A 45,946-nucleotide genomic window follows, 5' to 3' on the forward strand; every position below is an offset into this window, starting at 1 on the left:
GGTGTGCCACCCTGGCGTTCTAGTTTTAACTGTCTCACCCATTTATCCATAGTGGACTTACCAACGTTCATCGCCTTTGCAGCTTCGATGATGCTATGGTTTTTATCGAGGACTAATTGGGCTGCTTCAAGTTTGAATTCAGCACTAAATGTTTTTCTGGTTGTCGATCTCATGTGTTCACCTAAAGTCATCTACGAGGTAATAATATCACCTCTATTTAGGTGGCCAAAATTAGTGTGCCACTACAACCTGCGAAAGCTAGCTCAGCATCCATGCCGAACTCACGCACTCTTTATTAAATCAAGAGCTCTATTCGCCCTGCGGCAACTCCGAGGGGAGGTGTATTCCTTGGAGTTTTGAGTCGTTAGATCGCGATTCATCAGCAAAAAATAAGTGCGAAAAATGAGAAAGCTAAAACGATATCAAGTGATTACCCATCAAACTGTATAAAAAACCGCTACCGCAAAAAAGCAAATTCCTATAGCATCATTCATACCCATTTACACGGATGTGGCAGCGGCCAAGTCCAACAAGCGATTTATGCCCTGCAAACAGCGCAGCGCATAAATACTAAGACGTTATGCAGGAAAAGGAGTTTTCAATGAAGCATAGAATAGTCAGTCTTTTCTTCTGTTTTGTATTTTCCTGCTGGACTGTCGCCGCTACAGCTGCGGGGCGTGATTATAAGTGTGTCGTTGAAAGGGTATCTTCTGCATCTGGTGATAACGGGAGTTCACACCAATTCTATGTAGATAACTACGTAGGAAGGGACTTCTCAGTGGATAGAGCTAGCGGTGTGATGGCCGGTGCACTTAAAAATTCATATGTAACAGAACCTCAAGTTATAGATTTCGGTTCATCTGAGAATGCCTATAAAGTGGTCGCAACTATGAGAGTAGATCAAGGTGCTGGAGCTGGATCGAGTGTTTATGCGCTCACTATCGAAGAGTTTGAATCAGGCCCTGAAAAGCCTTTTGTATTCTTAATGAATGCGACGGTATTTTTTGGAAAGTGCGAGCACTACTGAAATGCATAACAAACCGCTGAAATTCGTTACGGCCACAAAAAGCGTGGCCTTCACTAGGACTCGCTTCGTTCGCCTTCTAGCGAGGCGTTATCCATAGAAATTTTAATCCGAAACTGACGAGTTCGAGTTAAGGCTTTAACTCAAAAATGTCCAAAAGCGTGCTGGGTATCTCCTTCATACAGACAGGTTACACTAGTGCCAAAAAGGTGAGCCATGGTAATTTGCGAGACGACCGTCCGCCCCATGGACGTGGCGGTCGAGCATCCACGGATGGACTAGCTGCGTGTCGATGAGTGAATGCCATGGCAAGCCTATATGAGTGGATACCAGCCAACACTAATATCCCAATAACTGAATTTACCTACATGTCTTGAAGTGAGTTGCGTTTAGTATGATATTTCATGACTCAGTTGCAGCGTCAATAAAGTAAAAAAACAATGAAAATCAGCACAATAACTTTTCCTCGTAATAAAAAGCCCTGCTTATACAGTGATGTATAGCAGGGCTTTTTGATTGCGAGTCTGCATTCGCTGAGCGGAAGGACACGCTTTACTCAGGGTTTATGACCTAGATCGAATAGGTCATAAATCCTTTTATCTCATTCACCTATTTCTCTCACTCATTTCTTTACACTCATCTCTTTCACTAACATTGGCATCATGGGGATGCTAGTAGCCGATAGCTTCGCTACCCGAGTGGCGTGGATCAGACGCACCAAAAATTCCTTGTTCGGTCACCATGATTGATTGCGTACTGCCCATAGCGGATTGTACTTTCACTTTGTGTCCTTTGGCTTCGAGCAGGGAAATGGTATCGCGATTAAAGCTGGACTCGACTCGCAATTCATCGGGTTGCCATTGATGGTGAACCCGCGCCGCATTACTGGCTTCCGCGATATTCAATCCATGATCAATAACATTCATGATGATCTGCAGTGTGGTGGTGATAATGCGCGAACCACCTGGACTGCCAGTGACGAGGAAGGGTTTGCCATCCTTCATTACTATTGTTGGGCTCATTGAGCTGAGTGGGCGTTTATTGCCCTCGACCGCATTGGCATCACCGCCTACTAAACCGTAGCCGTTTGGCACGCCGGGTTTGGCAGAGAAATCATCCATCTCGTTATTGAGCAAAATCCCTGTTCCCTTAGCCACTAAACCTGAGCCGTAGCTGAAGTTTAAGGTGTAAGTGTTTGAAACCGCATTGCCCCATTTGTCTACTACCGAGAAGTGAGTGGTTTGGTCGCTCTCATAGGGGGCGAGCTTGCCGGGCTTGATTTCAGCGCTCGGTGTTGCTTTATTCACCGCAATTTGGCTGGCGATTTTTTGGGCGTAGTCTTTACTGGTTAAGGCTCTGACGGGTACCTTATAAAAGTCGGGATCGCCTAAGTATTCGCTGCGATCGCTATAGGCGTACTTCATGGTTTCTGCCATCAGATGAATCGTCTGCGCGGTATTGTGGCCAAGTTTGTCTATCGGGAATTGCTGCAATACGTTGAGCATTTCGATGATGTGCACGCCGCCCGATGATGGTGGTGGCATAGACACAACTTGGTAACCGCGGTATTCGCCGCGCACGGGTTCACGTTCCACAACCTTATAATTTTTAAGGTCGTCTAAGGTCATAATGCCGCCAGCGTCTTTCACCGCATTGATGAGCTTAGTGGCGGTTTCACCTTCGTAGAATCCTTTGGTGCCTTTTTCAGCGATAAGACTTAACGAATGGGCAAGTTCAGGTTGTTTAAGAATATCATCCACTTGATAGTCACTGCCGTCGGCTTTGTAGAAGATAGCGGCCGTGGTTGGCCATTGGGCCATGCGGCGTTTTAGGCCTGCAAGGGATTGGGCAAGATCTGGCGTTACGCTAATGCCTTCCTGCGCCATTTTAATCGCGGGTGCCGTAACTTGGGCTAGAGTCATAGTGCCATATTTTTCAAGGGCTAAGCTCATGCCCATCACAGTACCTGGCACACCCACGGCAAGACCGTGTTCGCGGCTTAGTTTTTCAACTGCATCGCCATTTTCGTCGAGGAAAATGTTTTTCTTGGCTTTAGAAGGGGCCATTTCACGGTAATCGATAGCGATGGTTTTGTTTTCTTTGGCAATATGCACCAACATAAAACCACCGCCGCCGATATTGCCTGCACGGGGTAAGGTGACTGCCAAACTGAAGGCGACAGCCACGGCGGCGTCAACCGCATTACCGCCTTGCTTTAGGATCTCAACGCCGGTGCGACTGGCGAGAGCTTCTTGGCTTGCGACCATGCCATGCTTAGCCCACACAGGTTGTGCGGTGGCCATCTGGCTGAAAATTGGTGATTCATCGGCAAGCAGACTGGGAGATGATAGTAAGGGAAGCGCCATCGCAATGGCGAGAATAAGAGGTCTAAAAGGTCTTGTTGGACGCATACTCAATCCTGAATTTATTTTAATTATGGCTATGCAATGTGCCGAGAATTAGGCTTAATTGCAACCTTGTATACTTGTTCACACCAGTAAAGGACGATAATTTACCCAATGAGACAGCTTATTTTGGCTTTTGCGAGCTCAATGTCGGATATTTCGGCCAGTGCGTGGAATGCCGCCATGGGTGAGGCGAATCCCTTTTGCCGCCATGAGTTTCTGTTGGCACTCGAGCAAAGCCGCTCCGCTTGCACTGCAACCGGTTGGACGCCTCGACATTTATGCGTGTTCGATGCGGGTGACACATTAAATGATGTCGCCAGCAAGGATAAAAGCTTGTCGCCTTTGGCTGAAGGAGGGTTTATCAGTGTGCAAACGGCTAAGCACTTCAATCAGTTCCCACTTATTGCCGTCATGCCCTTGTACCAAAAATCCCATTCCTACGGTGAGTATGTGTTCGATTGGGCGTGGGCCGAAGCCTATGAGCGCCATGGGCTCGATTACTATCCCAAATGGGTGAATGCGATCCCTTTTACCCCAGTGCAAGGTCAACGGATGGGCATTCATCCCGCAGTAGAGCGCGCCGAGCAACTGCGCGTGGCGGCATTACTGCTGATGACATTGAATCGCCGACTAATATCAGCGCAGGATAATCTCGTACTTAAGGAAGCTATTCTTAATGGGCCAGAGCAGGGCGACAGCCCGATTTCCTCATGGCACAGCCTGTTTGTTACCCCAACACAAACGCCGTTATTTGAAAGTTTGCCAAATTCGCTGTTAAAACGCTTAGGTACTCAGTTCCACTGGCATAATCGCAGTTATCGGGATTTTAATGATTTTCTGGCGGGCTTTAGTTCCCGTAAGCGTAAAAATATCTTGAAGGAGCGGGCGCAGTTACAGCCTTTTAATCTTAAGTTTCAGTTTGTCGAAGGGGAGCAGATCACCGCTTCGCAATGGCAGACTTTTATCCAATGTTATCAATTAACTTACCTTAAGCGCTCCGGTCATCGCGGCTATTTAACGCCAACCTTTTTTCAGCAGTTGGGGGCACAACTCGCTGCGCAAGTCCTACTCTTGGTGGTTGAAGATGCAAAGGGCGAGATGGTCGCTGGCGCCTTGTATCTCAAAGGTGAGAATACCCGAGGGCAGAAATGCTTATATGGTCGTTATTGGGGGACGACGGTTGAGCTCGACGGTTTACATTTTGAGGCCTGTTATTATCAAGGTATTCAATATTGTATTGAACATGAGTTTCAAGTGTTTGATGCGGGCGCGCAGGGGGAACATAAGGTGCTGCGTGGCTTTGAACCCGTAGCAATGTATTCCTACCATAACATCGCCCATTTGGGATTTAAGGCGGCGATTGCCGACTTTGTTGAGCAAGAAACACTGCAAATGCAGCAATATATGGCGCAGATGCAGGATGTGTTGCCCTACAAAAAAGAGCCTTCATAAAGACCGAGTTAACGGGACTTTATTGGGCTCATTTTAGGTAGAACGGGTTACATTTAAGCGGTTAGTTCAAATCGTTAGCTCATGGCTAACCAAACTCCTACGCCTATCATTAGGCTGCCCGAAATGCGGTTTAACCAGCGAATATTATCACCACGGCTCAAGAAGATGCGCAGGCTTTTGCCACCACTGGCGTAGGCGAGCATAGAGGTAAATTCGGTCACCATGATAATGCTCAGTAAGGCGAGGAGCTGCGGCGCGACGTCGCGCTCGGCATTGATAAAAGGGGGCAATAGCGACACCATAAATGCCCAACCTTTAGGATTGGCAATGGCGGTAATAAAGCCTTGAGAGATCAAGGTAACATTGCTGGCTCTGGGGTTAGTGTCATCATCGCTTAATATGGCCATCTTGCCGCGCGCGCGCCACATCTGTACACCGATAAAGCCTAAATAAATCCCGCCGATCCATTTAAAAATTTGAAATACTTCGGGATAGTTGAGCATGATACTGGCAACGCCCATCACGGCGGCTGTCGCCACTAACGCCACCCCAACCAGTTCACCCAACATCATCCACAGGGTGCGGCGCACACCTATACTCATGCCCAGTGTCATGGCGAGTGTCATGCACATGCCCGGCGTGATAGAAACAAAGAAAAAAGTCGGGATAAACACAGCGAGTAAGGCAAAATCAGGCATGGTTTGGTCATTCTTGGGTGAAGATGAGAAGGTCGATAGTGTAATGAAAACGGCGGATTTAGCCAATCTGCTTATTTTGAACTTGCTCTCTTTAAATGTAATCGGTTGTGTTGGCTGGCGATATTTCACGCAAAAAGCATATTGTAGTTATTATTAACAATATGCTCACTAACCCCATTGTGATTAATTCTGCAGTTGTTCGGTTAACAGCGATTAACTTCATAGTTAACAAGATAAGACATTGACTGTAGGTTCTACATCAGTATCGATCAAGTAGACACTATCGGCGCCCACCATATAATAACTGTATAGGTCTTGGTAAATATGTTCGCCTAATTCACCATAATAAGGACGGCGTGCATTTTTTACCGACTTCCATATTGGCCAAGGTAAAGAAAAATAATCGACATTGGATTGATTCGTGATATTAAAATCTGAATCAATAGGGAATGGCGTATTGCTTTTATCATCATGTTGAATATCACTTATGTTATCTAAGAAGGTTTGATAACTTGACTCATCAATTACTTGTATTCCTGATATCGTAGGGAAATATAATTCCATCGTGAATGCATCGTTATCAAGTTCCTGCCACAGTATGGTTAAAGATAAATGGTCTAATCTGCAACTCAGGTTCGGGTGTGGCTTTAGGTTTCTGTTCACGGGAAACCAAGGTTGATAAGCCGCTTTAATCATAGCGAATCCTCGTTATATTATTGTGTTAAGAACATATCTTAGTCGTTTGGTTGTTACTTTTTTGCATTATCTTTGCTGAAACTACCATAACCTAAAAATAACTGAGAAGCATGTTGAGATTATCCAATATTTTTTGAAACTCATATCAACCAAATGCGCCTTATCAATCATAATTTGATTGATATGCTAACCCACATTCTCAAATCAATGGTTAATGACTGTTCTAGGACAGTTCAAAAATGGGTTCAGCACATTATGAAATCGCCTTATTTCTCCTCTTTTAAAAAGACTCTCTTAGTGACTGTCGCTTTGGCCGCCAGTATTAATTACGTTATGGCTGACGACAGTGCCTCTGCGTTTAGTCTCGAAAGTAATTTAGCTGATAATTCAAGGTTTCCTCCTGAGTATTATTGGAATCAATTTGGTTGTTCGGGCGAAAATATTGCGCCGCGTTTAACTTGGCAAAATGTACCTGCCGGTACCAAGAGCTTTGCTGTCACTTTATATGATAAAGATGCGCCTACTGGCAGTGGTTTTTGGCACCGTGTTGTGTATGACATTCCGGCACAGGTGTCGACTCTCGCAGGTGGTGTGAATGGCGGAGCGCTACCCCGTGGTGCCATTGAAGCTAATACCGATTTAGGTAAACCTGGATTCTTTGGACCTTGTCCACCAGAGGGACGTGAACACAGTTATGTATGGACAGTGCATGCTTTGGATGTGGCGCAGTTGCCGATAGACAAGGGATCAACACCCGCTTTGGTGGGATTCTATCTTTGGCAGCATAGATTAGGCGAAGCAAGTTTAACGCTTTTAGCTGGCCCACGTTAGGAGGAATGAAGATGACCATATTATCTACGCGCATTACATACCCAATGTTATCAAAGGCTTTTACTCTACTGGCAACCAGTTTGTTGTGTTCTCACTCATGGGCGACACAGACTGAGCCGCTGGCAAAAATGGAAGTCTTTGCCGAACTTGATGGGGCTGTGGGCGGTATTACTTTCACATCAGATGATCGATTGATTTTCAGTTATCACCCTTTCTATCAACCTAACATTAAGGTGGCAGAGCTTTTAGCGGATGGTAGTACTAAGCCATTTCCTAATTCGGATTGGCAGCAATGCCATGATCCGCAGGGTAAAGCGAAAGAACCTGACACTTGCCTTAATTGGGTGTTGGGGCTGCGAACAGACGATCAAGACAGAGTTTGGCTATTAGACTCTGGCCAGCAGGCACCACGTATTGAGCCTAAATTAGTGGCGTGGGATACCAAGAAAAACCAATTAGATCGCATTATTCATTTGCCCGCGCCAGTCTCTCTTCCTGAGTCACAACATAATGACTTTGTTATCTCATCTCGACATCAAGCGATTGTGATTGCCGATGAGGGGATTGGCACGGGTCCCATTGGTGAAAAGGCTGCGCTGGTGGTTGTGGACTTAAATACAGGGAAAAGTCGGCGCCTATTACAGGGTGATAACAGTGTGATGCCAGACTTACAGCGGCCACTGATTATCGATAAAGACTCAAAAGATAGGAAGCAGATTGAAGTTTATGTGGGTGCCGATGGCATTGCTTTAGATAAAACCCAAACATGGCTCTACTTTGCCCCGATGAATAAAGACAAAGTTTACCGTGTGCGGATGACAGATCTCATCAATCCTTCGTTAACGCCTACGGCACTCTCTGCCAAAGTGGAGGCTTATGCCGATAAGCCCGACAACGGTGGCTTAAGTATTGATGAAGCGAATAATTTGTATTTAACGGAAGTGGGAGAGCGGGCCATTGGTGTGATCCCTGCAGATTCTCGCCAGTATCGCACTTATGTCCATGATGAACGTATGGTTTGGCCCGACGGTGTGAGTTATGGCAAGCAAGGTTACTTGTACTCTGGGGCTGCGCAATTACCGTTATCGGCACCATTAAACAATGGCAAAGCTGAAAACAGTCCACCTTATTATATTTTCCGTTTTAAGCCCTTAGCGGCGGGCGTTCGTGGTAATTAATCCGAACAATTAATCTCATCAATTAATTTTATAACCTTACGCCAAGTGCTTATCTGAACTGAATTTATTCACACGATTTTTGCGGATTAAAACGGTTTGGATTTGCACTGGGTTATACCGAGTCACTGAGTCACGACATCCAGAGGATGACAATATGAACATAATCGGATTGGATCACTTTACCATCAGAACGCCCAAACTGGTTGAAACGCTGTTGTTTTATCAAGTCATCCTTGGATTGAAATTAGGTTGGCGGCCACAGTTTGGTTTTCCTGGACATTGGCTCTATGCCTCAAATAAGCCCATTTTGCATTTGGTGGAAGCGGGCGATCAGGCGCTAGAGGCCTACTTAGGGGAAAGCAGAGATATTTATGGCTCGGGACGTGTTGACCATTTGTCGTTTCGTGGCACGGATTTACACCAGATGCAGCAGCATTTATGCCAGCAGAGGATGATTTTTCAGGAACGAATTGTGCCTGAGATTGGTGAGCATCAGTTGTTTCTTGAAGATCCGAATGGCATCAAAGTAGAGATGATATTCCCCTATGCAAAGGACAACGCCATCGTTGGAATTGTGATGGATAGGCTCACTATTTTAGACACCAAGGAGCCTGAACATGGCGGAGATTAATGTCTTCAGAAGGCAATTATTGCAAACGCTGGGATTGGGCAGTTTGGCATCATTGGCATTATTTCCTCGAGGTGCGATAGGTATGAATTCATTGAATAAGAGTACAAATATGGAGAGCTCTCAGGGTAAGCCTATGATTCGCATGGGAGTGACGGACTTAAGTTTTCATCGAGTCACCGCCGCTGTGGTGGCCCATGTGATAGGGATTATGGGCAAAGAGGTGCAACGAAGCTATGCATTGCACGAGGCTAATTTTGAGCAGCTAGGTGAAGGCAAAGTGGATATGCTGTGTTCAGCATGGCTGCCCCATAGCCACGGGATTTATCGACAAGGTGTCGAAGAGCGAGTTGCTACGCGGCAACTCGGGCTACATTATGAGCCCTATGCGCTCTGGGGCGTACCCGATTATGTGCCTGCTGAGCAAGTGTCGAGCATTGAGGATTTACTCAAGCCTGACGTGCAGCAACGTATGCGGCCCATCATTCAAGGGATTGGTGAGGGGGCGGGGATCACGCGATTTTCTAAAAATATCATGACGCAATATGGATTAACGGCGGCAGGTTATCAATTTAGAACAGGCACTCAGGCCGACTGTGTCGCCGCTTTTGAATCTGCTGTGGCGGTAAACGATTGGGTGGTCGTTCCTTTGTGGCATCCACAATTTTTACACCATCAATACGGTATTCGCGATCTTCAGGACCCTAAAGATTTACTCGGGGGGAAAGATAAAGCGGTATTGCTCGCCCGTGAACGCGAGTTGGCGGTTAATTTCTCGCCAGCACAAATTCAGGTGCTGGATAACATAGTATTATCGAATCAAATGGTTGCAGAACTCGATTATGCGGTTAATCGACAAGGAATGACGGAAGATGAGGCCGCTGCGAACTGGCTGACAGTCAATCCTCAGCATTTGACGACTTGGTTAGCCCCGCTGCTTAATCCTGCGAATGTCTCATCTCAGGAGGTGACATTATGATGAGCACACCTGAATCGCGGCTAGTGGCGGCAGGGCTTGAACTACCTGAGGTTGCTGCGGCTCTTGGAAATTATGAACCCTATTCAATTGTTGGCAGTCAGTTAATGACCTCGGGTCAGTTTCCCTATTTAGAGGGCGAGCTTCAGTATCAAGGACAATTGGGCGCAGATCATACTGTGAGCGAAGGCTACGCTGCCTGTCGTCTTGCGACCCTAAATGCTATTGCCCAATTGAAACAGGCTTGCGGTGAGCTTTCGCGGATAAAACAAATTTACCGCTTGGAAGGGGTGCTGAATGTGCATCAATCTTGCTTTGAACATCCTAAAGCACTCGATGGGGCTTCGGATTTATTGCTTGAAATCTTCGGTGAAGCAGGGCGTCACAGCCGGATGATTTGGACAAATCCGGTCATGCCGCTGAACAGTTTGTGTCTAGTGTATTTATTTGCAGAACTCTATTGTGATGACGAACAAAGGTAATGACCTTTGTCTCGATTGAGATTGAATGCTTGAATGTGACTCACATTGGCTGTTAGCTAAATGTTCTGTCAGCAAGATGGGTCGTTCATTCAAGAGCATATAAGGCAGTTCTTGAACTTTCATCAATCGATTGTTAGGGTTAGGTCATCATGGACGGAATGTTGACAATACGATGACTGAGAAACAAAAAATGTTGGCGGGCCAGCCCTATAAGGCTTGGGATGATGAGTTATTGGCTGAGCGGATGCGGGCGAAATCCATTTGTCATCAGTTTAATCTGGCCGAACCGACTTTGCTTGATGCCCGAATGGAGCATCTTCGTGGCCTGCTTGATATTCAACACTGCGCCCATATTGAGCCTAATTTCTTTTGCGATTACGGTTATAACATCCATATTGGCAAACAATTTTACGCCAATCATAATCTAACCATATTAGATGTTTGCTCAGTCTCGATTGGTGATAATGTGATGTTTGGTCCCCATGTGATGATTTCTACCGCAACGCATCCTATTAATCCCATTGCGCGGCAAACGACGGAATACGGCGCGCCAATTCAAATCGGCAATAATGTCTGGCTAGGCGGAAACGTCTCTGTGTTACCCGGTGTGACCATTGGTGATAATTGTGTCATTGGTGCTGGTAGTGTCGTGAATAAGAGCATTCCCGCGAACTGTGTGGCGGCAGGTAACCCTTGTAAGGTTATCAAACCTATCAATGTGGAATAATGCAGGAAGGTCGATGCCGAGTGATTGGCGTCAATGCTGATTTAAATGACGATTTAGATCGTCGTAGAAACAAAAACGGTACGCAGTGCGTACCGTTTTTTATTAGCAGGATGAATACTTACAGTACGCCGCGGCGCATTTGGTCCCGTTCAATTGATTCAAACAGGGCAGTAAAGTTGCCTTCACCAAAACCTAAGTTATTCTTACGTTGGATGATTTCGATGAAAATCGGTCCAAACAGGTTTTTAGTAAATATCTGCAATAAATAGCCTGTATCATCACCATCCACCAAAATTTGGTGATGTTTGATGCGCTCACGATTCTCAGTCACTTGAGGCAACTTGTCGAAAATGGTGTCGTAGTATTCAGGGATGATGTCTAGGCACTGGATTGAACTGCCTTCCATCGCATCCAGAGATTTAACGATATCGCGGCTTCTAAAGGCTAAATGTTGCACACCAGGGCCATTGTATTCCTTCAGATATTCATCAATTTGGTTTTTATCGCTGCCTTTACCTTCGTTAATCGGGATACAGAAGCTGCCATCTGGCGAACGCAGGGCGTAGGACACTAGCGCGGTTTGTACGCCGCTGATGTCAAAGTAGCGCACTTCAGTAAAACCAAAAATGTTTTTATAGAAGTTAGCCCAATGTTCCATTGTGCCTTTGTAGACGTTGTTGGTTAAGTGATCGACCTCGATAAAGCCTTTCTCTTGGGTGATGACTTGCTCGTCTAAATCTTCAAAATCAGCGGCATAGATATTGTTATCTGCGCCAAAGGTGTCGATGAAATAAATTAAGCTGTCACCAATGCCGTAAATCGCAGGATAAGGCAGATCTTTGTTGGCATCATCGGCGGGTTTTGCACCACGTTCAACGGCAACGCGATAGGCAAAGCCGGCATCTTCTACACGCCAGCCCATAGAGCAAATGGCTGGGCCGTGGGATTTAGCAAACTTAGCAGAGAAACCTTCGCGCTCAGTGTTGAGCAGAAAATTAATGTCATTCTGTTTGTAGTACAGGATGTCTTTGTTCTTGGCTTTTTTCAGCAGAGAAAAACCAAAGTCGATAAAGACTTTGTGCATAAAATCAGTATCAGGGCTGGCGAATTCAGTGAATTCGATACCTAATAAGCCCAGTGGATTTAGTTCGCTTGCCATGTTGTTTTCCTCGTTATTTTAGTGCAACACGCCGTCACTCAAATGACTCCCGCATGGGAGTGCTGGTGGCTTGGGGCTAGTCTTCTAGCCAAGAGCGGTTGTAGTCTTTGCTCATGCAATTTTGTACATGTTCGGTTAATTTCAGTGGGGCGAACGTGTCCACCATCACTGCATATTCATAGGTTTCTTTTTTGCCAATTGAGGCTTCAGTGCGGCCCGGTTGTGGTCCGTGGGCCACACCTTTTTGATGTAAGGTCATGTAACCCGCTTCAATGCCCGTGCGGCTCATAAAGTCGCCATCGACGTAATACAAGACTTCGTCGCTATCTATGTTGTTGTGGTAATAAGGCGCCGGAATCGATTTAGGGTGGAAATCGTAGGGGCGCGGTACGAAGTTACAAATCACAAAGTTATGGGCGGTAAAGACTAAGTGATCAGAAGGGGGTAGATGGATTTTGCCTACCTTTGGTGCGTATTCTGTGATGTTGAATGCCCAAGGATAAACGCAGCCATCCCAACCCACTAAATCAAAGGGATGCCATTCAAGAGTGGTGAGTTGGTATTTATCGCCAAACTTACACACTAAGGGGAAGGCGCCGCGCTCAACCACAGCCTCTTGCAATGTAGGTACGCGCAAATCGCGCTCGCAGTAAGGTGCTGATTCTAATAGCTGACCATACTCGTTACGGAAATGCTTAGGCACTTCCACCATAGAGAATGACTCGATGACGAAAAGTCGCACATTGCTGTAATCGTTGAATTTAAGCTGATAAGTGGTACCACGTGGGATCACGAGATAGTCCCACTTTTGGACCTTAATCGTGCCGTACTCGCTGTAGAGTGTGCCTTCGCCTTCGTGGACAAAAACCACTTCATCGGCATAGGCGTTACGGTAAAACTCGTCGGTATCTGCGGTGACTTTGGCGGTATACAGTGCTAAGTCATTGTTATAAAAAATCTTGTTACGGGCGCTGAAAAAATTACCTTCACGGTCGGCGTCGCGGGAATCGAGTTTATAGTTTTGGACCAGCGAGTCTTCCCAATTGGCACCATGGCCTAGGCTGTATGGCGCCACTTCCAATGCTTTGGTTGGCATGTTGTGGTGATATTTATTGGAATAAATATTGGAAAAACCATGGGTTGAGAACAACTCTTCACGGTAAAGCTCGCCGTTTTCCTTTTCAAATGCGATATGGCGCTTATGGGGAATCTGGCCTTGTTTCACATAAAATGGCATGGAGGATCCTTGGTTTTTACAGCGGCGTGAGATTAGCTCTACTTCGCTTGTCGTTATGGTTATGTGATCTTGTTATCAATTTAGTTGCTTGAATGAACAAAAAAAAGAATAATAAATCCGTTATCTCAATCTAAAAATTAGATGGTATTCTAATCTTTACGAATCGTAGTGTTTCCGTGACATGTTCATTAGAGCCAAGGAGTGACCATGCGCATCGATATTGATGCTTTTAATGTGCTGCAAGTGCTGGTGGAAGAGGGCAGTTTTGCCAAGGCGGCGGAGCGATTACACAAGGCGCAATCGGCGGTGAGTTATCAAGTTAAAAAGTTAGAAGAGCACTTAGGTGTGCAACTTTTTAGTCGTGAGCAATATCGTGCGGAACTGACGCAAGAGGGCCGAGTGATTTTGGCCGAGGGACAAAGATTACTGCAACACCTTGCAAACATTGAACATCTTGCCAGTCGTTTCAGTGAAGGCTGGGAGCCCAAGCTAGAGCTAGTGATAGACGGTGCCTTACCGATGGAGCCTATCATGACGGCCTTAAAGCGCATGGCTGAACATCAGATCCCCACTAAAATTCAGCTGAATATGGAGTTTTTAGGCGGTGTACAACACAGATTCGAGCGTGATAATGCTGACTTGATGTTAGTGAAAGATTATCGCACTGGCCCCTACTATCATCCGCAGCCTTTGCCTGCAATTACTAGCGTACTGGTGGCCAGTGCTTCGCATCCTTTGTCTTTTATTCGCGAAATTAGTTTGTCTGAGCTGCAGCAACATGTGGAATTAACTATCGAAGACTCTTCACCCAATAAAAGTTATCGCGATGAAATGCAATTTGGCGGTGATAAAGTGTTTTATCTTTCTGGCTTTATCATGAAAAAGAACGCTTTGTTAAAAGGTTTAGGTTTTGGCTGGTTGCCGGACTTTTTAGTGCAAGAAGAGTTAGCTAAGGGCGAATTAGTTGAAATCGACTTCGTCGGTGGCAGTCGTTTTACGTTTATTCCACAGCTCGTCTCGACCTTAGAGCGGCCGTTAGGCCGTGCGGGACAACTTTTTACCGAGTTGATATTAGAGGAGTTTGCTAAGGCTGAGCAGTTTAATGGTGTGGGTTTGGGTTGATAAGTCTTCACTTGTCATCTTTTGATACAACTTACCGCATAAAATAATCGCATTTTGACATTTTATGTCATAGATTAATGCCTAGGTCAGATGAAGGTTTGGATTGAGAGTTAAAATAAGGCCTAAATTCAGACTGAGCTTAGATCTAGATTAAGGTCGAGATGAAGAGTGAAATTGAGCTGCGATAGGTAAAGAGCCGTCCATCGGGGTCAATCTAAAGGATAGTAACAAGGAACTGACAGTTAAGGGGAACAGTATGTCTAGACGTTGTCATGAAGTGGATTATGAAATTATTGGCCACAGTATGCAGTTGGTTGAAGTGGAGCTCGATCCTAACGAAACCGTGGTCGCTGAAGCGGGCGCGATGAACTACCTAGAGCAAGATATTAGCTTTGAGGCCAAAATGGGCGATGGCTCTGAGCCTGAGTCTGGCTTTTTTGGCAAGTTGGTGGGCGCGGGTAAACGGGCATTGACGGGTGAGAGCATTTTTATGACTCACTTTACCAACCAAGGCAACCAAAAACGTAAAGTCGCCTTTGCCGCCCCTTATCCAGGCACTATCCTAGCGATCGACTTGGCCGAACATGGTGGTGAGCTGATCTGCCAGAAAGACAGTTTTTTGGCTGCGGCTTTAGGTACACGCGTGACGATGAAATTTAATCGCCGCTTAGGCACGGGATTTTTCGGTGGAGAAGGGTTTATTCTGCAAAGTCTACAGGGCGATGGTATGGCGTTTATCCATGCGGGGGGCACCTTAGTGAAAAAAGAACTAAAAGGTGAAACCTTAAGAGTTGACACAGGTTGTCTTGTTGCATTTACCTCAGGGATTGATTACGACATAGAGCGTGCAGGCTCATTAAAGTCTATGGTCTTTGGCGGTGAAGGTTTGTTTTTAGCCACACTCAAAGGCCACGGGACGGTTTGGCTACAAAGCTTGCCATTCTCACGTATGGCGGACCGGATTATCGCCCATGCCCCATCTGCGGGTGGCAGTGATCGCGGAGAAGGCTCTGTACTCGGAGGTCTTGGTCGCATGCTCGATGGGCGCTAAATGATAAGCTGACATGCTGTCTTCTCTTAAGGCATTCCAGACTATCCTCTGGGATGCCTTTTTAGTTGAAACCTGTCATTTCCTTCAACGTTTTAAGCGTCTTTAGTTGTTGCTAAGGCAGCGTTTGGTTGTTAAGGCTTTGCTGAATGCGTCTTTCAACTAGTTTAGATATGAGATACATCATCAAATAGCCCGTGCCTAAGGCTAAAATCACCGCGACGACATTCTCCGTATACAGGCGGTAAGCGTAGAAAGTACCGACCAGTACTGCGATACCAGCAAGGCGAATAAGTAGGCTTTGAGTAAAGTAGCCATGAGCTTTGATATAAGCTAGCTGGTAGCCATTGAGCATCATAAATATAAAAAACATGGAGAAATGCATTAATACTGGGGCCGCTTTAATGTATTGCTCGGGGAACAACCAAGCGACTAACGGCTTGCTCGCAAAGACCATAACGACAAAAAAAATACCGCTGATCCACAAAGAAACTTTAGTCAGCCATGACTTAATTTGTTGGACTTCGTCAAAGCGTTTTTCTCGTACGCACACTGCGACTTCGGGCAGTACAAACCGGTAGATGGGAAAGACAAAAAGCAGGGTGAGGTATGTGATCATCGGCCGCACCACCACTTGGAAATCACCCAGTTCATCTATGCTGAAATAGGCAATAGTCAGCAGTACGGTGATGTAAATCATCAAGATACTGGCCCCCGCTTCCATGGACGCCGTCAGGCTTTTCTTCATAAAACTGCGTAAACCCGTATCAAAATGCACCGCACTTAAGGGCGGAGTAGCAATATCTTTGCGCCGTTTTAAGTACATATATAAGGCAACGATGAGCGATGACAGTGTCATGCTGTAAAAGAGTGATGCAATGGCGGTTTGTTTTAAGCCATAGAAACATAATAAAAAGCTAGTCACTTGCGCGAGCGGCTCTAACCAAGTGACTCTATTGGAGATGGCATATAGCCGGTACATGGCAATTTGATTGGTAAAATAGACCTTGAGCCCCATACTCAGAATAATCCCAACCAATTGAAAATATTCTACATTGAGCTGAAGTTTGTGTTTGATATAGGGTAAAACTAAGCCCCATGTCAGTAGTACCATAGCGATCAAGCTGTAGCGGAATATATTAGTGATATCCACATCTTGCTTGGTCTGGGAGTAGGTCACCACCATAGAGGAGCGAAATCCCGTCATTAGGATTAGCGACAGTGAGATAATGTCGATCACTGTGTGATAGAGCGCTAGATCGGCTTTGGCAACCCATTGTGCTAGCCAGAGTTTAAATAGAAACCCCACAGAAATACTGGCGAGTGATGCCCAGAACCCCGCAATAATTGCCTGCTTAACCCGTTGAAGTGAGGTGTTTTCCATTATCAAAAATCCAGCGTTAGTCTACGGTCATTATCGGGATGCTATGAATTCAATTAAGATTTTGCCTTAGCCGCATGAGTATTTTTAGGTGACACTTATCTTGTTCTGTTCGATATCTTTTCACCCTGCATGAGTCTAGCATTTAGCCAATTTACGACCAATAGCCAGATAGTAAAGATATGATAAATATCAATATGTTGCTTTATTGTAAGTTAGAACGTTATTGAGTGAGGACTGGGATGATAAATTGTCTTACAGACAACGTTTTTTGATAGATGAAAGCAGTATTAAGAAGTACAACTACGCCCAGATAAGCGCTGGGCGTAGTTGTAAATGTGTCAGTTATAAATGCCATTTTGTCATGGGAAGTTAATCGGTAATGATATTGACGATATCGAGGATTTTACGGCTGTTATTATCGAGTTTGATTAGTGCACCTTCGACTTGAATGCTAATGATGCCATCTCTGTCTAAGGGCACTACGATGCGGCCGCGATCATAAATATCATGCTCAAGCACATCACCACGCTGGAGTTTTTTCTGCCAACCGGGTGGCAGTGGCTGACCTTGGTCAACTTTTTTCTGTAATCCCGGCGGTAGACTTTTATCCTTTTTGTGGTGCTCATGGTCATCTTTAGCAAAGGTTGAGATGGACATCGTTAAGCTGAGGACAAGTCCTGTGATTACCACTGAGGTCAATTTATTCATCTGTACTCCTAAGGGGCATTGAGTTGATGTTGTGTCCAATGCTGGATGTGGCCAACAATAGGCGATGCGAAATGAACTATAGCTGAACGTTCTAGCTCAAGATTGCTTTCTAGCGGGTTAACATGAGTACAGCTTGCCATTGTTCGGCGGTCACAGGTTGGATACTGAGTCTTGACCCCTTAGAGACTAAATACATGTCCGCCAGTTGGGGTAAACTTTTTATCAAACTTAAGGGAATAATCTCGTTAAATTTTTTGACAAAGCGGATATCTACTCGTAGCCATCTTGGTTTGGTTGGATCTGACTTAGGGTCAAAATACTTCGATTCGGGATCGAAGGCTGTGCTGTCGGGATACGCATTGGTCACGACTTCTGCTATGCCGACAATTCCGGGCACTTTGCAGCTTGAATGGTAAAAAAATACCTTGTCGCCAATCTGCATCTCATCGCGCATAAAGTTACGCGCCTGATAGTTACGGATCCCATGCCAAGCTTCGGTTTGGTTAGGGCAAGCCTTAAGATCATCTATGCTGAATTCGTCGGGTTCCGATTTCATAAGCCAGTAGTTCATCTTGTTTCCTTTACTCATAGTTGCCGTTAAGCGCTTCAATACCGCTGAGTTTATCTGAATTTTGTCGAATACCCCAGTTCGTCACCCATATCAAATATTGTGAGTTTGATTAAGTTTCCGTTCAGATAACGTGGCTTAGCCTGTTGACAGCAATCTTATTTGGTATGCCTTATGCAAATTCTCGTTTCTAAGGCAAAGCGTCAAATTCGATCTCGGTTTGTGACTGGTGTCGTACAAGTTGTGGCAGCAGAGGCAACCAAAACCTGTGAGGTGTGTTATGGGGACTTCAACAATGACATCCGATTGTGGTTTATACACTAAATATCTTAAGGATTTTACGGCGGGTGATGTGATCTTAAGTCATGAGCGAATGCTGGAATTTATTAATGACCTGACAACGCAAGGTTGGTTATTGGCTAATTTCACTTGGGACTATTGGTATAACAACAGTTACTTAGTCGATAAACCTGCCTATATTCGTGATGCGAGTATCGCACAATGTAAGTTGCTGTTGACGGCCATGACGCGACTCGAGGTTTTTAGCCCCGGCGTGTTAGAAAATATGCGTCGCCAAGGCGTGTTACTGGCCATTGTTGAGCGGTTACAAAGCTTAAATGTGCCTAAGTCGAGTACTCATTTTGAGTTTATCAGCCGCTAGCACTGGGCTTTAATGGATTGTTATCTAATCGTTTGTCTTACTCTTTAGTCTAATAAAGTGCTTTTTTACTTGTGACATGATCCGTGGATTGGTTAGTTTGGACCTCGCTAACCATAATAATAAATGCACGGAGGCCTTAATGTCAGTTCCTACAAGCCAAGTTATAAGCCCGCTCAATGTTAGCGAGTTTAGAGGCGAGTCATCACCGAAACTCGTTGAGAAGACCATAGGTCAATATCTTGATGAGATTGCGGCAACGTATCCCGACCAATTAGCTGTCGTCGTACACCATCAACATATCCGTTGGAATTACCGTCAGTATCTTGCCCAAATCGATGCGCTCGCCACAGGACTATTAAAGCTTGGCATTCAGCCCGGCGATAGGGTAGGGATTTGGTCGCCTAACAATATCGAGTGGTGTTTAACTCAATATGCGACCGCTAAAATTGGCGCCATCATGGTGTGTATTAATCCTGCGTATCGTCCTGAAGAGTTGCAATACGCGCTGAGTAACGTGGGTTGTCGTGCGGTAATTTGTGCTGATAAGTTTAAATCCAGCAATTATCTTGAGATGCTATATGAATTGGCGCCTGAGCTAACTTCTTGCCCAGCGGGTAAATTACAAGCTAAAGCCGTACCTGAGCTTGAATTTGTGATCCGTATGGGCGCAGAGAAATCAGTCGGTATGTTGAATTTTGATGACTTGATCGTTGATGTGACCGCCGCTGATAGGATAATGCTCGAGTGGATTACTAAGGAATTAAGCCCATACGATGCGATTAATATCCAGTTTACCTCTGGCACGACGGGCAGTCCGAAAGGTGCGACCTTATCACATCATAACATATTGAATAATGGCTATTTAGTCGCAGAGGCGATGAAGTTTACCTGTCACGATAAACTCTGTATTCCAGTGCCTTTATACCATTGTTTTGGCATGGTACTCGGCAGTTTAGTCTGCTTAGCTAAAGGCGCAACTGCTGTGTTCCCCGGAGAATCCTTTGATCCACTGACGACATTGCAAGTGATTGAGCAAGAGCGTTGCACCGCTTTGCATGGCGTACCGACCATGTTTATTGCCGAGTTGGAACACCCAGAATTTGCTCGTTTTGATTTGAGTTCCTTACGTACCGGCGTGATGGCGGGGGCAACTTGTCCTGAAGAAGTGATGCGACGTGTACAAAACCTGATGTATATGAAGGAAGTGCTGATTGGCTATGGTCAGACCGAATGCAGTCCGCTCAATCACATTACTGAAATCGACTCACCCGTAGAGAAACGCGTTCTCACCGTTGGCCGTGCTTTACCCCATACCGAAGTAAAAATTGTCGATGAATTTGGCGAAGTGCTGCCAATTAATCAACCCGGCGAAGTTTGTAGTCGCGGTTACTGCGTTATGCAGTGTTATTGGAATGATCCTGAGAAAACGGCGGCAACCATAGACAGTCAAGGCTGGCTACATTCGGGCGATATTGGCCAAATGGATGAGCAAGGTTATGTGCAAATAGTGGGGCGCATTAAAGATATGATTATTCGCGGCGGCGAAAATATTTATCCCCGTGAGATTGAAGAGAAACTTTACACCCATAAAGATGTGCAGGATGCGGCTGTCTTTGGCGTTCAAAGCGATAAATACGGCGAGGAAGTGTGTGCTTGGATCAAAGTCCGCTCAGGCTCCGCGATTACAGAGGCAGATATTCGTCATTTTCTCACCGAGAAGTTCGCCTACTTTAAAGTGCCGCGCTACATCAAGTTTGTGGATCAGTATCCAATGACAGTGACGGGAAAAATTCAGAAATTCAAAATGCGCGAGCTGATGTATCAAGAGTTATATGAAGATATTAATGCTTAACTCATTTGGCTTTGAGCTGATTAATACTATTGATATTTGACTTCCAAGCCGCGTAATGCGGCTTGAATTTTATTCTGTCTAGCTATTTCGGTTAGCAGATAAACGAACAAGCTAATTGGCTAATGAAAAAGTCGGCGAGTCATACCACCAAGTCAAGCTACACTTTGAGTTAGCTTTTGCTGCTAATGTCGTTATTCTAATTGTAACAAAACTTCACTTCCCCGCTGTGGCTTGATGGCTATACTAAAACTAGTCATAAAATCTAACCAGTCATAAAATCTCGGCAGATAAAAACGAAAGCACTAAGTTGTCGATGATGTAGTCGTAAATCCATGCAGGCAAAGGAGTACTAAATGGTTCGATGGCGTTCAATGCTCCTTGTGTATTGTCTTTCCTTTATGGGATTAAGCGTAGCTAAAGCGGATACCTTAATGCTCACTTCTTTACTTTGGCCGCCTTATTCAGGAGAGCAATTAACGGAGCAGGGTGCCAGTATTGCCGTGGTACGGGCGGCATTGAACGTTATGGGACATCAATTAGACGTGGATTTCTATCCGTGGAGCCGCGCTGTCAAACTTACGACTATGCCGAACTCTGACTACATAGGTTATTTTCCTGAATACTATGTAGAGACTGAAAAGTTTATCTTTTCAAAACCGATTGGCGAAAGTCCATTGGGGCTGGTGGAGCAAAAGTCCCATCCAGTAAGTTGGAATTATATTGAAGATCTTAATCGCTATACCTTAGGTGTGGTGAAAGATTATGTGAATACTCAGGCCTTAGATCGCATGATCTTTTCCGGTGTACAGCGGACTGAAGCTGTGACTTCGGATGAGCATAATGTTAAAAAAGTTGCCGCAGGTCGGATTGATGCCGCGGTGATTGATGTCAACGTTCTGCACTATTTACTCAAGCAAAAGCCCTTACAGCCGCTGGCGACAAAGTTGCAAATCAATCGGCAAATTCTGGCGAATAAGCAGCTCTATATCGCGTTTCGTAATACAGAAGAGGGACGGCGTTGGCGAGATATTGTTGACCAAGGTTTAGCGCAGGTTGACGTAGAAACTATCATTGGAGAGCTACTTTATCGTGAAGACTGATGTAGGGTTTTAGGATAGTTTATTCTTTGTTTTACTCGCTATTTTTCCGCTTATTTCCCCGTAAACTCACTTCTGATATGCAGTTTGTCATCATTTTGTCTTTGTTCACTATTAGTATCACTTTAACGGCATGAGTAGTTCTCTCATTTTATTGATTAAGGTGACATGAAGAAACTTCCTTTTGAGCTTCCATTTGAGTTAGATACGCTGCAGCAACTCATTGATACTCATCATCTTAAGTTGGATTATCAGATCCTTGCCGACATTCCATTCCGCCAAGAGCATTTCCCCCTTTACAGTGTTGAGTTAGGTGGTACAGATACGCCTTGTCCGACAGTGCTCTTTGTGGGTGGCGTGCATGGGGTTGAACGTATTGGATCTCAAGTTATTTTGGCATTGTTAAACAGTTTATTGCAGCGGCTTGTTTGGGATAAACATCTACAACAGATGTTAACGGGCCTGCGGTTAGCTTTTGTACCTGTAGTGAATCCTGTTGGGTTATTCATGGGAACGCGAGGCAATGGTAATCAAGTGGATTTGATGCGTAACGCTCCGATAGAATCCCGTGAAAAAGTGTCCTTTATGGTGGGAGGACAGCGTATATCGTCACGGCTGCCCTGGTATCGCGGTATTGGGGGAATGGAGCTGGAAACTGCGGGCTTAGTTGCCTATGTACAACAACTGTTGAGTCGCAGCACAAGTTTGATTTCGCTCGATGCCCACTCGGGATTTGGCTTGAGTGATCATATCTGGTTCCCCTACGCCCATACCCGTACCGCCTTCGAAAATGCCAATTATATTTTTCATCTAAAACAATTATTTGAACAGAGTTATCCCCATCACGGCCATTATCGGTTGGCGCCGCAGAGCCAGTTTTATCGCACTCATGGCGATATTTGGGATTACCTCTATCGCCTGCATCAAGTGGCAGATCCTTCTGCTCAGGTGCCATTTTTACCTTTGACATTAGAGATGGGATCTTGGGCATGGATAAAGAAGAATCCTAGACAAATATTTAATTTTGCTGGCTTTTTTAATCCACAAAAAACACATCGTCACCACAGGATTTTACGCAGGCATACAGTACTCATGCAATTTATGATGGAAGCGGCCTATGCCCAATCGTTAGAGCAGTTAACACCTGAACGTTTGACTGAGCTGACAGAGTGCGCACGGCATTATTGGTATCGGGAGTCTCAGTCATGACCACTTGGGTGTTATTAAGGGGATTAATGCGTGATCAGCGCCATTGGAATGGTTTCGATCAGCGTCTGCGACAAAAGGGATTGCGAGTGCTGACACCGGATCTTCCGGGCAATGGGACGCTATCCCACGAATTAAGTCCGCTTAAGATTGCCGATTATGCCCATGCCGTGTGGCAGCAATTGGATGAGCAGGTACAGGAAGGGGAGACTATTTATCTACTCGGCTTGTCTATGGGCGGTATGTTGGCATTGGAAATGGCATGCCAGCGACCTTGGCAGATAAGGCATGCCTTTGTATTAAACAGCAGTGCGGCGAATTTATCGTATTGGTATCAAAGATTTAATCCGCTGAATGCATTGAAGGCTTTTTTCATGCGGGCTCGGGGTAACGCTTTACATCCAATCGAGTCGACTATAGTGCGTTTAACCAGTTTTCGTCATCGGCGAGACCGAGATTTAATTGTCAAGTGGAGTGAGTTTCGCCGCGATACCACACCAAGTAGACGCAATGTATGGCGACAACTTTGGGCGGCTTTTCAATACCAATGTCCATTGACAGTGGAAGTACCGATAACTGTGCTCTGCGGTGACCGTGATGCGCTGGTGAGTATGGCATCGAGTAAGGCGTTAGCACGGCATTTTTACACCGATTTGATTGTACTCGCGTATTGTGGTCACGATGCCGCTATAGATGCACCCGCAAAACTGGTGCATTATCTGTTGGACATTGTGGGGGCGACTAAGCCGCAAGTGCAGTTTTCTGTGGATAGTGAGCCTGCCAATACTCAATATGATTGCAACGATTTATTGGAGGAAGAAATAGCCTTAAACGAAGCGATATTTGCTGTATGGGATGACAAAGCGCTATCCACTCTTGAAACCAAATAATCGAGAGTGAATAGCGCAGTTAACACATTGTCTTATTAAGCTTTAGCCACTACGGTTTGGCCTATCGGTGTGAGGCTGAGTAAAGCTAACTTAAGATGCTGTATCCCAAAGGGAATACCGATAATCGTCACAAAACAAGCTAAGGCGTGGACCAAATGCCCTATGGCTAACCAGATCCCAAACAGTAAGAACCAAATGATATTTCCTACCATGCCTAATGCACCTGTGCCCAAGTCTTCACGTCCAGTTAAGTGGCGACGGTTCATTTGTTCTTGGCCGAAGGGCCAAAAGGTCATTTCGCCGATAACAAAACAGGCGCGGCCGAAGGGAATACCAATGATACTGATAAAACACAGGATACCTGCGAGCCACCAAGCGAGTCCCATTACAAATCCGCCGAGTACAAACCAAGCTATGTTGAATATTAAGCGTAATACAGCCATTGAAAGCTCCTTATGTTTACCCTGTTAGCCTTTATCGTTAGCTTCGATAAATTGAATATATGTCAATGTCTAAGCGATAACTATGCCAACTATTTAAATTATGCATAATCAATGGGTTAATTATATGTATTCGAGATTCATGTGTCATTTTCACTAGTTTTTCGCCAAATTGATAATTTCTTAAGGGCGTAACAGGAAGGGCGGAGTTACACTAGCCTTCCCTTAACTGGTTTAAAAACCAGAGAATTTAATCGTTTGAGTAGCTTGATGTTTGCAAATTCCCCTGTTGATACATTTGCCTTTGCTGGCAGAGACATTTTCCTAAAACGTGATGATTTACTGCATCCGGCGTTTAGTGGCAATAAAGCTCGCAAATTCGGCTATTTTTTAGATCATGAGTTTGCAGGCATCAGCAAGGTGATAGGTCACGGCTCGCCATTAGCTAACTCACTGTATTCATTGTCAGAATTAGCAAAGATGAAAGGCTGGCAGTGTGATTTTTATGTAGATCATATTGCCAGTCAAGTGGTTAAACATCCCACGGGCAATTACGCTGCCGCTTTAGCGAATGGCGCTAATATTATCGATTTAAGTGTGTTAATAGCACAAAAGCAGGCGTGCACTCAGTCGCAATCTGAACCTCACGTTTTGTCAAATCTTAATGCTAGGCCTGACCCTACAGCGCAAGTGGGCGATATGCGACTGAGTTGCCAAGATTATATCGAGGCTCAAGTACTCGTGAATGAGCCGACGGCGCTTTTTATTCCTGAGGGGGGTCGTTGTGCTTACGCTGAATACGGGGTAAATAGATTGGCGCAAGAGATAGTACAGTTTGCGAAGGCGAATGGATTGGTTGATTTAACGGTGTTTTTACCTTCGGGGACGGGAACGACAGCGTTATTTTTAAATCAGTATTTTATCCGTCAGCAAACGGATATTCGCGTCGTGACTTGTGCCGTTGTCGGTGGCGATGATTATTTGCGCTTGCAATTTTCCTTACTTAATTCCAATACCAGTGAGCATCCACAGATTGTGAATGTCGGCAAAAAATATCATTTTGGTAAACTTTATCCGGAATTTTATGCCATGTGGCAGCGGGTCTGCGCCTCAGGCGTGCAGTTTGAATTACTCTACGATCCCTTAGGTTTTATTGTGCTTGAGGAATATTTACAAGGCGGAGGCTCTCGTCCTGTGATGTATATCCACCAAGGTGGCTTACTCGGGAACGAGACCATGTTGCCACGTTATCAGCGTAAATTTGGGCAAAGTGGCTTATTCTGTGCCTCTGATCATTGACTTAGTGACGCTAAGACATAATATGTTTGAAGCTGTGTAATGCTAAGTTAAGCTGATGATTTGTAACGATGGGGAATATCAATGACTGAAGCGGAATATCTCGCTAATTATGATCCTAAGGTTTTTAAGGCTCAGCTACTGACAGTGGATGCCGTATTGTTTACCTATCACGATCAGCAACTTAAAGTACTCTTAGTACAACGCTCAAATCATCCATTTTTAGGTTTATGGGGACTACCTGGAGGGTTTATCGATGAAAATTGCGATCAATCCCTTGAGCAAACTGTATTACGTAAACTGCATGAGAAAACCGCAGTAGTGCCACCTTATATTGAGCAGCTATGCACTGTGGGTAATCGTAGTCGCGATGTAAGAGGCTGGTCTGTGACTGTGTGTTATACCGCCTTGATGAGTTATCAAGCTTGCCAAATTCAGATTGATTCAGTGAGTGATGTTAAGTGGTGGCCATTAGCGGATGTGTTGCAGATGCCCTTGGCGTTTGATCATTTGCAGTTAATCGAGCAAGCGAGGGAACGCTTAACACAAAAAGCCTTATATTCTTTAGTGCCAGGATTTGCACTGTCTGAACCTTTTACCTTGCCAGAACTGCAGCATGTACATGAGGTTTTACTGGGCAAGCCTATCCAAGGTAAATCTTTTCGTCGGCGGGTTGAACAGGCTGATTTATTGATCGATACGGGATTAAAGCGCACCGAACGTGGTCGTCCTGCTAATTTATACCGCTTGAAACCCAATACCGCATCGTATCGCTTCTTAAGAAATTTAGAATGTTGATCACAGTGAATGTGGATTTAAGCAAGATATTCGCCTTGCTCAATATGAGTAACGGCGACTGCTTATGCCTTATTCATGGTGACTTTGAATCAGTAAAGGCTGTTTAATTACTGATTTTGCCTTAATGTCTCCGGTTCTTGTATTACTCGATACCCATATTGTAGCTTCTTCGTTGCCGCACATATAGTGTCTAAAAGACACTATATGTCATTTAAGCATAACATTTCAGGTTGCGGCGTCTGAAATAGTCTAAAAATCAACTTTACACAATAATGTCTTTAAGACACTATTGTTCATATAGACAACAAGGTGCCGTCAATTTCGGCAATCTTGCCACAGACAGGAGGTTACTATGTCTCAACGTATTCAAGCGTCTCAACGTATTCAAACGTCTCAAGATGCTTCTCACGCTCAATGTTCGCAAGCCGATTTTTATCGGCTACCCGCAGCTAGCAATGAGGCTCACTACCGTTTATTTCAATTTGGTGCGGGGGAAAATCATGTTCAACTACTGGTTCCTCCAACTAAACGAGTAACGATCTTTTTCAGTTATCGGGGCGATCATTCCATCATGCAGCTCTTGTTGTTAACTGATGCGTTGCGTCGTAGCGGTGCAGAGCAAATTGATCTGTTACTGCCTTATATGCCGGGTGCTCGCCAAGATAGGGTGTGTAATGCCGGTGAGGCCTTGTCGGTAAAAGTCTATGCTAGCCTGATTAATCAGCAGCAATATGCTTCGGTCACCGTTTTTGACCCGCACAGTGATGTCACTGCCGCATTGTTAGAACGGGTTCAGGTAATAGATAACCACAGTTTTGTCGCAGCGATCGCAGCCCAATTAACGGGGGAGCTAGTGTTAGTCTCGCCCGATGCGGGGGCGAATAAAAAAGTATTCGGCTTAGCTAAAGCGTTACAGGGAATGCCGGTGATCAGGGCCGATAAACATCGTGATGTGGTCAATGGCCATATTATCGCTACCGAGGTGTTCTGTGATGACTTATCGGGTAAAACCTGCTTAATCGTTGACGACATTTGCGCGGGTGGCAGAACTTTTATTGAACTTGCCATCAAATTAAAGCAAAAGGGGGCCCAAAGCGTCATTTTGATCGTGTCACATTATGAAGATAAGGCCAGCGAGTTGGCTCTGTGCGAGGCGGGCATAGACAGATTATTTTGTACCGATAGTTTAGGTGTCCCCAAACATATTTCGAGTGAGTTCTGTCATTGCCATGCTGTTTTGAGTTATATGAATCATTAAGGAAAATATTATGTACTTGAATCCCGTTACTGCTATTGATGGTTACAAAGTCGACCACCGTCGTCAATATCCCGATAATACTCAGGTGATTTTTAGTAACCTGACTGCCCGTAAATCCCGTCGTGGTTACACTGACCAAATGGTGTTTTTTGGCTTGCAATATTTTATCAAGCATTTCTTGATTGACAGTTGGAACCGTGATTTCTTTCAACAACCCAAAGATCAGGTCATTCGTCAATTCTCCCGCCGTATCAATAACTATCTCGGGCCGAATAATGTTGGCACTCAGCATATTGAGGAGTTGCATGATTTAGGTTATTTACCAATTAAAATTATGGCATTACCTGAAGGCTCAGTGTATCCATTAAAAGTGCCTTGCTTGATTTTGTACAATACTGATGAGCGGTTCTTTTGGTTGACCAATTATCTCGAAACCATCCTTTCCGCTAATGTGTGGGGTATGTGTACCAGTGCCACTACCGCACTGCAATACCGCAAAATATTTGAGACTTACGCGCTAGAAACCGATGGTGACATCGCTTTTGTTGATTGGCAGGGTCACGATTTTAGTTTCCGTGGCATGTATGGTGCAGAGGCCGCGATTATGAGCGGCGCCGCACATTTACTCAGTTTTACTGGGACTGATACCATACCCGCCATTGATTTTCTTGAGCAATATTACCTTGCCGATAGTGATAAAGAACTTGTCGGTGGCAGTGTGCCCGCAACGGAGCACAGTGTCATGTGCGCGGGTGGCATGGAGAATGAATTAGAGACGTTCCGCCGTTTGATTGAAGATATTTACCCAACGGGCATTGTCAGCATTGTTTCAGATTCTTGGGATTTTTGGCAGGTGATGACAGAATTCACCTTAGCGTTAAAAGACCGCATTCTTGCCCGCGATGGCAAAGTGGTGTTTAGGCCTGATACGGGTTGCCCTGTGAAAATCATTTGTGGCGATCCACAAGCACCAATCGGGAGTCCCGAATATAAAGGCGCTATTGAGTGTCTGTGGGATGTCTTTGGGGGCGGTACAACTGCCAAAGGGTATAAAGCGCTGAATAGCCATGTTGGACTGATTTATGGCGACTCAATTACCATTGAACGTGCTGAAGCCATTTGTGCCGGCTTAAAGGCCAAAGGTTTTGCGTCAACCAATATTGTGTTTGGGATAGGCAGTTTTACCTATCAACACGTGACCCGAGATACTGACGGTTATGCCGTGAAAGCGACCTTTGCGAAAGTTGATGGTAAAGACAGAGAAATATTTAAAGATCCTAAAACAGATGATGGCACTAAAAAATCCGCTAAGGGTTTAGTGGCGGTATTTAAAGATGAGCAGGGTCAATTTTATCTTAAAGATCAAGCCAGCTGGCAAGATGTCAACAATTGCGAGTTTGTCCCCGTATTTGCCGATGGTGAACTATTAACGGAATATTCTTTGGCAGATATTCGCGCAAGGTTGGCAGAGTCTAGAAGTTGAGCCTATCGATTTGTGATTTTTAACGGCTATCGACAATAGCGAAGATAAAACTGGCAATGTGATTTCTATTAGGGTCATATTGTCAGTTAGGTTTTGAATTTATTTTAAGTCGCGTAAGTAAAACGCCCCATAAATAGTCAAATGCAAATACAAGCGATTAAGACAGTAACTGGTTCCGTTTAAGAATTTTATAGGTACGACGGCCAATGTTTTCGAGGTTTTTTAAATCTTTTAGGCTAGGCGTTACCTCACTAAATTGCCAATAACTGATTTCGGCATCTAACATTTCCAGCATTTTCTTCGAACAACCTAAACATTGTCCCTGGCACAGTTGTGCTTCTTCTAAATTGAGTGGAATAGTCTCTTTGATCTGGTTTATCAAGGTTTGCATGGCAATTTGAGGATTGGGTTTTGGCATAGATGATGTGCTGAACAGTATTCATGTATATGAATATTAGCGGATGCTGCAATGGAAAGAGGTGATCTAACGCTGGATTTGACTCATTTGGTTCGGCAGGTATCTGTGTGAGAGAGATACAGCCTGAACCAAATGTGCTCGTCATAATGACGTAAAAAAGGATAGCGTGTTCGTGACATTCGGCTATCAGTCTACTTAAGTGCTCGGTACTGCGAAGATAATGGAAACCGATTAAATACACTTGAGTAAACGGGTACTGCGGTATTAATTTTTAACTTATCGTTTTACTTACTTTTTGACTTATTTGTTCGCGGACAATAACCATTTCATAAAGCTGATGGCTTCTGTACGTTTAGAAAAAGTCTGTCTGTTTTTACCTTGACGATCGGTAAAAGCAATTGAGGTTTTATTTACTGAGATTGAATCTACAGGGAAGTTCACTGTAATTTCATGTCCATTAATTTTGTATGACATATGCCACACTCCTTTTTGTTAATTCACCCATAGGTGAGATAGTTGTAACTATAAAATATCCTTAGCAATTGTGCGAAAGATTCGTTCTATTGAGTATCGAGGTTACCCCATCTTTGATTCATTAATCAAGAGATGCTTAATCGATAAATACTTCATGTTGTCGATTACGTCAATGGAATAACTCGATTCAACCAGTTGACCATAGCTTAATGACAATACTATGACAACAAGGAGAACGGTAAGTTCACAGACATAACCACATGATTTTAGTGATATCGAATGATTGAGCTTATGGGGTTTTGCTTGTAGTAGGCTTTCTTTATGAGGACCGAACTCTGATTGCTAAATATCAGGCTGGGTTAAAAAGGTAAACAACAAGGTATATCTCAAAACGACGTGCAGTATATCAATAAAAATGGCTTATGCAAGTTTAATTTTTATTCGATGTCATTATTTATTTGCTAATGTTGAATTAAAGTGTATTTTTTGTGGCTATTTACTTGATTTAAATAGGTATAGTTAGGTTTGTTTATGGGTTGGTTTTTATTTTTGTGGTAATTGACTAAGGTTAATATTGCCGTTTTATAGGTAAATGTTATAAAAAATCCCACTAAAATAGGTCATTTTAATGGGATTAATCGTAGTCAGTTATGTAATGGAATTATTAAACTGAATTTATAAATGAATCTATGCGTTTGCTCTTGTTTAAAAAGCTCAGTCAAAAGGTTTAATAAATCAGTTCACCTATGGGATTGAGTAGCTTACTCAGACCTTTGGTAAAATGCAGCGGTGCATCTAATACTGTGTAGCATAAGCAACCGTTAATGGTTTTCGGTGAGTGATGGTGTTGGCCGTCGAGCACGATAAAATCACCTGGCACATAGTCACCATTCAGATCGGAAAACTTTCCGGCTAGTAATAGTGTTAGTTCATAACCTTTATGGGTATGTTGGGGGATTTCACCTTGGGCATCTATATGCAATAGGCTAGCGCGGGTGTTCGTTTCGTCGACATCAAAACGCATGCGACTGACTTTGCCTAATATTTGCCATGGACGGGCCAAATGCTGACGAAACACCGAGGGCACAGTGTAATGCTGTTGCTTTATGTCGACATCGATAGGGGCGTTATTAGGCACATTTGTCGCTGCCGGTTGAGTCATGATTTGCGCCATCATAGCGTCAATGTCCAATGCCGATTCTTGATTGTCGCCAGAGTGTTGCACCTCAACATACTCTCTGTGCATCAACTCTTCGCCCGTATCATTTGCAGCATGACCGCTATCAGGATTTAATGCTAAATTTGCAGCTTGTTCTGTGAATAGGGCAAGCTGCTCTCGACAAGTCTCACATAGGTCGCAGTGTGCGGATATTGCTATCGCCATTGATAAAGGTAAGTTCCCATTGGCATGGCTGACGAGTAATTCTTGTTGGGGATGATGCTTAATCATTGTGTGTCTCCAAGAAGCTTTTCAACTTTTCTAGCCCTAATCTTAAACGGGACTTTATGGTCCCTATCGGTACCTTTAGGGCATCGGCTAGCTCTTGTTGAGTGAGTTCTTGCATGTAAATGCCTTGCACAACTTGTCTTTGTGCTATGGGAAGGGCATCAAGATGTTGGAGTAATTTAGCCGTCAACTTGTGATCAGTGAGTGTGTCTTGAGCCATGGTCGCATCACACAGCGGCCAAATATCATCACCGAAAGTATCTTCTCTATTGTGTTGTACCCGTCTAAGCATATCGAAACATTGATTACGCATAATGGTAAACACCCAAGTTGTTACTGACCCTTTTTCTGCATTATATAGATGAGCCTTAGTCCAAACGCTGGTCATGGTTTCTTGTACTAAATCCATCGCCAACCCTTGTTGATTCAGTCTTTGTAAACCAAAGGCTCGGATCTTGGGCATGAAATGCTGGAATAAGTGACCAAAGGCGGCTCTGTCTCGGTTGTCTGCTACTTGTAGCATAAACGTGATTAAAGCATCCGCTTGAGGCTCGCAGGTTTGGGAAGCTGGAATTTCGTTATCCATAGCCGAATTAGTCAGAGACGTGATTGGGACATGATACCGAGTTTGCCTGCTTTGTGATTGAATATTTTCCATTATTTTCGCTCTTATCCCAGTCGTGAGTGCTGAGTGTGATATCAGTAACGACAAAATTGAGAAGTGTGTTGTACTTCTGAGCCCAGTTTTGCTGTCAAACTTTCAATCAATACGAAGTGGCTTAAATAAAGGATCATTCACAGCATTATTTAATGACGGCCCGCAATAGATCTCGGGTCATAATATGATCTAAGGCATTAATGCAGGTGTACTTTTCGGATGCTTGTACGGGTAATATTTCTAGCCAGCGCTGGCAGACCCAAGCGATATCATCGAACTGTTCTGTTTGGTAGTGCTTGAGATGTTGCGGATATTCCTTAAGAATGTTTTGTAACATTTGACTCAAGTAACGTTCATCGGTCGCAATACGTACAGCAGGCCAATTGTCGATTAAACTGACGTCTCCGCGCTTTAAACCATCAGCTTCGACACTGATTTTATCAAGTTTAAAGCGTTTTGAACCTTGAATACTGATCCCTAATAGTCCGTCTGGTAAGGTTTCAAAATCAATAATATGCACTAAGGTGCCTATGGGCTGAATGGTTTTACCATCCTCTTCAAGCATACATAAGCCAAAGCCTTGGCCTGACTTTAATGATTCGGCGACCAAGCGCTTATATCTAGGTTCAAATACCCGCAGTTGCGTGTAACCTTCGGGCAATAAACAAATAGGTAATGGAAAAAGAGGTAATTTCATCGTGGCCTCTGGTGAACTTATGTTCCTATCATTACGTACCATAATGGCAGTTCGATCAGTAAAATTATTCAACAGTAGTTTACCCATAGTGAGAGGATGGCATGAAATTAAATCCATTTGAGAAAAAGATCGTTCAGCATCCATTACGTTTTTGGCTACAAAATCATCTCGAAGCGCCTTTACTAACGTCTATGATGCCAAAACCTATGGCTTTGTGCGAACGCGCATTAGAAATAGGTTGTGGGTTTGGTAACGGCATTCAGTTGATCCGCGAACATTTTGGCGCGGGACATATCACGGCCGTGGATATCGACCCTGACATGGTTGCCTCCGCACAATCCCGTTGGCAATCTCGGCCGCAAGGGTTAAAAGGGCTGAGTTTCTCGGTTGCTGATGCAACATGTTTACCCTTTGGCGATGGCGAGTTTGATATGGTGTTTGATTTTGCCGTATTCCACCATATTCCAGAGTGGCAAGCGGCCATTAAGGAAGTTGCAAGGGTGCTGAAACCGAACGGATACTTTGTGATAGAGGATTTATATCGTGCCGCAATTTGTAATCCATTGAGCCGGCGCTTATTTGAGCATCCACAGCAGAATCGCTTTAATCATAGTGATTTGTTAACGGTATTGCGCCAGCTGGGATTTAAGATTGTCCGCGATAGAAATGCCTTTAATCTTGCGGGTATGGTGCTCGCCCAGAAAATATTGCGTTAACACTAAGACCAAATATTAGCAATGTCGCGTATTATCTGAAAATATAAGCTTAGGGATGCAGATATCTGAGATGCGCTAAACGAAGTTTATGGCCGAACTTTGCGAGAGTGGTTGTAATTTTTAGATAAAATAGACTCTCGGCATGGTTCTTCATGGGAGTTTACCGCTATAATTTGAGCTAATCCGTCGCATGTGGGGAAAGGATTTTCCTCAAGAGTAGAGAAGCAGCATTATGGCAAACGTACTTGCAACCGTAGATCAGCGTACCAAACTCGTTGGTGAGAACCGACTTGAGTTGTTGCTCTTTAGCATTAATTCCACGCAGTTATTTGCCATTAACGTCTTTAAAGTCAAAGAAGTTGTCAAGCTTCCTCCCTTGAATGCGATGCCGGGTAGTCATCCGCATATTTCTGGTGTTGCTAATATTCGCGGAATTTCTATCCCCGTGATTGATTTACGTTCGGCCATAGGGTTTAAGCCCGTGCCGCCTAACGAAGATGCCAATATGATCATCACAGAATATAACCGCAGTGTGCAGGGTTTCTTAGTCGGTAAGGTTGAACACATTATCAACATGACTTGGAGCGATATTATGCCACCGCCAAAAACGGCTGGACGTAATAATTATCTAACGGCAATTACTCGCATAGAGCATCAAGGTCAGTCGCAGTTAGTGTCTATTATCGACGTAGAAAAAGTCTTGGCGGAGATCATTCACTACGATATCCGTTTATCTGAAGGTGTACTCGACGAAACCTTAGTCCATGAAATGCCTGGCAGAAAAATCCTGATTGTGGATGATTCATCGACCGCCAGACGTCAAGTGCGTGAAACGTTAGGCCAACTGGGTATCGAAATTATTGAGGCATCTGATGGCTTACAAGCGCTGACGTTATTGCAGAAATGGCGTGATGAAGGTAAACAAGTTGCCAAAGAATTATTGATGATGATTACCGATGCCGAAATGCCCGAAATGGACGGTTATAAGCTCACTTCTGAAGTGCGTAGCGATAAAGCTATGTCGGATTTATTCATCACCTTAAATACTTCGTTGAGTGGCAGTTTTAACCATGCCATGGTTGAAAAAGTGGGCTGTGATAAGTTTATTTCTAAGTTCCAACCGGATTTGCTGGTGGAAGTGGTGCAAGAAAGATTAAGACAAGTGATCAATCTCTGATCGCATTTTGAGATTCGAACTATCGGTGATTGACCTTGAGTCGATCATCGGTAGGTTTAGTGTTTTTAAAGAACGCTTTAATAACAGTTTTTAATATGGACTTTGAATCACATTCTTTCAACTGCTACTTTTTCAACTGCTTTTCTGCAAACTCACTACCTATAACTCGCTCGATTATAACGCTAATTCGGCTGCTACATCGTGTAATACTTGGCGCTTCATTTCTTTGGCGGCGGCGATATGGATACGGGCGAGCCTTAAGGCATAGTTGAATCTTGCTCGACCGACGAGGCTTACCAGTTCGGCAAAAAACTGTGGATCTAAAGTGAATTGCGTCGAATAGTATTGGATAGCGGCATTGACTGAATTAAAAGTCACGCCATCGAATTCAAAACCTGCGTTATAACCTTGGTCGTCAATTTCTTCGCCCTCTAATACCAGTGGCCAACCGGGCGCATTGATACGGTCGCGGGCAATTTGGTACATCATCCAAGCACTTTTTTTAAAACCTTCAAACACTTTGCAGGAGAATTCGGACTCAGCAAGCTCTTCTTCGGTCCAATTAATCCCAATGGCGAGGTGTTTCGCATAAATACGCATCAGTGCATCTTTGACGGCCATACGACAATCCCAAATGGAGCTAAGAGTATGTTGTTTGGCTAATCGCAAACATTCGCTGCAGGCAGGCACAGCTAACGAAGAATGTGGTGTATGTGTGTGTGCGATATATTCGAAGTGTTGATGACTCGGTTCGCCACAAAACCAGCAAGTATGGCGTTTGTCGAAGGGAATATCGATAAGCGGAATAGCAGACATCAAGGAATGAGCACCTCAGTCCTTGATATCATCAATGGCATACTGAAGCGATTAAACTTCTTCAACATCAACCAAATCTTTTGCTAAAACAATCGGATCAAGTTCAAGACAATCTTCATCGGTTTGCCAATCAACACCGATCAATACACCATCGTCGTTTAGATCTGAGACCCAATATTCTAGAAATTCTTCTAATGAAATAGAAACAGGTTGATAGTCGTGCCATTCGTCGCTGCAATGGGATTTTGCAGTAGCTTCATTTGACCATAATGGCATCACATCTGTGTCTTCAAATTCTGAAGAATCACAAACGACCCAGCCTTCGCCAGTTTCATCCATTAGACCCCAGAGCGTCTGATGTTGTTTTACATTTTTGATAAAGCCAGCCAAAGCCGCATTGATTTCAGTCATGATAGGTCTCTTTGATGTGTGCTGTTAACTTATCCATTATACGGTAACGTGCTGCGATACCAAGGGATTCTTTGTTAAGAATTTTTTTTGTGTTGGATAACTGAGCAATAAGCCTATGCCGCAAGGTATTTATGGCGATAAGGATTGTGTTACGTGTCACTATGGGTCAGGATTATTGGTAATGAGTCGCCTTGGTACAGGCTGTTTTACTGACTAAATGTGGCTCAGATAGGGGCTTTACGTAGCGGAGAAACATGTCTTCTATGCTTTTGGCCGTTAAAGGTGTTTTGGATTCTAACCTTTAACTCGTTATGCCAAGGCGAATATCTCTCTAGGGCAATTCCCTCTTGAAGATGGAATATTGTCGTGTTTAGCCACAACAGTGTGATTGTTGTGAGATCAAATATTGGAGTTGTTGATTTGATTAAAATTAAAGGGTTAACTTATCTGTTTGCGAGTATTGCCGCCTGTGTCAGTCTGAGTGCCTGTTCAAGTGCGCCAACGGCGAGTGCCAATGCCAATGCAACCAGCACTAACGCAAGTGGCATTGCAGCTGAAGTCAATCAAATGCCCGATATCAGTGCTAGCGTACAATCTAATGCAGAGGCGTTTCCAATGTGCTTGACTGGACTGCAAGCGCGAGCACGTGCAGAAGGCCTGTCAGAGGCGACGATAAACTCTACCATTGCGAACTTGAAATTTGTCCCTCGAGTGATTGAGCTGGACCAACAGCAACCCGAATTCAGCCAGACATTTGATAATTATTTCAGTAAGCGCGCGACCGAATGGCGCGTCAATGAAGGCCGCCGTTTACTGCAAAAGCACAGTGTCTTACTTAATCAATTAGCGCAAAAATACGGCGTTCCGCCGCAATATATCTTGTCTTTTTGGGGACTGGAAACGAACTACGGTTCCTATAAAGGCAAAATGTCGGTATTGAATTCGCTGGCGACTTTGGCCTGTGAGCCACGCCGTAGCAATTATTTCACCATAGAGCTGATGCAAGCCTTAAAACTGAAAGAAAAGTATCAGTTCGATGATGACACTATGGTGGGATCATGGGCAGGTGCTATGGGACATACGCAATTTATGCCTTCTGCGTATGCCAAATATGCGGTCGATGGTGATGGGGACGGTAAGGCCGATTTATGGAATAGCACCACAGATGCGCTCACGTCTGCCGCGAACTTTTTGCAGCACTTAGGTTGGCAGCGTAATCAGCGTTGGGGGCGTGAAGTCTTGTTGCCAAAGGATTTTAGTTACAGTCATTTAGGTGCGAAACAGCCCTTGCCGTTATCGGAATGGGCTGCGCTCAATGTAACGCAGTCGAATGGGCAACCTTTGCCTGCCGTCGATATTCAAGCTGCGCTGTATTTGCCTGCGGGACACACAGGCCCAGCCTTTTTAGGTTATGAGAATTTTAATGTGATCATGCGTTGGAATCGCTCCGAATTTTATGCCATTACGGTTGGACACTTGGCCGATCGTATTAATGGTGGACAACCCTTGACGGTCAGTCCGCCCGAGCAACCACGCCTAAGCCGCGAGCAAGTAAAGCAACTGCAAACAAAACTGAACGAGGCTGGATTTGATGTTGGTAAGCCAGATGGCGTGTTGGGACGTAACTCTATGGCAGGGTTGCAAGCCTTTCAACGTAGCAAACAGATGATTGCCGATGGCTTCCCAAGCCCAGAGGTGTTTACCGCTTTAGGATTATCACTTTAGTTACTGTAGCTACTGTAGCCAAAGAGCGCTCGCTGCGGGTTTTGAGTGCTTTGAGGCCGGATAAAAAAGTGGAGTGAAAAGCACAGTTTTGTTAAGCTCGGCCCACAATTGAAATCGAAGAAAATCAAAGGATATTCGATGAGCATTAAAGACGATATGGTTGTGCAGTTTAACTACACACTGCGCGACGAGAAAGGTGAAGTGATCGAGACGAACGAAGGTCGCGATCCTATTGCCTATTTACACGGTCATGACAACATGATGCCAGGTGTAGAAAACGCGATAAATGGTAAAGCCATAGGTGAAAAGTTCACTGTGACTTTGCCTGCTGCTGAAACCTACGGTGAGCGTGTAGCGGATGCTGACGCACACCAACGTGTGTCTGTTAAGCATTTACTGGGTGCGACTGTGTGGAAACCAGGTATGACAGCAGTGGTTAATACCGACCAAGGTCAGCGCCAAGTGACTATCGTTAAAATGGGTAAGTTTATGGCGACTGTGGATGTAAACCATCCATTAGCCGGCCGCGAACTGACATTTGATATTGAAGTCGTAGGTGCCCGTGATGCGAGTGATGAAGAAATCGCCCACGGTCATGCCCATGGTGCAGGTGGTCATCATCACTAATCTTTAGGCTTCGGGCTCGGCTTCGAACTTGGCTTTTATCTGACTCAATGTGAGTGGAGTATAAGTTCAGTATGAGTTGAATGAATCGAGGCTAAAGATTAAATAGCAAAAGCCCAAACCTAGGTTTGGGCTTTTTGTTTTTATGGTGCTAATGGCTTAATGATTGTCGCAACCGCTAATGGCTCTTTATCTCGCTAATGGCTATGTTCATGCTCGAGTGGTTTGTCGGCAAACATCATATCTAAGCTTGCTTGGGTTTGGGGATGATAACCAGATCGAGCGTTGAGATAGACACTCTTGGCCCAGTCGTATTTATCAGAGCTTGCTAGCTTTTGATATAAAGGCACGATTAAGCGCATGCGGCCAATATGGGTTAAGTGTTGTTTTAATGCGGGTAGTACTGCGTAATAGCCGTTGTCTAGGGCGAGTGAATACCATGCGAAAGCGATTTCACTGTTGCCAGTGCCCGTAAAATGGAACGCCTTATCTAGCTCGGCAAGTTTGGTTTGATCTAGATTGATCCTTGGCATTTCATTGATGAATCTTAACCACTGGTGGACTGTCCAAGTGCTGGTTTTCAACTCGCTTGCACTGAGTTTACCCTCGAGCCAAGTTTGTCTTTGAGCATCGATATCATCGAAGGCGTGGGAATTGGGCGGCACAAGAAATGACGGTAAACCTTGACCTTCAATCCAAGTATCCACTTCACCTTCACTGACAAGATGGGGATATTTGTTTAATAGATTCAAAGATAAATATTCACGGAATTGCGCCGTAGTAATACTCTGAAATGCAAAATGATTGAAGTAGCTTTTCACAAAAGTGTCGAAGCGTTCACGGCCAAATTTTTGCTCTAAAAATATTAAGAACAACTGGCCTTTTATATAAGGGACACCGCTGAAGGCTTCGTCGGGTGAGCGTTTACCGAGATCGAGATGTAGCACTGAATCGGCAGGAGTAAGTTCTGCAAGCTCTGCAAGCAATTCAGAGTAGCCGATGGTTTGCTCCATCAGTGCTCGGTCTCGGCCATAGAGGTCTTCCATAATGCGATTCTCAACATAGGTCGTAAAACCTTCATTAAGCCAGAGATCGCGCCAAGTGGCATTCGTCACTAAATTACCCGACCACGAGTGCGCAAGTTCGTGGGCGATGAGGCTCACTAAGCTTTTATCACCCGCGATCACTGTGGGTGTAATAAAAGACAAACGCGGGTTTTCCATGCCGCCAAAGGGGAAACTTGGTGGCAAGATAAGTAAGTCATAACGTCCCCAAGGGTAATCGCCATAACGTTTAGCCGCGATTTTGATCATTTCTGGCGTGTCGGCAAATTCTTTGCTCGCTTTGTCGAGGATCTCTGGCTCAGCCCAAATGCCCGAGATGTTATCTAAGGGAGCAAACTTTAAATGTCCTGCCGCAATAGCAATCAAATATGCTGGAATAGCCTGCGGCATAGTGAATTGGGTCTGAGTGCTCGACAGGGTTTTGCGATCGGCACTCATGACCACAGTGATGGCTTTATCGGCAGTAATTATTGCGCTATAGGTTTGGCGAACGGCTGGCGTATCTTGCAGTGGGATCCAACTGCGGGCGTGAATCGCCTGACTCTGACTGAACATAAAAGGCAACTGTTTACCTTGGGTTTGCTCAGGGGTTAACCATTGAATACCAGACGGATTATTCGACGTGTGGTAATTGATTTTAACTTTTTGGGTATCTTCATCGGCAAGTTTGATGGTCAGCGCCGCGCCTTTTACAACGTCCGCTTTGGCTAAGGTGAAGGGCACGCTTTGCCATTTCCCAGCTGTATTTAAAGCACTTACGCTGTTAATCGTCAGATCTCGAGTATCTAAGATGAGTTCTTTCCCCACCTTATGCCAAGCTAAATCGAGGGTGGCTTCACCGGATAAGCGGTTTTGCTTAAAATCGACGGTAAGGGCTAGTTCCAAATGACTCACGCTGACTTCAGTGTAATTGGCGTAGGTCAGTGCATCTTGGTTCTGCTGCGTATCAGCTTGTACAACAGTGGCAGTAGGCTCAGTGGTTAAGGTATTTGGAGTGCTATTGGCATAAGCGCAGGGAAGTAGTTGCAGGGCAAAGACTAGGGTGCTGCAAAGGACGGTTCGGCGAAGTGAAAGCATTATTTATAGTAGCCTAATGATGAAGTATGTTAGTTCGAGTTTGGGGTGATAAGACCATCAATTCAGCTTGGTTTTCTGTTAACCCACTCTATATAGCACAAAAGATATAGCGCAAAAGTTTACCTGATAATTCACTGGATTTGTTATCTCACTGTTAGCTCAAATGTAATCAAACTTTAATGGCTTGGATGCTGGTCAGGAAATGCCATCGGTAAAAGAGCACAAGTTTGCTATGATGACGGCGTTTTCACATAGGGCGGTTATCATAATGGTGTTAGATTTTTCGCAGGGTAAGTTAATCGTTACTGAGTTTGAGGTTCAAGTGCGCCTCAACGTTGCCAGTATCGTACTGCAAGCGAGTGCTGAGGATATCGGCTTGAGACGTCAGCCTCCTATGCTGATCGCCGATGGTGGCGGTGTACGTTGGAGCTTAGTATTGGACTCAAATGCTCAGTTACGTGCGATTCAAGATGTGCTGGGCATGGATGCTGAATAACCTGTGCCCGAGTGGTGATGAGTGTTTAACGTATAGATTTATCATCATTTTTTAGTTGATGAGTGTTTAATATCGAATTGGGAATTTTTAGTATGTCAGTTTCTCTTGAGCGTATTGTTGTCGAACCTAAGACTCCTGCTACGGCTGTGGTTATTTGGTTACATGGATTAGGGGATTCGGGGGCCGGATTTGCTCCCGTAGTGCCTGCATTAGGCTTACCTGCAGATCATGCTATTCGATTTATTTTTCCCCATGCACCAGAGCAAGCCGTGACCATTAATGGTGGCTACATTATGCGCGCTTGGTACAATATTAAAAGCATGGATTTGCATGACAGAGCCGATATGCAAGGCGTGCTTGAGTCGGAGAAAATGGTTGCCGCATTAATTAATGAACAAATCGCGGCGGGTATTGCGAGCCAACGTATCGTATTAGCAGGATTCAGTCAGGGTGGAGTCATGAGTTTATTCTCTGGACTGCGTTTCCCTGAGCCACTTGCAGGGATTATGGCGTTGTCTTGCTATTTACCGACGGGTGATGTGTTACCCGCTGAATTAAGCGCGGCGAATCGCAATACACCCATATTACAGCAACACGGTCTACAGGATGATGTTGTACCATTTTCCGCTGGAATGTTAGCAAAAGAAGCCTTAACTGCGGGCGGCTATCATGTTACGTGGCAAACTTATCCAATGCCTCATTCTGTCATTCCTGAACAATTGAAAGCGATTTCTAAATGGTTATTACAGCGATTTGAAATGTAGATAAGTCTAATTGCTGATAAAAACAGCATGCGGTAAGTTGAAATTTACCCATGCTTGTTTTTTTAAAGGAACAATCGCGATGTTTTTTCATATTTCCTAAGTTATTTATAACAAACGATTAAAATCCATTTATTCCATTTTTATTTTGTATTCTCTAAATATATAAAAATCAGTCATTCAGCTTATTTTTTATATGAAACAAATCCTTCTTAAAATGCCCGCCAAATTTCATATAAATGTCAAGTTTTTAATAAAAATGACACAATTTATCTTTATTATTTGCTATTATCCGTGACGCTGAACTTGATGGAGTTCACGACAATCTTTCTATGATAAAATAATTAAAATCAAGGGGTTGATGTAATGAGACATATGCTTATTAAAGGATTAGTTGCAACTGCTGTTCTCGCTGCACTTGCGGGTTGTAATAATAGTGATGACGATAAAGTTCCAACAACGTGTGCTGAAGCGGGAAGTGCTTGTAAAACGTTTACCGTTTTACATACCAATGACAACCATGGCCGTTTCTGGGAAAACAGTGATGGTGAATACGGTTTAGCCGCTCAGAAAACTCTGGTTGATCAAATTCGTGCAGAAGTGAGTAAGAATGGCAGTCAAACCTTATTATTATCTGGTGGTGATATTAATACGGGTGTACCAGAATCTGATCTTCAAGATGCCATACCAGACTTTACGGGCATGAATAAAATTGGTTACGACGCCATGGCTGTTGGTAACCATGAGTTTGACAATCCGTTATCAGTACTTGATATGCAGCGTCGCCTTGCTGAATTCCCTATGTTAGCGGCGAACATTTACCGTAAAAATGCCGATGGTACTCTTGGTGAGCGTTACTTTGATGCCTATAAAGTATTTGACGTTAATGGTCTTAAAGTTGCTGTTATTGGTTTAACGACAGAAGACACTGCTAAGATTGGTAACCCAGAATACATTAGCGATCTAACATTCACCGATCCCAAGGTGGAAGTTGCTAAAGTGATTAAAGAAATTAAAGATGCCAAAGCGGCAGATATCATTTTCGCTACCACGCACATGGGTCATTACGCGGATGGTAAAAATGGTAGTAATGCCCCTGGCGATGTAGCTATGGCTCGCGCATTGAAAGAAGGGGATTTACAAGTTGTTATCGGTGGTCATTCACAGAATCCAGTGTGTATGGAACCGGGAACTGACAACAAAGCCTATGCAGCCTTTAAGCCTGGTGATGCATGTGCACCTGATAAACAAAATGGCACTTGGATCATGCAAGCCCATGAATGGGGTAAATATGTTGGCCGTGCAGATTTTGAATACTTTAACGGTGAACTCCATCTAGCGAGCTACAAGCTTGTCCCTGTGAATATGCGCAAACTGGATGATGCTGGTAAGAAAACTGCTGACTTAGCAGGCACTAAAATTGAACCGGATTCAGAGTTAAAAGAGCTGCTTTCTTACTATCAAGAGAAAGGTCAAGCTAAGTTAGACGAAGTCATTGCGACAACGGATGCCCTGTTAGATGGTGAGCGTGCAAACGTGCGTAATAAGCAAACTAACTTAGGCCGTATGTTAGCGATGGCACAAAGTGCTAAAGTGACTGCTGATTTTGGTGTAATGAACTCAGGCGGTGTACGTGCATCTATCCAACCAGGCAACATTAGTTACCGTGACGTGCTGACTGTTCAGCCATTTGGTAATATGGTTACCCTTAACGAAATGACAGGTACTGAAGTTGCGGCTTATTTAGGCGCAGTCGGCAGTCTTCAAGTTGGTTCTGGTGGTTATGCACAAATCACTGGTGTTAAAATGACCATTGACTGTGTGGCTAAAACAGCCAACATCAGCGACATCGGTGGCAAGGATTTTAGCCCAACAGCCACTTATAAGTTCACTGTACCTAGCTTTAATGCTGCGGGTGGTGACGGTTATCCTAAACTAACCAGCCCAATTCAAACGGGTTTTGTTGATGCTGATTTACTCTATTCTTTCTTGAAAGAGAAACAAGTGATTAAAGCTGCTGACTACAATCCTGTAGGCGATATTGTTTATGAAAACTCAAAAAGTGTTGAAGGTTGCCAACTTTAAGTAATCAATCATTACTCAGTGTTTCAATATTAATGCCACTCAAATGAGTGGCATTTTTTATGGTTAATTAATATTGAACTAAGTGTAAATTAATATTCAGCGTTTTATTTTCGATACACTTTGATTCATTTGTGGCGTGAGTTTCTCGGTATTCTTTTAGTTAACAATTAAGATTTGTTGTATCAAATTAAATATTTAATATATTCAACAGGCCTGTATTGTTTAACCCCATGATGTATATCCGGATATCTTATATTCAAGTTAATTTACTTTGTGTTAATTTGTTTTAATTTGAGATTAATTGTTTTTAATGGTTGACTTAGATGTTGCGCATTAACATTATCCCTACAGCGAAATAGAGTTCGCTTGCCAAATATAAAAATAACAAACATAGGGTTTTATTTACCTCAAGGAGAGATTAATGCGCTATTTAAGTTTAACGGCCAAAGCCGTTCGTACTAGTTTAATTACAGTGGCGACAAGCAGTGTGGTTTTTTCTGGAATAGGCTTTTCTGCGGCGGTAAATGCAGCAGAAGAAAATGCGAAAGTTGAACGCATTGAAGTGACGGGTTCTCGTATTAAACAAGTTGATATGGAAACTGTTTCACCCGTGACTGTCATTAATGCTGCGGATATTGCCATGACGGGTGAAAAAACCGTTGCTGACGTATTGAATAACTCCGCGATAAACAGCTTTGGTTCTTGGCGTGGTATTTCTGGCTATGGATCAGGAGCAAGCTCAACCAGTGATGTCAATTTACGCGGTTTAGGATCGTCTGCGACATTAGTGTTATTAGATGGACGCCGTATGCCTGGCACGAGTTCAAGCTCTGGCTCTGTGGCCGATACATCTTCTATCCCTATGGCTATCGTGGAGCGTATTGAAATCCTGCGTGATGGCGCCTCGGCAGTATATGGTTCCGATGCGGTTGCGGGTGTGATAAACATTATCACTAAGAAAGAGTTTGAAGGGTTTCAGCTTGATTACAGTACTGAGCAACCAAGCGTAGAAGGAGGCGATGCCAACCGTTTATCACTTGCAACGGGCTTTAATACTGATAAAGGCAATATCACGCTAACCTATGAATATTATGATACTAAAGCTGTAATGGATCGTGATATTTGGCGAATGGACGATTCAAGTTATAACGCATATAGTGGATATAGCTCAGTACCAAACGGTAAATATGGACCTGGCAACGGTAGCTGGTATAGTAATTCAGATATATGTGAAAAAACGGAAAATACCATAGACTCAGGTGATGGTCGTTGTTTATATAATCATGGTAATGTCACTAAGTTATTTGGCGATCAAACTCGTAATTCGCTGTTATCTAATTTCTCCTATGAGATTTCTGAGAATATAAAATTCCGAGGTCGTGCTTCTGCTTCATTAGCAGAAACTGAAACCCGTTATGCGGGTACGCCAGTATCAACGAATACCCCTGTGATGAGTGCCGATAATAAGTTTAATCCAGTTGGCGAAGAATTAGTGATTTCTATACGAGGCGCGCAACTTGGCGAGCGAGATACATTAACTGAAACCAACAACTTTGATATTCTAGGTGGCTTTGTTGGTACAATAGATTCAGGGAATGGTATCGACTGGGAATTAAATGCCCAGCACGCAACATCGACGACAAATAGTTTTAATTATAATTTACTGAACGACGATATTATTCAGCAAGAAATTGATTCAGAGCAATATGATATTTTCAATACCTCTGGCATGAGTTATGAGCAGTGCTGAAGAATCCCCTGATGATTTACAAATAAATCATCAAATTAGGGTGGAAGCGCATCTTGTTGCATGATCAAATGGTTTCGCCAAAAACTACACTTGGACAACAAGATGCGCGAAGCCAATATCCTACAACATTCTTTACACCAATACTGCCCAGAACTTCACCTAAAACGATTAAACAGCTTGATGCTGGCCTCTAAGGCACTGATTGAATGTAAGACACTGACCTTGACTGAGTTAGGTCGAAAT

Annotated in this window: 44 protein-coding genes and 2 pseudogenes; 28 read left to right on the forward strand and 18 right to left on the reverse strand. The window is 44.1% G+C overall.

The genetic code is table 11. The annotated features are described in order from the left end of the window. The coding region (locus L5M10_RS15785; RefSeq protein WP_263148818.1) for a transposase at positions 1–173 on the reverse strand (173 nt) is incomplete at its 3' end. A gap of 428 nt (positions 174–601) precedes the next feature. Here L5M10_RS15785 and L5M10_RS15790 point away from each other — a divergent pair. Beyond that, positions 602–1,027, forward strand: coding sequence for a hypothetical protein (locus L5M10_RS15790; RefSeq protein WP_131526074.1), 426 nt, complete (start codon positions 602–604; stop codon positions 1,025–1,027). Between the two features lie 668 nt (positions 1,028–1,695). Here the strand turns inward: L5M10_RS15790 and ggt are convergent. Beyond that, the gene (ggt, locus tag L5M10_RS15795) at positions 1,696–3,435 is read right to left on the reverse strand and encodes a gamma-glutamyltransferase (RefSeq protein ID WP_263255554.1); all 1,740 of its coding nucleotides are present in this window, start codon (positions 3,433–3,435) and stop codon (positions 1,696–1,698) included. Positions 3,436–3,543: 108 nt separating this feature from the next. On the opposite strand from ggt, the gene L5M10_RS15800 reads away from it, so the two are divergent. Continuing rightward, entirely contained in the window at positions 3,544–4,884 is a 1,341-nt protein-coding gene (locus L5M10_RS15800) for a GNAT family N-acetyltransferase (protein ID WP_263255556.1), read from the forward strand. Between the two features lie 74 nt (positions 4,885–4,958). Here L5M10_RS15800 and L5M10_RS15805 read toward each other — a convergent pair whose 3' ends face one another. Together L5M10_RS15805 and L5M10_RS15810 are read right to left on the reverse strand one after the other, a co-directional pair. Beyond that, positions 4,959–5,582 carry a LysE family translocator gene (locus L5M10_RS15805; RefSeq protein ID WP_263255558.1) on the reverse strand — a complete coding sequence of 208 codons (624 nt, stop codon included), beginning with the start codon at positions 5,580–5,582 and terminating at the stop codon, positions 4,959–4,961. A gap of 225 nt (positions 5,583–5,807) precedes the next feature. Continuing rightward, positions 5,808–6,278 carry a hypothetical protein gene (locus tag L5M10_RS15810; RefSeq protein WP_263255559.1) on the reverse strand — a complete coding sequence of 157 codons (471 nt, stop codon included), beginning with the start codon at positions 6,276–6,278 and terminating at the stop codon, positions 5,808–5,810. A 255-nt stretch (positions 6,279–6,533) separates the two neighbouring features. Here L5M10_RS15810 and L5M10_RS15815 point away from each other — a divergent pair, with 255 nt between their 5' ends. The 6 genes from L5M10_RS15815 to L5M10_RS15840 all read left to right on the forward strand — a co-directional run bounded on the left by L5M10_RS15815 (position 6,534) and on the right by L5M10_RS15840 (position 11,100). Continuing rightward, positions 6,534–7,109 (forward strand): YbhB/YbcL family Raf kinase inhibitor-like protein, encoded by a 576-nt coding sequence (locus L5M10_RS15815; RefSeq protein WP_263255560.1) that lies wholly within the window; start codon positions 6,534–6,536, stop codon positions 7,107–7,109. 11 nt (positions 7,110–7,120) lie between these two features. Next, positions 7,121–8,287, forward strand: a complete 1,167-nt coding sequence (locus tag L5M10_RS15820) for a major royal jelly family protein (protein WP_263255561.1) — start codon at positions 7,121–7,123, stop codon at positions 8,285–8,287. Between the two features lie 154 nt (positions 8,288–8,441). Further along, positions 8,442–8,918: a VOC family protein gene (locus L5M10_RS15825; RefSeq protein ID WP_263171911.1), complete on the forward strand. Its 477-nt coding sequence runs from the start codon at positions 8,442–8,444 to the stop codon at positions 8,916–8,918. Continuing rightward, a complete protein-coding gene (locus L5M10_RS15830) occupies positions 8,905–9,894 on the forward strand; it encodes a glycine betaine ABC transporter substrate-binding protein (protein ID WP_263255562.1) in 990 nt (329 codons plus the stop codon). Before L5M10_RS15825 ends, L5M10_RS15830 begins: the two co-directional genes overlap by 14 nt. Then, positions 9,891–10,373 (forward strand): Atu1372/SO_1960 family protein, encoded by a 483-nt coding sequence (locus tag L5M10_RS15835; RefSeq protein ID WP_263255563.1) that lies wholly within the window; start codon positions 9,891–9,893, stop codon positions 10,371–10,373. The genes L5M10_RS15830 and L5M10_RS15835 overlap by 4 nt, the downstream gene beginning before the upstream one ends. A gap of 172 nt (positions 10,374–10,545) precedes the next feature. After that, positions 10,546–11,100: a sugar O-acetyltransferase gene (locus L5M10_RS15840; protein ID WP_173244211.1), complete on the forward strand. Its 555-nt coding sequence runs from the start codon at positions 10,546–10,548 to the stop codon at positions 11,098–11,100. Positions 11,101–11,218: 118 nt separating this feature from the next. On the opposite strand, the gene hppD is transcribed toward L5M10_RS15840, so the two are convergent. Both hppD and L5M10_RS15850 read right to left on the reverse strand, forming a co-directional pair. After that, positions 11,219–12,259 (reverse strand): 4-hydroxyphenylpyruvate dioxygenase, encoded by a 1,041-nt coding sequence (gene hppD, locus L5M10_RS15845; RefSeq protein WP_263185764.1) that lies wholly within the window; start codon positions 12,257–12,259, stop codon positions 11,219–11,221. 76 nt (positions 12,260–12,335) lie between these two features. Further along, positions 12,336–13,496 carry a homogentisate 1,2-dioxygenase gene (locus tag L5M10_RS15850; RefSeq protein WP_219251663.1) on the reverse strand — a complete coding sequence of 387 codons (1,161 nt, stop codon included), beginning with the start codon at positions 13,494–13,496 and terminating at the stop codon, positions 12,336–12,338. A gap of 207 nt (positions 13,497–13,703) precedes the next feature. Here L5M10_RS15850 and L5M10_RS15855 point away from each other — a divergent pair, with 207 nt between their 5' ends. Beyond that, a complete protein-coding gene (locus L5M10_RS15855) occupies positions 13,704–14,618 on the forward strand; it encodes a LysR family transcriptional regulator (RefSeq protein ID WP_115334369.1) in 915 nt (304 codons plus the stop codon). 256 nt (positions 14,619–14,874) lie between these two features. Further along, the gene (locus L5M10_RS15860) at positions 14,875–15,669 is read left to right on the forward strand and encodes a TIGR00266 family protein (RefSeq protein ID WP_113940919.1); all 795 of its coding nucleotides are present in this window, start codon (positions 14,875–14,877) and stop codon (positions 15,667–15,669) included. A 112-nt stretch (positions 15,670–15,781) separates the two neighbouring features. Here L5M10_RS15860 and L5M10_RS15865 read toward each other — a convergent pair whose 3' ends face one another. The 3 genes from L5M10_RS15865 to L5M10_RS15875 form a co-directional block, all read right to left on the reverse strand. After that, entirely contained in the window at positions 15,782–17,050 is a 1,269-nt protein-coding gene (locus tag L5M10_RS15865) for a membrane protein (RefSeq protein ID WP_028759594.1), read from the reverse strand. A 369-nt stretch (positions 17,051–17,419) separates the two neighbouring features. Further along, the gene (locus L5M10_RS15870; protein ID WP_173244223.1) at positions 17,420–17,758 is read right to left on the reverse strand and encodes a hypothetical protein; all 339 of its coding nucleotides are present in this window, start codon (positions 17,756–17,758) and stop codon (positions 17,420–17,422) included. Positions 17,759–17,867: 109 nt separating this feature from the next. Continuing rightward, positions 17,868–18,329, reverse strand: coding sequence for an EVE domain-containing protein (locus L5M10_RS15875; protein ID WP_028759596.1), 462 nt, complete (start codon positions 18,327–18,329; stop codon positions 17,868–17,870). A 277-nt stretch (positions 18,330–18,606) separates the two neighbouring features. Between L5M10_RS15875 and L5M10_RS15880 the strand changes: the two genes are divergently transcribed. The 5 genes from L5M10_RS15880 to L5M10_RS15900 all read left to right on the forward strand — a co-directional run bounded on the left by L5M10_RS15880 (position 18,607) and on the right by L5M10_RS15900 (position 24,032). Then, positions 18,607–18,987: a DUF6508 domain-containing protein gene (locus tag L5M10_RS15880; RefSeq protein WP_028759597.1), complete on the forward strand. Its 381-nt coding sequence runs from the start codon at positions 18,607–18,609 to the stop codon at positions 18,985–18,987. Positions 18,988–19,126: 139 nt separating this feature from the next. Then, positions 19,127–20,839: an AMP-binding protein gene (locus tag L5M10_RS15885; protein ID WP_263255565.1), complete on the forward strand. Its 1,713-nt coding sequence runs from the start codon at positions 19,127–19,129 to the stop codon at positions 20,837–20,839. A 353-nt stretch (positions 20,840–21,192) separates the two neighbouring features. Then, complete coding sequence (locus tag L5M10_RS15890; RefSeq protein WP_263168158.1) at positions 21,193–21,939, forward strand: substrate-binding periplasmic protein; 747 nt, start codon at positions 21,193–21,195, stop codon at positions 21,937–21,939. Between the two features lie 165 nt (positions 21,940–22,104). Next, positions 22,105–23,145, forward strand: a complete 1,041-nt coding sequence (locus L5M10_RS15895) for a M14 family zinc carboxypeptidase (protein WP_263255566.1) — start codon at positions 22,105–22,107, stop codon at positions 23,143–23,145. After that, complete coding sequence (locus L5M10_RS15900) at positions 23,142–24,032, forward strand: alpha/beta fold hydrolase (RefSeq protein WP_263255567.1); 891 nt, start codon at positions 23,142–23,144, stop codon at positions 24,030–24,032. The genes L5M10_RS15895 and L5M10_RS15900 overlap by 4 nt, the downstream gene beginning before the upstream one ends. 35 nt (positions 24,033–24,067) lie before the next feature. On the opposite strand, the gene L5M10_RS15905 is transcribed toward L5M10_RS15900, so the two are convergent. Then, positions 24,068–24,475, reverse strand: a complete 408-nt coding sequence (locus tag L5M10_RS15905; RefSeq protein WP_028759602.1) for a YccF domain-containing protein — start codon at positions 24,473–24,475, stop codon at positions 24,068–24,070. Between the two features lie 267 nt (positions 24,476–24,742). Here L5M10_RS15905 and L5M10_RS15910 point away from each other — a divergent pair, with 267 nt between their 5' ends. From L5M10_RS15910 to L5M10_RS15925, 4 genes are all read left to right on the forward strand, one after another. After that, the gene (locus L5M10_RS15910) at positions 24,743–25,771 is read left to right on the forward strand and encodes a pyridoxal-phosphate dependent enzyme (protein ID WP_263255569.1); all 1,029 of its coding nucleotides are present in this window, start codon (positions 24,743–24,745) and stop codon (positions 25,769–25,771) included. An 81-nt stretch (positions 25,772–25,852) separates the two neighbouring features. Next, complete coding sequence (locus tag L5M10_RS15915; RefSeq protein ID WP_113940909.1) at positions 25,853–26,566, forward strand: NrtR DNA-binding winged helix domain-containing protein; 714 nt, start codon at positions 25,853–25,855, stop codon at positions 26,564–26,566. A 352-nt stretch (positions 26,567–26,918) separates the two neighbouring features. Beyond that, on the forward strand, positions 26,919–27,824 hold the full coding sequence (gene prs, locus L5M10_RS15920) for a ribose-phosphate diphosphokinase (RefSeq protein WP_263255571.1): 906 nt from the start codon (positions 26,919–26,921) through the stop codon (positions 27,822–27,824). A 10-nt stretch (positions 27,825–27,834) separates the two neighbouring features. Beyond that, positions 27,835–29,307 carry a nicotinate phosphoribosyltransferase gene (locus L5M10_RS15925; protein ID WP_263255572.1) on the forward strand — a complete coding sequence of 491 codons (1,473 nt, stop codon included), beginning with the start codon at positions 27,835–27,837 and terminating at the stop codon, positions 29,305–29,307. Positions 29,308–29,464: 157 nt separating this feature from the next. On the opposite strand, the gene L5M10_RS15930 is transcribed toward L5M10_RS15925, so the two are convergent. The 5 genes from L5M10_RS15930 to L5M10_RS15950 all read right to left on the reverse strand — a co-directional run bounded on the left by L5M10_RS15930 (position 29,465) and on the right by L5M10_RS15950 (position 33,001). Further along, on the reverse strand, positions 29,465–29,725 hold the full coding sequence (locus tag L5M10_RS15930; protein ID WP_028759607.1) for a hypothetical protein: 261 nt from the start codon (positions 29,723–29,725) through the stop codon (positions 29,465–29,467). Between the two features lie 300 nt (positions 29,726–30,025). Then, the gene (locus tag L5M10_RS15935; protein WP_006082106.1) at positions 30,026–30,199 is read right to left on the reverse strand and encodes a hypothetical protein; all 174 of its coding nucleotides are present in this window, start codon (positions 30,197–30,199) and stop codon (positions 30,026–30,028) included. A 727-nt stretch (positions 30,200–30,926) separates the two neighbouring features. Further along, the gene (locus tag L5M10_RS15940) at positions 30,927–31,649 is read right to left on the reverse strand and encodes a ChrR family anti-sigma-E factor (protein WP_263255573.1); all 723 of its coding nucleotides are present in this window, start codon (positions 31,647–31,649) and stop codon (positions 30,927–30,929) included. Further along, entirely contained in the window at positions 31,642–32,304 is a 663-nt protein-coding gene (locus L5M10_RS15945) for a sigma-70 family RNA polymerase sigma factor (RefSeq protein WP_028759609.1), read from the reverse strand. The genes L5M10_RS15940 and L5M10_RS15945 overlap by 8 nt, the downstream gene beginning before the upstream one ends. Before the next feature lie 145 nt (positions 32,305–32,449). Further along, the gene (locus tag L5M10_RS15950) at positions 32,450–33,001 is read right to left on the reverse strand and encodes an LON peptidase substrate-binding domain-containing protein (protein WP_028759610.1); all 552 of its coding nucleotides are present in this window, start codon (positions 32,999–33,001) and stop codon (positions 32,450–32,452) included. A gap of 101 nt (positions 33,002–33,102) precedes the next feature. Here L5M10_RS15950 and L5M10_RS15955 point away from each other — a divergent pair, with 101 nt between their 5' ends. Further along, positions 33,103–33,717 carry a class I SAM-dependent methyltransferase gene (locus tag L5M10_RS15955; protein ID WP_028759611.1) on the forward strand — a complete coding sequence of 205 codons (615 nt, stop codon included), beginning with the start codon at positions 33,103–33,105 and terminating at the stop codon, positions 33,715–33,717. 232 nt (positions 33,718–33,949) lie between these two features. Beyond that, positions 33,950–34,894: a chemotaxis protein CheV gene (locus tag L5M10_RS15960; RefSeq protein ID WP_028759612.1), complete on the forward strand. Its 945-nt coding sequence runs from the start codon at positions 33,950–33,952 to the stop codon at positions 34,892–34,894. Between the two features lie 174 nt (positions 34,895–35,068). On the opposite strand, the gene L5M10_RS15965 is transcribed toward L5M10_RS15960, so the two are convergent. Together L5M10_RS15965 and L5M10_RS15970 are read right to left on the reverse strand one after the other, a co-directional pair. Beyond that, positions 35,069–35,710 (reverse strand): hypothetical protein, encoded by a 642-nt coding sequence (locus L5M10_RS15965; protein ID WP_028759613.1) that lies wholly within the window; start codon positions 35,708–35,710, stop codon positions 35,069–35,071. 51 nt (positions 35,711–35,761) lie between these two features. Then, positions 35,762–36,121: a DUF2750 domain-containing protein gene (locus L5M10_RS15970; RefSeq protein ID WP_028759614.1), complete on the reverse strand. Its 360-nt coding sequence runs from the start codon at positions 36,119–36,121 to the stop codon at positions 35,762–35,764. A gap of 420 nt (positions 36,122–36,541) precedes the next feature. Between L5M10_RS15970 and L5M10_RS15975 the strand changes: the two genes are divergently transcribed. After that, positions 36,542–37,846 carry a lytic murein transglycosylase gene (locus L5M10_RS15975; RefSeq protein ID WP_263255574.1) on the forward strand — a complete coding sequence of 435 codons (1,305 nt, stop codon included), beginning with the start codon at positions 36,542–36,544 and terminating at the stop codon, positions 37,844–37,846. Between the two features lie 138 nt (positions 37,847–37,984). After that, a complete protein-coding gene (locus L5M10_RS15980; RefSeq protein ID WP_105252202.1) occupies positions 37,985–38,473 on the forward strand; it encodes a peptidylprolyl isomerase in 489 nt (162 codons plus the stop codon). Positions 38,474–38,667: 194 nt separating this feature from the next. Here the strand turns inward: L5M10_RS15980 and L5M10_RS15985 are convergent, their stop codons facing one another. Next, the gene (locus L5M10_RS15985; protein WP_263255575.1) at positions 38,668–40,611 is read right to left on the reverse strand and encodes a M1 family metallopeptidase; all 1,944 of its coding nucleotides are present in this window, start codon (positions 40,609–40,611) and stop codon (positions 38,668–38,670) included. Positions 40,612–40,879: 268 nt separating this feature from the next. Between L5M10_RS15985 and L5M10_RS15990 the strand changes: the two genes are divergently transcribed. The 5 genes and pseudogenes from L5M10_RS15990 to L5M10_RS16010 all read left to right on the forward strand — a co-directional run. Then, positions 40,880–41,107 carry a DUF3389 family protein gene (locus tag L5M10_RS15990; RefSeq protein WP_006082094.1) on the forward strand — a complete coding sequence of 76 codons (228 nt, stop codon included), beginning with the start codon at positions 40,880–40,882 and terminating at the stop codon, positions 41,105–41,107. A gap of 92 nt (positions 41,108–41,199) precedes the next feature. Next, complete coding sequence (locus L5M10_RS15995) at positions 41,200–41,871, forward strand: alpha/beta hydrolase (protein WP_263255576.1); 672 nt, start codon at positions 41,200–41,202, stop codon at positions 41,869–41,871. 363 nt (positions 41,872–42,234) lie between these two features. Beyond that, the gene (gene ushA, locus L5M10_RS16000) at positions 42,235–43,953 is read left to right on the forward strand and encodes a bifunctional UDP-sugar hydrolase/5'-nucleotidase UshA (RefSeq protein ID WP_105252205.1); all 1,719 of its coding nucleotides are present in this window, start codon (positions 42,235–42,237) and stop codon (positions 43,951–43,953) included. A gap of 421 nt (positions 43,954–44,374) precedes the next feature. Continuing rightward, positions 44,375–45,697: pseudogene (locus L5M10_RS16005) on the forward strand (TonB-dependent receptor plug domain-containing protein); the annotation flags it as partial. A 108-nt stretch (positions 45,698–45,805) separates the two neighbouring features. Next, positions 45,806–45,946: pseudogene (locus L5M10_RS16010) on the forward strand (IS4 family transposase); the annotation flags it as partial.

Source organism: Shewanella sp. SM32, from assembly GCF_025654235.1.
Classification (GTDB): Bacteria; Pseudomonadota; Gammaproteobacteria; order Enterobacterales; family Shewanellaceae; genus Shewanella; species Shewanella oncorhynchi.

Coding starts and splice junctions, on each gene's coding strand:
- L5M10_RS15835 (WP_263255563.1), top strand. CDS start 9,891: ATGATGAGCACACCTGAATCGCGGCTAGTGGCGGCAGGGCTTGAACTA.
- L5M10_RS15990 (WP_006082094.1), top strand. CDS start 40,880: ATGGTGTTAGATTTTTCGCAGGGTAAGTTAATCGTTACTGAGTTTGAG.
- L5M10_RS15905 (WP_028759602.1), bottom strand. CDS start 24,475: ATGGCTGTATTACGCTTAATATTCAACATAGCTTGGTTTGTACTCGGC.
- L5M10_RS15900 (WP_263255567.1), top strand. CDS start 23,142: ATGACCACTTGGGTGTTATTAAGGGGATTAATGCGTGATCAGCGCCAT.
- L5M10_RS15970 (WP_028759614.1), bottom strand. CDS start 36,121: ATGACTGAAATCAATGCGGCTTTGGCTGGCTTTATCAAAAATGTAAAA.
- L5M10_RS15880 (WP_028759597.1), top strand. CDS start 18,607: ATGGGGACTTCAACAATGACATCCGATTGTGGTTTATACACTAAATAT.
- L5M10_RS15985 (WP_263255575.1), bottom strand. CDS start 40,611: ATGCTTTCACTTCGCCGAACCGTCCTTTGCAGCACCCTAGTCTTTGCC.
- prs (WP_263255571.1), top strand. CDS start 26,919: ATGTCTCAACGTATTCAAGCGTCTCAACGTATTCAAACGTCTCAAGAT.
- L5M10_RS15815 (WP_263255560.1), top strand. CDS start 6,534: ATGAAATCGCCTTATTTCTCCTCTTTTAAAAAGACTCTCTTAGTGACT.
- ushA (WP_105252205.1), top strand. CDS start 42,235: ATGAGACATATGCTTATTAAAGGATTAGTTGCAACTGCTGTTCTCGCT.
- L5M10_RS15860 (WP_113940919.1), top strand. CDS start 14,875: ATGTCTAGACGTTGTCATGAAGTGGATTATGAAATTATTGGCCACAGT.
- L5M10_RS15840 (WP_173244211.1), top strand. CDS start 10,546: ATGACTGAGAAACAAAAAATGTTGGCGGGCCAGCCCTATAAGGCTTGG.
- L5M10_RS15955 (WP_028759611.1), top strand. CDS start 33,103: ATGAAATTAAATCCATTTGAGAAAAAGATCGTTCAGCATCCATTACGT.
- L5M10_RS15980 (WP_105252202.1), top strand. CDS start 37,985: ATGAGCATTAAAGACGATATGGTTGTGCAGTTTAACTACACACTGCGC.
- L5M10_RS15925 (WP_263255572.1), top strand. CDS start 27,835: ATGTACTTGAATCCCGTTACTGCTATTGATGGTTACAAAGTCGACCAC.
- L5M10_RS15935 (WP_006082106.1), bottom strand. CDS start 30,199: ATGTCATACAAAATTAATGGACATGAAATTACAGTGAACTTCCCTGTA.
- L5M10_RS15810 (WP_263255559.1), bottom strand. CDS start 6,278: ATGATTAAAGCGGCTTATCAACCTTGGTTTCCCGTGAACAGAAACCTA.
- L5M10_RS15800 (WP_263255556.1), top strand. CDS start 3,544: ATGAGACAGCTTATTTTGGCTTTTGCGAGCTCAATGTCGGATATTTCG.
- L5M10_RS15885 (WP_263255565.1), top strand. CDS start 19,127: ATGTCAGTTCCTACAAGCCAAGTTATAAGCCCGCTCAATGTTAGCGAG.
- L5M10_RS15960 (WP_028759612.1), top strand. CDS start 33,950: ATGGCAAACGTACTTGCAACCGTAGATCAGCGTACCAAACTCGTTGGT.
- L5M10_RS15850 (WP_219251663.1), bottom strand. CDS start 13,496: ATGCCATTTTATGTGAAACAAGGCCAGATTCCCCATAAGCGCCATATC.
- L5M10_RS15915 (WP_113940909.1), top strand. CDS start 25,853: ATGACTGAAGCGGAATATCTCGCTAATTATGATCCTAAGGTTTTTAAG.
- L5M10_RS15890 (WP_263168158.1), top strand. CDS start 21,193: ATGGTTCGATGGCGTTCAATGCTCCTTGTGTATTGTCTTTCCTTTATG.
- L5M10_RS15870 (WP_173244223.1), bottom strand. CDS start 17,758: ATGAATAAATTGACCTCAGTGGTAATCACAGGACTTGTCCTCAGCTTA.
- L5M10_RS15855 (WP_115334369.1), top strand. CDS start 13,704: ATGCGCATCGATATTGATGCTTTTAATGTGCTGCAAGTGCTGGTGGAA.
- L5M10_RS15825 (WP_263171911.1), top strand. CDS start 8,442: ATGAACATAATCGGATTGGATCACTTTACCATCAGAACGCCCAAACTG.
- L5M10_RS15940 (WP_263255573.1), bottom strand. CDS start 31,649: ATGATTAAGCATCATCCCCAACAAGAATTACTCGTCAGCCATGCCAAT.
- L5M10_RS15950 (WP_028759610.1), bottom strand. CDS start 33,001: ATGAAATTACCTCTTTTTCCATTACCTATTTGTTTATTGCCCGAAGGT.
- L5M10_RS15875 (WP_028759596.1), bottom strand. CDS start 18,329: ATGAACTACTGGCTTATGAAATCGGAACCCGACGAATTCAGCATAGAT.
- L5M10_RS15805 (WP_263255558.1), bottom strand. CDS start 5,582: ATGCCTGATTTTGCCTTACTCGCTGTGTTTATCCCGACTTTTTTCTTT.
- L5M10_RS15895 (WP_263255566.1), top strand. CDS start 22,105: ATGAAGAAACTTCCTTTTGAGCTTCCATTTGAGTTAGATACGCTGCAG.
- L5M10_RS15865 (WP_028759594.1), bottom strand. CDS start 17,050: ATGGAAAACACCTCACTTCAACGGGTTAAGCAGGCAATTATTGCGGGG.
- L5M10_RS15910 (WP_263255569.1), top strand. CDS start 24,743: ATGTTTGCAAATTCCCCTGTTGATACATTTGCCTTTGCTGGCAGAGAC.
- L5M10_RS15995 (WP_263255576.1), top strand. CDS start 41,200: ATGTCAGTTTCTCTTGAGCGTATTGTTGTCGAACCTAAGACTCCTGCT.
- L5M10_RS15820 (WP_263255561.1), top strand. CDS start 7,121: ATGACCATATTATCTACGCGCATTACATACCCAATGTTATCAAAGGCT.
- L5M10_RS15930 (WP_028759607.1), bottom strand. CDS start 29,725: ATGCCAAAACCCAATCCTCAAATTGCCATGCAAACCTTGATAAACCAG.
- L5M10_RS15945 (WP_028759609.1), bottom strand. CDS start 32,304: ATGGAAAATATTCAATCACAAAGCAGGCAAACTCGGTATCATGTCCCA.
- L5M10_RS15790 (WP_131526074.1), top strand. CDS start 602: ATGAAGCATAGAATAGTCAGTCTTTTCTTCTGTTTTGTATTTTCCTGC.
- ggt (WP_263255554.1), bottom strand. CDS start 3,435: ATGCGTCCAACAAGACCTTTTAGACCTCTTATTCTCGCCATTGCGATG.
- L5M10_RS15830 (WP_263255562.1), top strand. CDS start 8,905: ATGGCGGAGATTAATGTCTTCAGAAGGCAATTATTGCAAACGCTGGGA.
- L5M10_RS15965 (WP_028759613.1), bottom strand. CDS start 35,710: ATGTCTGCTATTCCGCTTATCGATATTCCCTTCGACAAACGCCATACT.
- hppD (WP_263185764.1), bottom strand. CDS start 12,259: ATGGCAAGCGAACTAAATCCACTGGGCTTATTAGGTATCGAATTCACT.